We start from the raw sequence: 57,671 nt of genomic DNA on the forward strand, positions 1-57,671 counted from the left end.
AGAATCAATTATACCAGTATCAATTAGATTTTGCCGTTTAGAAATAACGCTTTTGGTTAGCGAGCTGGCAACGGTATTTGAAATTTTGGAACCTTTATAAATAACAAATCCATCTGAAGTGGGACTTCCATTTGCTTTAAAACCTGAACTCTCAAGATAGAACTTTGATATGCTTTTTCCATTTAATAATGAACCAGTGGCATTTTCGAGTACTTTATGACCGACAGCACTTAATAATAATTTCGCATTTTCAATAAATTCGTCCATCTCGGCACCATCAGATTCTGATAGGGAGGAAAGAGTAGGGGTATTGGAATTTGTGAGTTTATAGCGGCCAGCTTCTTTGGCGAGAGTATATATTTTATTTTCTAAATATTTCACATGAGCTTTGTTTAAATTGTTGTCCTTGCTAATAAAGACAACACATTCATTCCAAAAGTCTTTTTCACTTAAATGTTGCATTAAGCGACTGTATATATTCTCTGCTTCTCCTATGTAGACTTGGTCTATGCCAGATTCGTCATCCTTTCCAAAAAGAAAATAAATCCCTGTGTTTTTTAATTCTTGACGGTCACAACTAGACTTAACATATGTTCTTGGAATTTTATAGGCTTTTCCAGTCCAGTTTGATAATTCGCACATCCATCTTCCGTCTGGGATTCCTTCTATAAGAAATAACCGGATTGATTTTCCAAAATTCATTAGTTATACCTTCTTTCTATCGTTTTATAAGAATTTCTTCCATTCCCTTTTCTACAGCCAAATTACTATCCGACCTATAAATACTGTTTAATAACTTCGTATTTCTCAAGCAAGTTTGCTATCTCAGCTTTATAATTTGTTTTAATTGTAAATGCATCTGGAATCAAGGGTTTTTTGGAACACAGCCTTTGTATATGACTGTCTTGCCACTCTCTTATTTACTCACAAATTTTAAAAATACAGTACTAAGATCGTTGGCTCAATCATTCTTTTCGAGTTTTTCTTATCCTAAAAGTCCTAATTTACCTATTTTTTAATTTCAAAATTAAAGGGAGAACATCAGAAACAGTTTTAATATCAAAGTTCATAAAAATATATTGTTAATTGATAACTATATTCATGATATAACGATGCTTTTCCTTTGCCCTAACACAGATGTCAGCTATATTTTTACTGGTTATGTGAGGCCTATATAAGTTGTCAGCAATATGGAGTTATGATAGAATAGCTTCATGGGACAATCGTGTTACAGGGTGCTTTGACCGTCATTCTTTAGGAATGGAGGTGATGCCTATGAAAAATCATTTTGATTTTAAGGCCATGCTTACTTTCATTTTTACGTTTTGTAAGTAGCTTTACATAGCAAAACCACCCTGATACTTTGGCCGGTACGGGTGGCATTGCTTCTCATATAATCGGTCAAACCATCTTGTGGACGGTTGTTCCTTTTCTAACCTAAATATATCACGTAACGTATCGCTTGTAAAGAATGAAATGGTATTTTAATAGCTATAAATAAAAAATAAATACTTAAAAAAGTGGAATTTAAAAAAGTACAGTCGAAATCTTGGTGTAAGTTTAGTAGGCACAATTTCCAGAAAAGGATTGTCATGGAGCTTTGTATTATATAAATAGCAGGAGAAGCGGTGAGATATGAGAAATACACAAAGACATAGCAATCCATATTATGCGGAAATATTTACAGTAGATATAAAAAGCTATGAGTATGTATTTTCTGTTGGTATTGATATGATTACTAACAAATATGTAACTGAATATTCAAGGTGCATAGAACGCTCTTTTGTAACCTATAGTGAAAATACCTATACCGAAATTGATTATAAAACATATCTCGAATATCTTAAGCAAGCCCAGGCTAATGGTAACATTTCTAAAGAACGTTATAATGACTTGAAACAGAAAGAAGAGCCAGATATAACATCAGCAAAAAATATAGAAAAGTGTTATGAGAGAATTGCAAAGCAAAATATTCGGGAAATGCAGAAGTGCATTAGTATTTCAACAAAGCTGGAGATAAATAAAGAGCATGTATATAAAAATTATGAGAGCTTTTGTGATAAAAACGACTTTCTCGAGTTGTATTTAAACCGTTATTCCCAAAATCAGGGTTGGTGTGTCAGGATTGTACAAAATGACGCCGGATACAGGTTAAGTGTAATATATCATGCGCATAAATTACCGGACCTATATGAAGAACCAGCGTATATGAAGTTTCTGGCACAGTATAACAGTGACGCTGATACTTACAGTGAATGTGACGTATACGAAAAGCAGCTTGCCAAATGGGAAAAGGATTATTTAATACATGCGCTGGAGGAAGAATATTTTTATGAACAGCTTGCTCCAAAGATGAAAATTCATGATTCCAGGAGCATAGGCTGCATTGGTTCTTGTGAGGTCAGAGTAAAGTATAAGGCAAAGGCATTTTTTTCAAGTAGTGAAAAGATTATTCATGGGTTTGCAGAAAATGATGATAAAAATGCCTGTGGTATTGATTTTTACGGCTTTATTCAAAAATGTAAGAATATAGCAGCCTATCAGTCGAAGCTGGTGAGTTCTGAAGAATAGTGAGGGTATGCATGAACATAATCAGTTATAAATATGGCTTTAGGGATATCAGAAATTATGAATATTCTATGCGGAATGAAGTAATAAAGCTTTATTCTAAGTCAAAAGATAAGGGGTTTGTGAATTATATTGATGTAGTCGGTAAGGAACATGATGACATATTTATGAAGACAATAAGTATCAATGATAAAAATATTATTGAGAGGTATTCCTTAAAATTATGTCTGGAAATCAATCATCAAAAAGAAGAAATTCGTATTCGGGATAACAAAATAGTTTTTGGAGTTGAAGTGAATGGTACAGACAAAGACATGGAGCAGGACTACATGATGCGGGCCGGTTTTCTCCCTAAAGATGTGCAGCGGGATAAATATGGCCTGCACTGGAATCATTATTCATTGGATTATAAGGATTTTGGCAGTAAATTCGAAAATGTCAGATTATATACCGTGAAAAAGGATTTGAGAACAGAAGCAGAAGAGGTAAAGGATATTAGTTTTGATGAAGCTACGCTTCTGTTTGAAGAGTGCTGAAGGATAAATGCGGCCAATTTTATAAAAACATAAAATAAAGGGAAGTGGAGTAGGTCAGTGTCAGATAAATTATATTATATTAACAATCCAAATTTAAAATCTACTTATGCAAATATATGTACAAGCGAAAAAATAAAACCAACACAACGTTTCAATGGAGACAATAAATACGCTGAAATAGAAAATGAAAAATCAGCAAGTCAGCTGTCTTATTATAAAATGACGGAAGAGGAAGAAAAGGTTTGGAAGGAATTATGCGAAAAAGTACATTTATATTTGGCTGAGTTACAAATTCCGGGTGAATATGAAGCGGTAATATCAGAAAGGTTGAAAACCAATATTTATTATACAAAGAACTGTGGATATCACAAAGAACATGGATACTATTATGTGGAATTTGGTGACAGGGGAAGCCTGCATTTGCTTTTGCTATCCGGGGATATAAATGATGCGTTGTGGTGTTTGCTTGAGAGAATTATTGACGAAATTTCTATGAGAGAATCGCAAAAGAATAAAAGAATAAATGAGAGTGGTTGGAAGTGCAATACGAAGTTTGATTATCGGAAGTATTGGTTTGAATATGAGATAAAGGCACTGTCAAAAATCGTGGACAGTGAATTCTTAAAAGATTATATAAATAATAGATTGCATTCTATGAATTGGTGGTTCAATCCACTGCATTGGGGGTTCGACTGCAAAAGAATGGAATTTGTTGAGGTCAGTGATTCGGTTGAAAGAGATACCCTTGAGGGCGACGATGGATACAACACTAAGCTGTAGAGCAATCTGCAGTTTTTTTATTATTCCGCAATAAAAGTATTGACCATTACGCAAGGGAATGCTTTAAAATGTAATTACCAATTCATGAATGGAATAATCGTTAAGGCAGGTAAGTATATGGAAGATAAGTTATTTACAGCAGGAGAAATTGCAGATTTGTCAGGAGTCTCGGTAAGGACAATCCGTTATTATGACAAGAGAAAAATATTGAAACCCATTCATTATTCTGAAAATGGCTATAGGTTATACAACCAGAAATCTGTTGAAACCCTGCAGAAAATAGTAATGCTAAAATATGTTGGTTTTTCTTTGGAGCAGATTGAATCGATGATAAGGGAGGACAAAGATTTGGATTTGAAGAAATCTTTGGCTGCCCAGAAAGCGCTTTTATATGAAAAGCGAGATCATATGGAAAGGATTATTAGGGCGGTAGAGAAGGCGGAGAACGCCAGTGAGCAGGATGCCTGGGAGTGTTTGGTCAATGTGATACAGGTCTCAACAGAAAAAGAAAAGCTGGAAAAACAATATCATAATGATGAAAACCTTCAGAAGAGGATTAATATTCATAACTATAGTACCGCCAAAATTCCGTGGATGGACTGGATATATGAGCGCCTTAATATTGAATCAGGCATGAAGGTATTGGAGCTTGGTTGTGGGAATGGACTGTTTTGGAAAGAAAATATAGAGCAGTTGCCGGATAATATAGAGATTCTGCTTACAGATTATTCAGAAGGAATGCTGGAAAAGGCCAGAAAAACTATGGAGTGTTATGGTGAGACATTGAAAAAAAGAAATATCCAAATCAGATTTATGCAAATGGACGCCAACGATTTGCAGATAAAAGGAGAAAAGTTCGACTTAATCATCGCCAATCATATGTTATATCATATTGATAACCGGGAAGAGCTGTTTCGAAATATTAGAAATATACTGACGGAAACAGGCAGGTTTTGCTGTTCTACAGTAGGGATTACACATATGCAGGAGCTGAATAATTTTATTGTTAAATTCGATAGAAGTATTGAAATGCCATTTCAATGGATAACAAATAAATTCCGGCTTGAAAATGGAAAAGAGCAGCTGGAGACTGTGTTTAGCAATGTAGAATTAGAAATACAGGATAACGATTTACGGGTAGACAATGTGGATGTGATATATTCTTATGCGTATTCCTATCCGGGCAATGCAGCTGATATTCTGAAAAAAAGAGAAAAAGAGTTTAAAAAAGCCATTGCAAAGATTATAAAGGATAAGGGAACGATGTATATACATAAATCCCAGGGGATTTTTATGTGCAAATTGTAAATAGAAGCGAGAGTTGACTGCGTTAAAGCCTGAATCGTGTTTAATGGGTGCAGGGTTACAAAATACAGCCGGAAGTATTATGCAGAGCCCCCGTTTCCGGGCCATGTTGACCGGAGACGGGAGGTTTTCTGCACCACCGGATAGGGGCGGGAAAGTATAGTTTACAAAGATAGTAAATTAAGGATTGCTTCCATAACTTGATGTTTAAATATATCAAAATCTAAATCACTATGGGAAAAAGCAGATTTTTCTTGCCTTAGTGCATCAACCAAAATACAAGAAGTGTAAACTTTTTCAAACAAATTTTCTTGGACAATATCATTTCTATTAAGAAGGCCGACTATTTTAAAAAAATATTCGGTTTCAAAATCCGAAAAATGATAATTGTTCTTTCTTTGCTTGCTATTGTTCAGATAAATGAATATAATGAAAACAATGGTGAGGAGGTTTTGGCATGAATTATATGACGACAATCGAGATGTCAGAAAAGTGGAGGATAAGCCCCAGACGAATTGCTATTTTATGTGAACAGAACCGGATTGAGGGAGTCGTTAAGAAAGGAAAGACCTGGTTAATTCCCAGCACATCCAAAAAGCCGGCGGATAAAAGAAAACGAACTTGTGTTCGTGAAGGCGTTATGCTATGATTACTATATACAATAATTTGAGGTGGAATTGAATGAAGAGGACCAACACGGAAGATATCAATATGGATGAAGTGATGAACCGGCTTTTTGAAGGCGATTGTTTAGAATATATGAATAAAATCCCGGATGGAAGTGTGGATATGATTCTGTGTGATTTGCCATACGGAATGACGCAAAACCAATGGGATTCCTACATACCTTTAGAGGGATTATGGAAACAGTATAACCGGATTATCAAGCCTAATGGCGCAATTGTCCTGACCTCTAATGGGATTTTTACTGCAAAGCTGATACTTAGCCAGCCTAATATTTACAAATACAAATGGGTATGGGAAAAGTCGAAGCCGACTAATTTTCTAAATGCGAAAAAGCAGCCTTTGCGTAAATATGAAGATGTATGCGTATTTTATAAAAAGCAGCCGACGTATCACCCTCAAATGACACAGGGGGAACCGTATGATAAGGGTACCAGGAAGAATCAGCTATGTGGAAATTATGGCGATTTCGACCCGGTTCGCGTTGCAAGTGAGGGAGAAAGATATCCAACAGATATTATTTATGTAAAAACAGCAGAATCGGAAGGTGCAGTTTTACATCCCACACAGAAACCAATTGGGCTTGGCAGATACATGGTGAGAACCTATACGAATCCGGGTGACATAATACTGGATAATACCTTTGGCAGCGGCTCATTTCTTGTTGCGGCATTAATGGAGGGACGTAATTTTATTGGCATAGAAAAGAATGAAAATGTGGCATTGTTTAAACGGGAAGAAATTGATTATATCGATGTAGCAAAAAGAAGGCTGTTTCTTGCATGGGAAGGTTTGGACAAGAAGACGAAAAAGTACATTAAGGTACAAAACCTTATAGCGGAATTTGAAGAGAGGTAGATATAATATGGGGACAATAGTAAGGCGTAATGAGAGAAGCTGGGCAATAGAGATTATTACGCAGATTAATTTAATGCTGCAGGGCTTAGGCCTTAAAATAAAGTGTGCCGGTGGGGAAAGCACGATTTCAGTCAATAAAAAGAGTATGTTTCCGGATGTGCTCCTTTTTGAGGATGAAGCACAAAACAGGAGATTACAGGGATGGGAGCTGAAAATGCCGGATGTATTAATTACCGATGAAGCTCTTATCAAGGATGCAGCACGAAAAGCCAAAGCACTTGGACTAAACAGTTTTGTTATTTGGAACTTCACATATGGAAAGTTGTACATAAAAGGCACAGATGATACATTTTATGAGGCAAAAGCATGGACCGGCACGGGAAATATCAAGACGAGGCCGGATGTTACCACGTACAAAAACGAATGGGTACCGGTAATAAGAGACATTATTATGACGGTTAATGAGTATTTAGTAAACGGGGAGATTTCCACTGCCCCAATAACAGAGGCGTTAACAGATAATTTGCTGACGGAAATAGTTCAAAGGAATAAAGGGCTGGTGGCAGAAAATCTCCGGACAGAAGTCAGTAACAGCATGATAATGGAAAGAAAAATGAAGGTTTGGTGGAATGCTTTTCAGCAGGAGTATGAGAAGGATGAAACCAATATGTATTCGGCATATGCCAAGACTATCCTTATAAATTGGGCAAACCGGATTATGTTTGCCAATTTAATTAAGAAATATCATAATTGTGCTGATTTAATCAAATATATTGATAATTCAACTTCACCGGAAGAGGGCAACGAAATTATTGACCAGATAATCAGCCAGGGAGATTTCTATAACGTATTCCATAAAATCGACTACAATGACCTGATTCCTGAAGACACATGGGTAGATATAATTGATTACAACCAGTTTTTATATAACAGTAAAGTTGAAAACATTGATCAAAGTGTTTTACAGGATTTGTTGGAAGGGACTGTAAATACTGCAAAGCGTGAAATCAGAGGGCAGTTTTCTACACCCTTTTGGCTGGCAGATTTGCTGTGCCAGATAACAGTCGAAAATTGGAACGGCCATTGTGCGGATTTATGTTCGGGAACAGGAACAATTGCAAAAGCAATTATAAATAATAAGATGAACCGGTTAAAATCTGCAGAAGATACCTTTGCGACTACCTGGATATCAGATAAGCATGCATATCCATTGCAGATTTCGAATATAGCCCTTACCAGTATAGAGTCATTGAATATTCCAATAAATATGTTTCAAAGCGATATATTTGATGTGGAAGCAGGAAAGGAAGTAATTATTAAAAACCCGGCAGACGGATTGGATTTGGTCAGGCAGATTCCTGCATTCAGCGCCGTTATTTCGAATTTTCCATTCGTAAAATATAATAATATAGCATCGGATGAGTATGAACATATAAAAAAATGTGCAGATGCAATAAAGGTGAATACAGGGATAAGCTTTAAACTGGGAAAAACGGACTTGTATATGTTCCTGCCGTTCAAAATATACGAATTATTGGAGGAGAATGGAAGGCTTGGAATTATACTTTCAAATTCGTGGTTAGGAACAGATGTAGGAAAGGATTTTTATAATGCCCTGTTATATTACTATGATATACAGTCGGTGGTGCTAAGCAATTGCGGCAGATGGTTCGAGAATGCAGACGTTGTGGCAACACTGCTTGTGATGCAGAAAAAGAAGATATCTCTTCCGGATAAAAGTAAAAAGATTAATTTTTGCCTTACACAGAAGGAATTGAAGAATTTGGATTCAGAACAGCTTGAAAGTCTCATAAGCTGTATAGTACTGAAAGAAGAACTGGATTCTTCACTTATAAAAATGAAAAGCTATACAGTAGGCGAAATAATATCTGTTCTGGCAAAAGGGATTTCTTTAAATGCATTATTTCACAACATTGACTGGATGCAGGATATCAATGAAAAACTGATTCCCATCAGCGACAACTTTACAATGGTCAGAGGTGAGCGTAAAGGCTGGAATGATATGTTTTACATTAATGGCGCTTGTAACATTGAGACAGATCATTTGGTGCCGATGTTAAAAACACCCCGAAACATAAAGAATTTTATCGCGGAACCGGACAGGAAGGCTTTTTGCTGTAAAAATTCCATTGATGAGTTGAAAAGCCTTGGTCATGAAGGTGCGCTGAAGTGGATTGAAAAGTTTTCCGGCCTATGTAATGAAAAAGGTAAGCCGCTTACAGAAAGTATACATCATACGCAAAAAGAAGCATGGTATCAGATGAGTGATGATTCCAAGGCGGATTTTGTTACAGCTATTAACCCGGATAAGAGGCTTTTTGTGGCAAAATTAGCGCAGCAGGCATTGATTGACCAACGTCTTACGGCTTTAGCAATGAAAGATAACACGGAGCAGAAAGACTTACTGTTTGCACTTTTGAATTCATTATATGGTATGTTTGCTATAGAAGCAATTGGATTTGGACGTGGTTTGGGAGTATTGGATGCCAGTAAGGACAGGTTTGCAAGGATTAATATGATTAATCCCAAAATGATTTCTGAAGAAGACAAAAAGACGATTATTGAGTTATTCCACCATGTTGTAAAACGGGGAGTTATGGATGTTGAAAGAGAGCTAAAGGACGAAGCCAGGGAGAAGTTTGACAGAGAAGTCCTTAGGGCAATTGGAAAAGAGCATCTCTATGAAGATATTAAAAATTCAATATTGTCCATGCAGAAGACAAGGCAGGCAGTCAATAATAAATATAAACAGAATGAGGTAAACAGATGAAAATATATGTGTATGATGTAACTGATTTTGAGAAAAGTATACTGGAAGCATTACAGAAGGAATTCACAGATGAAATTGTGCTTACCGATAAGCATCTCACACTTGAAACCTTGGAGGAAGCAGAGGAATTTGACGGGATATCTGTACATGGTTACAGTAAGGTAAACAGAGAAGTACTTATCAAAATGAAAGAATATGGCATTGTGCACCTATCCACCAGAACAATCGGCTATGACCATTTTGATATGGCAGCAGTAAAAGAACTTGGCATCCATGCCTACCACGCTTACTATAGTCCCAATAACGTAGCGGATTTCACGGTAATGATGATGCTTATTATGCTGCGTAAAGCCAAGATATCTATCTGCAGGGCACTTGTAAATGATTTTTCACTGGAAGGTATGATGGGACGTGAGATGCGAAGTCTTACCGTTGGCGTTATCGGTACAGGTAAGATTGGTTCTGCTGTTATAAAAAGCTTAAGCGGTTTTGGGTGCAAAATTATTGCTTACGATAAGTTTAAAAATCCTATAGTAAAAGAGTTTGCCGAATATGTGGATTTGGACACATTATATGCGCAAAGTGATATTATTACCCTTCATACACCGCTTACTGAAGATAATTATCATATGATTAATGAGGAAACGATTCAAAAAATGAAAAAAGGTGTTATTTTAATCAATACGGCAAGAGGCCAGCTTATTGATACGGAAAGTTTAATTAAAGCACTGGAAGAGGAGCATGTAGGTGGTGCCGGCATCGATACTTTGGAGGAAGAGACAGGTGTCATGCATGTACATGTAGGCACTAAGATTGTTGATAAGAGGTCCCTTTTGTATCTGAAGCAATTTCCTAATGTACTGTATACGCAGCATTATGCCTTCTACACCCAGGAAGCTACCGAATCAATGGTAAGATGCGGTATCACATCTATCCAGAGCGGGGTAAGAGGGGAAGCTACACTTTGTGAGATTAGTGTGAATTATTGAAAAGGACATTAACATTAAATTATAGGCGGTCTTTCTTCACAGTTACCGGAATTAAGATTTCCACAAAGCAGCTATCGGTGCCCTCATCCCAGAAGAGGTACTTTTCTATGGTGGGAAGCCCGGATTTTTGGTATTTACTCTGAGGAAGGAATTCATTATTGATACGGTACCAGACATTACCCAGAGTTTGTTCTGCGATACTTCCCTTTGCTTCGAAGCGAAGCCATGTGGCCTTTGGATACTCATAGGTATCAAAACCGGCGGCATCCGCTCCATTCCATTCAATGCCGCACATATAGTCATTGCTTCCGTCAGGGCCAAAGCCAAAGCATAATCCAAGACCAAAAAATCTTCCGCAGAGCTCATTGATTCTTTCATTGCTGCCGTCGCTTTTTACTACAGCCCATGTCCCGCCTCCGTAAGGAGTGGTTCTTCGTACGCCGATTACCTTAAAAGGTTCTTTTTCCAAGATGGTATAATTCATTTTCTCTACCCCCTTAATATTCAATTCAAAATGCAGCTTACAGTAGAAGGTGAGAGTAACGCTTGATGTTCTGACATCAGACGGAGAAAGGCCATGCAGCCTTTTAAAAGCTACCCGGAAAGAATCGGCGGATTGATAGCCGTACTTTAGGGCAATATCAATTACTTTTTCGTCGGTATTTTGCAGGTCATAGGCTGCTAAGGTTAATCTTCGCCTTCTGATATATTCAGCAAAGGAGATACCGGTAATCTGGGTAAAGGAATTGTGAAATAAGGAGAAGGGGCAGGCAATTATCCGGCTGATGTCGTTCTCCTCAATATCCTGGCTTAAATGCTCCTCCACATAATCAATTACCGAGTTCATTCTTGTTGTCCAGTCTGATTGCATAGTTATCATCACCTCTTGGATTCATTTTATATGATATAACTTGAGTTTTCCCGACATTTCCTATAACAAATTTAACGTGCGGCAGCAGTTATTATACAGTACATTCTTACTTCCTTTAGCTGACGGTAATTTCTATCTTGATTTTAGCCTATGCCAAAGGTGTTTGTCCATGAAATTAATTTTTTTATATTTTTCACAATTTTTTCACATCTGTCGGAAACACTAAGTAAGAAGGTTAGTGTTTTGCCATTCAGGAAAGTGAGGAAGCTGAATGAATAAAATAAAGTTATGCGGTCTTGCTCTGACCGGCTTACTCTATGCGGCCGGATTAGGAACAATCACAGCAAACGCAGCGGAGACAAATACTGGATCGGCAACACTGTCAGAAGTAAACAAGGATAAAAACAGCAAAGATGCTGCTTTTGATCAAAAAATAAAAAAGGCCGAAACTGCCTGGCAATCCCTGACCAAACAACAGAAGGAGGATATCTATGCTCTGCTTGAAGCAGAAATGGATGACGAAGCGAAGCTGTTGGATAAAATGGCAGAATATAAAGTATTAGATAAAACGGATGCGGACAGGTTTAAGGCCTTTAAAGTGCAGAAACTTAAAAACCTAAGAGAGAGCGGTGAGTTCCCTCTTATGAAAAAGAAGCCAAGAAAAGAGCAGTAATATTTGCTTACAGCAGTTGGTAACGATTGTTATGGTAAAGCGCTGACCTTCTTTTAATAAGAAACGCTGTGAAGAATGGTTTTTTTAATCCGTTCTTTCACAGCGTTTAAAAACTTTTATTTCTGGGTTGGTACAATGTGCAGCTTAATGTTTTTGGATTGAATAAGCTCTTTCCATTCCTCCGGAATTTTATCGTCTGTTATTATGGTATTAAAATCCGTTAAGCTTCCAATATAAGCGGGCTTCACCTGATTGAATTTACTGGAGTCAAAAATAAGTATTTTCTCAACAGAGGATTGCATAATTGCCAGTTTGGTAGGAACTTCATAATCGTATACACAGGTTATGCCAAGACTTGCATGAACCCCTGCGGCAGATATAAAGGCTTTTGTAAACCTCATACTTTTTATTAATTCAACTCCCTGAAAGCTTTCGACCATCTGTGTTTTTGGATGGTATTTCCCCCCGGAGAATATCAGGGTTAGATTTTCCTTTAAACGAAGAGAGTTAAGGATATTGGCGTTATAGCATAGAATCGTGGCTTTCGTATCATCAGGAACGTATTCTGCAAGCATTTCCGTAGTCGAACCGGAATCAATTACGATAATATCGCCGGGATTAATCAGGGAAGCGGCATAAGAACCGATACTTTTCTTTTCGGCATCTTTGGCACTTTTGGCATTTGACACTTCGTAAGGGATACCGATGCTATATTCTGCTCCCTCCTTGCCTTTAAAGGTAGGATTATCAGAAGTAGGGTTATAGATAGCAGCTCCATACACGCTATTTACAATACTATGCTGTTCCAGGACGTCCAAGTCCCTGCGTATTGTCATCTCGGATACTCCCAGCATAGCTGCCAGCTCCTTAATGGAAGCTCCGTTTTTAGTTTTAATAATATCGATAAGCCGGTTAAGCCGGTCTGTCTTCTTGCTCATTCTTAACTCCTCATTAACAATATAGTAAAGACATAGCGGTAAATGATATTCGGTAAATATTAACATAGTAATATAGCATAATAATTTATGTTAGTATTATAACATTTTGTGGATATATATTCAACATAATTCTTAATATTATATGAAATGATTTAATTAGAACAATAAAACAACAAAAAATGTGAAAAGTGGAACAAAAATTTGTTGACCAATACCAATAAAAGTGGTAGTATAGAACTAGGAAATGAAAAGCATACTACAATTTTGATTTAGATGTTTGTTTTGATTGTGTAAATTGTACGAATCATCTGGACGATTGGAGTGTTTGGAAAAGAGGTTGATATGAAAGAATTAGAAATGCTGCGTTATGTGGATCATACTTTGTTAAAGGCAGTTGCTTCCTGGGAAGACATTAAACAATTATGTGAAGAAGCTCTGGAATTTCAAACTGCATCCGTATGTATTCCTCCCAGTTATGTAGGACGTATTAAGAAAGAATACGGAGACAGGCTTACTATATGTACAGTAATCGGTTTTCCTTTAGGATACAACACAAAGGAAACGAAAGCCTTTGAATGCAAGCAGGCACTGGAAGATGGAGCATCTGAAATTGATATGGTAATTAATTTAACGGATGTCAAAAATGGCGAATATAAAAAAATAGAAGAAGAAATTGCCTTGTTAAAACAGATAACAGGTGATAAAATCTTAAAGGTTATTATAGAGACCTGTTATCTTACCAAGGAAGAAAAGATAGCTATGTGCCATGCAGTAACCAATGCAAATGCTGATTTTATCAAAACTTCTACCGGATTTGGAACAAATGGTGCTACCTTGGAAGATGTTGCTTTATTTAAGGAGCATATCGGCCCTGCGGTTAGGATAAAGGCTGCGGGAGGGGTTCGTTCTCTGGAAGACTTGAGAGCATTTATAGAAGCCGGCTGCAGCAGAATCGGAACAAGTTCAGCAGTAAACCTGGTGAGAGGATTAAAAGCAGAAAGTTATTAAAATGAAGGTATTTAAGCAAAGAAGTTAAAAATATTAAGAAAAATGCTTCGTTTTAATTAATTAACTCTGTATCCTGTCGATAGTATGTTTGTGATAGACAGATTATGCGCAATGATTTAAAATAGGCAATGAGGAGGAATACTATGAGTACACCTACACCGCATATAGCGGCTGGGAAGGGCGATTTTGGAAAAACTGTATTAATGCCCGGAGATCCCTTAAGAGCAAAATTGGTAGCAGAAACTTACCTTGATAATGCTGTATTAGTTAATCCTGTCAGGGGAGTTAACGGATATACCGGAACTTATAAAGGAAAGAAGGTTTCCGTAATGGCAAGCGGAATGGGTATGCCTTCCATCGGTATTTATTCCTATGAGCTGTATCGTTATTATGATGTGGAAAACATTATCCGCATCGGAACTGCCGGTTCCATGCATAAGGATTTAAAAATCCGAGATGTAGCATTTGCTATGGGAGCCTGCACCAACTCAGCGTATGCCAGTCAGTTTGAACTGCCTGGAACATTTGCGCCCATCGCTTCCTATGAACTTTTGCACAAAGCAATACAGGTGACAGAAGAAATGGGAGTTCACTATATGGCAGGTAATTTCTTATCCTCAGATACCTTTTATGATGATTCTCAGAGCACAATGAAGTGGGCCAAGATGGGAGTTCTCTGTGTGGAGATGGAGGCAGCAGCACTTTATATGAACGCTGCAAGAGCGGGTAAGAACGCACTTGCTATCTGTACCATTTCTGATTCTTTAGTAACAGGAGAAGCTACCACAGCAGAGGAACGTCAGGAGAGCTTCCGCGACATGATGAAGATCGCTCTGGAGATAGCATAACTCGAAGTTAGGATAACTCGGAGTTAGGATAACTCCATGGCAGAGAAAAGGAATCAAAAGGACAACAACGGCATCGCCATATAAGAGGAGAAGATGCGCAGTGGGATTTGCCTTATAAAGGCAAACGATTTATGAAAAAAAAGAATACTATTTAGGGAGGAATGAAAAAATGAAGTTATTCAAAAAAGCATTAAGTATCGCTTTAGTCATGACGTTAGTATTTTCATTAGCAGCATGCGGTACCAAGAGTAACAACGGTAATAAGAACACAAACACCGGAAATACATCCGGATCAGAAGCTACACCAGAGGTAACAAAGGATGCAGCAGGTTCTGACCAGTATGAAATTGCATTAATTACCGATATCGGTACCATCGATGACAAATCCTTCAACCAGGGTGCCTGGGAAGGTGTTGAGGCTTATGCAAAAGAGAACAACAAGACATACAAATATTACAAACCTACAGAAAAATCCGATGATGCTTATTTAACAAGCATTGACCTTGCTGTTAAGGGCGGCGCAAAGATTATTGTTTGCCCCGGATATCTTTTCGAGGTTCCTGTGCACACAGCACAGACAAAATATCCTGATGTAAAATTCATCATCTTAGATGGTGTTCCTCACGCAGGTGATTATACACCTGATATTGCTTCCAATAGCTACTCTATCTTCTATGCAGAGCAGGAAGCAGGTTTCCTTGCAGGTTATGCAATTGTTAAAGAAGGATATACAAAGTTAGGCTTTATGGGTGGTGTTGCAGTTCCCGCTGTTATCCGTTATGGTTATGGATTTGCACAGGGTGCTGACGCAGCAGCAAAAGAATTAGGACTTGCAGATGGCAGTGTTGATTTAAAATACACCTATGTTGGTAACTTTGATGCTACTCCTGATAATCAGGCAAAAGCAGCTTCCTGGTATAATGAAGGAACAGAAGTAATCTTCGCTTGCGGCGGTGCTGTTGGTAACTCCGTAATGAAGGCTGCAGAAGCTGGCGGAAAGAAAGTAATCGGTGTTGACGTTGACCAGGCATCAGAGTCTGATACAGTTATTACTTCTTCCATGAAGAACTTAAAGAAATCTGTTTTTGACGCTTTAGGAACATTTTATAATAACACATTCCCTGGCGGAACATCTGTAACACTGGATGCTACAACAGAGGGTGTTGAGCTTCCTATGGATAGTTCCAGATTTGCAAAGTTCACAAAAGAAGATTATACAGCAATTTATGATAAGATTGTTAAAAAAGAATTTACTATCTTAAATGATACAACAGCACTGGATAAAGACGGCAAAGCAATTGCTGATGCCAGCGGCCTTACTCTTCAATTTGTTAAGGTTCAGATGGTGAAGTAATAGCAGGTTAAAGGATTGTGTAAAAGCAATGAGGGTGCCTATATTATATAAGTACCCTCATTTTTAAAGAATGCTTAGGAGGACTGTATGGAATATGTCATTGAAATGAATCATATTACAAAAGAGTTTGGTAATTTCAAAGCTCTTGATGATGTAACGCTATGTGTGAAAAAAGGGGAAGTTCATGCTCTTTTAGGAGAGAACGGAGCAGGAAAGTCTACACTGATGAGCGTTTTATTCGGCTTATATCAGGCAGAACAGGGGGAGATAAAGATAAACGGCAAGCCCGTTAAGATCAATAATCCCAATGATGCCAATAATTTGAATATAGGTATGGTACATCAGCATTTTAAACTGGTGCATAATTTCACAGTCCTGGAAAGCATCGTTTTAGGCAGAGAGACCGTAAATGGCGGTTTCCTTAAAATGGACGAGGCCAGAAAAAAGGTTGTAGAATTAAGTGAGCATTATAAGTTGAAGATAGATCCTGATTCCTACATTTCAGATATTACGGTAGGAATGCAGCAAAGAGTTGAAATATTAAAAATGCTTTACTGCGATAATGAGATTTTGATTTTCGATGAGCCGACGGCTGTACTTACACCCCAGGAAATCGATGAGTTAATGAAAATAATGAAGAATCTGGTAGATGAAGGAAAATCTATTATATTTATTTCACATAAATTAAACGAAATTAAAGCGGTTGCAAACCGCTGTACGGTCCTTCGAAAGGGCAAGTATATCGGTACTATTGATGTAGAGACTGCGACCAGAGAAACCATGTCGGAGATGATGGTAGGACGTAAGGTAAACTTCAATCTTGACAAAGCGGAAGAAAAATTAGGCAATGTAACATTAAAGGTTGAAAATCTTTCAGTTGTATCAAAAATTTCTCATAAGAAAGTGGTTGACGATGTATCCTTCGAGGTACGAAGAGGAGAGATTGTCTGCATTGCAGGTATCGACGGCAACGGGCAATCGGAGCTGGTATACGGTATTACAGGCTTGATACCTCTTCAATCCGGTAAGATAGAGATTAACGGAAAAGATATTACGAAGGATTCCATCCGAAAGAGATCCCTTGCGGGGATGGCACATATACCGGAGGACAGGCATAGACATGGTCTGGTACTGGATTATACCGTACAGCAAAATGTTGTACTTCAGACATATTTTGAACCAAGATTTCAAAGACATGGATTTATCCGTTTTGATGCGGTAAGAGAGTATGCCAAGAAATTAATCAAGCAGTATGATATCCGAAGCGGACAGGATGAAAATTCTGTAACCAGAGGAATGTCGGGAGGTAACCAGCAGAAGGTTATTATTGCAAGAGAGCTTGACAGGGATCCGGATATTGTACTGGCTGTACAGCCTACCAGAGGGCTTGATGTCGGAGCCACGGAGTACATTCATAAACAGCTGATTAAGCAGAGAGATAACGGAAAGGCAGTGCTTTTAATATCTCTGGAATTAGATGAAGTTATGGAAGTAAGTGACCGTATTCTGGTTATATATGAAGGTGAAATTGTAGCGGATTTGGATCCGAAAGAGGTAACTGTACAGGAATTAGGTCTTTATATGTCTGGTTCCAAGAGAAAAATTGCGAAATAATGCCGGGAAATAAACTCTTTGTATCTTAAAACTATCACAAAGAGTTTGCCTATGAGCAGGAGAGAGGATTTGTATGAAGAAGCAGAAATTTGAGTTAAGCAAGGGCGGCAAGGATTTTATCGCATCCATCGCAGCGATTGCCGCCGGACTTCTTTTCGGATTGGTAATATTGCTTTTTAGTAATGCCAGGCAGGCTTTCCCGGCCTTCGGAATGATACTAAAGGGCGGCTTTACGGATGGATTATCCGGTATAGCACAGGTACTTTATGTGGCTACCCCCATAATTTTAACCGGTCTGTCCGTTGGATTTGCTTTTAAGACCGGACTATTTAATATTGGTGCTCCCGGACAGTTTACCTGTGGAGCCTTTGCAGCAGTTTATATCGGTGTAAAATGGACCTTCTTACCAGCTGGTGCACATTGGATCGTTGCACTTCTTGGTGCCTTAATTGCAGGGGCAATCTGGGGAATGGTACCAGGTATTTTAAAGGCGATTGCCAATGTAAACGAGGTTATTACTTCTATCATGATGAATTACATCGGAATGTACCTTGTTAATATTTTGATTGTAAAGTTTGTATATGACCCTGTAAGGAATCAGTCAGTTCCTGTTGCTAAGACTGCTAATATTCCCAAAGCAGGACTTGATAAGTTATTTAACTACAGTAATATAAATATCAGTATATTTATTGCGATACTGGCAGTGATTGTTATTTATATTGTTTTAAATAAGACAATCTTTGGATATGAGTTAAAGGCCTGCGGACTTAGTCCTGAAGCGAGCCGTTATGCAGGTATCAATGCTAAGAGAAATATCATTCTTTCCATGACCATAGCCGGTGCACTTTCCGGTCTTGGCGGCGGACTTCTTTATCTTGCAGGATCCGGTAAGTACCTCCAGGTAGTGGATGTTTTGGCACCTCAGGGCTTTAACGGTATTTCCGTTGCTCTGCTTGGTATATCCAATCCAATTGGTATTTTGTTTGCCGGCCTGTTTATCGGACATATTACAGTTGGCGGAAATAATATTCAGCTTTATAATTTTGTACCTGAAGTCGTTGATATTATTATATCTACTATTATTTACTTTGGAGCATTTGCTCTGTTAATTAAGAGTTTACTTGATAGATTCCGCAGAAGACCTTCTGAGTCCGGGGCAGTAAAGGAGGAAAAGTAATGGATATTATATATTTTATTGTACAGCAGACCATGTTTTTTGCTATCCCTCTTTTGATTGTCGCATTGGGAGGAATGTTCTCCGAGCGAAGCGGTGTTATTAATATCGCTTTGGAAGGTATCATGGTAATGGGAGGATTTTTTGGAATCGGCTTTATGCATATCTTTGAATCCAGAATGAGCGGACAGCTTCTTTTACTCCTTGCCTTACTGGTTTCCGGTGTTACCGGTGCAATATTTTCCCTATTACATGCTTTTGCTTCCATTAACCTGAAAGCAGATCAGACCATTAGTGGTACTGCTCTTAATATGTTTGCTCCTGCTTTCGTAGTGTTCATAGCAAGAATGATACAGGGCGTTCAGCAGATACAGTTTAAGGATACTTTTCGTATTAACAAAGTTCCGGTACTTGGAGATATTCCGGTACTTGGACCCCTTCTGTTCCAGAACTGCTATATAACAACTTATATCGGACTTGGAATTGCTATCCTTTCCGGAATTGTTATCAGTAAGACAAGATTTGGCTTAAGACTTAGAGCCTGCGGTGAGCATCCACAGGCAGCGGATTCGGTTGGTATCAACGTGTATAAAATCCGTTATGCAGGTGTTATGATATCTGGTGCATTAGCCGGTATCGGAGGTCTTGTATTTATCGTACCTACTTCCACAAACTTTAATGCCAGCGTTGCCGGTTACGGTTTCCTTGCTTTGGCCGTTTTAATCTTCGGTCAGTGGAGAACCAACAAGATTATTGCAGCAGCATTCTTCTTTGGTATCATGAAAACCTTTGCTTCTGCCTATTCAGTAGTACCGGTTTTAAGAGATCTTCCGATATCCAATGAAATATATAAGATGATTCCTTATATCGCAACCCTCGTAATTCTTGCCTTTTCTTCTAAGAATTCTCAGGCTCCCAGAGCAGAAGGCATTCCATACGATAAAGGCAGCAGATAAGTTTTGCTTCGTTAGAAATATCAGATATGAAAAAGGCCGGTTGATTTTTAACCGGCCTTTTAATTTGGGAACAATATATATAATAAAACAGTCGATTTTGTTTTTACAACTGTGCCTTCTGTCCCTTTTGTCCTCTTTTTCTTAAGCGGACTTTTTTTATGTTCAATTCTTTTTCTTTGTATAGAAAGAATTCATCAGATGCTTTCGGAATGACAGTCAATGCTACAAAGTCGCCTTTATCCAGTTCAATGGATTTGACACCTCGCCCTGTCTTTTTCATTTCGGGGATTTCCGCCAATAAGAATCCAAGGGATGCCCCTTTTTCCGTAAGTATAATAACCTTGGAATCCTTGGCAAGAGCCTCTCCTGCCGATAACATGATTACACTTACCACCTCATCCGCTGCTTCTAATTTGGTGGCGGATATGGCAGTACGGTTGGTTTCAAACTCAATACCTGATACGAGCTTAATATAGCCTGCTTTGGTGGAAAATACAAGCTGTGATTCAAATAGCTGTTCAAAAGAGGTATATGTCAGGATATTTTCCTTATCTACCTTACAAAGAGTGTGTATAAGAGCACCTTTATCCTTGATTTTGCACTTTGGTATCTGGGAGACCTTCACCTGATACATATTTCCCTCTGCTGTAAAGAGACAGAGCTTGTCCGTGTTTTTGCACAATATGATGTGAGGATATTCCTTTAAGGTATCCTCGGACAATCTGGAATAGGAGACTGTATCAATGGATTTGGTATAGCCGAACCGGTCTATCAGGATATAAATGTCTTCAATCTTTACCTCTTCCACATAATCCACATTGGTAATTGATGTTAACTTCGTCCTTCTGGGTACATTAAAGGTTTTTTTATAATTTTTCAGAGTATTTTTTATGACCTTATACAATTCAGACGAGTCACTAAGGATTAATTTGTATTCATCAATACTTTTCTTTAAGGAATCGTTCTCTTCGTGTAATTTGAGGATTTCCAGCCCGATTAAACGGCTTAAGGGCATGGAAAGGATTGCTTCTGCCTGACGTTCCGTAAAGTCAAGAGTTTTCGCCTGCTTTTCAGATGCCTTTGATTTAAACTTAATATCTGTGATATCTCCCAGAGTCAAGCAGCCCTTAGCCTGAGCGATGGATGAGCTTCCTCTTAATATTTCGATAATTAAGTCGATAACATCTGTGGCACGTATCAAGCCATCTACAATTTCCAGCCTGTTTTCTGCCTTAGCAAGAAGATGTTCGTATTCTTTGGTATAAAGCTCCTCCTGGAAGACAACAAATTCCTTTAGCATAGCTTTCAGTGAAAATACGATAGGCTGCTGGTCTTTTACTGCCAGCATATTAACACCGTAAGTATCCTCCATTAAAGTCTTTTTATAAAGGCCGTTTAACAGATTCTCGATATCCCTGTCCTTTTTTACTTCAATAACGATACGGATGCCTTCCTTGGAGGATTCATCCCTTACGTCATAGATTTCATCAAATACCTTGTCCTTCATAAGGTTAACAAGGCTTTCTACAAGTTTTGTTTTATTACCGGCTACCGTGTAGGGGATTTCAGTGATAATAATATTTTTGCGTCCGTTTTCACCATTTTCAATTTCGGTTGCGGCACGAAGACGGATTTTACCTTCGCCGGCTTCGTAGATACTTCCTATGTCTTCCTGGTTGATAATCATTCCCCCGGTAGGAAAATCAGGGCCGGGGATATATTTCATCAGCTTTTCCAAGGTGATGGCAGGATTATCAAGGTAAGCAATGGCACCGTCTATCACTTCGGCAGGATTGTGAGGAGGAATATTGGTTGCCATACCTACGGCAATTCCGGTAGAGCCATTGATTAAAAGATTTGGAATCATAGCGGGTAGAACCGCCGGTTCCTTCTCACTGTCGTCGAAGTTAGGGATAAAGGGTACCAGTCCTTTTTCCAGGTGATCAAGCATTGTCATGGCGCCTTCGGAGAGCCTTGCCTCTGTATAACGCATGGCAGCACTTCCGTCACCGTCTATGGAACCAAAATTCCCATGTCCGTCTACTAATGGGATGGACATAGAATAATCTTCCGTCATACGTACCAGTGCATCATAGATGGAACTGTCTCCGTGAGGATGGTATTTACCCATGGTATCACCTACGATACGGGCACTTTTACGGTGGGGTTTAGCAGGGTCAAGCCCCAGTTCCTTCATAGCATAGAGGATACGCCGCTGCACTGGCTTTAGCCCGTCTCTTACGTCAGGAAGTGCTCTTGCTATAATAACGCTCATAGCATAATCTCTGTAGGAAATTTTCATTTCCTCCGAGTAATCCATCTGTATAATATTTTCTGTATTTTGTTTCATGATTCCTCCCATTGCATATCGCAGGCTTGCCTGCAATATTGCCACAAATAGAACTGCGTGAAAGAATCTATCGGTGGCATCCTTTCATTTCTTTATATATCAAGTTTTGCATACTTTGCTTCTTCCATGATAAAGCTCCTTCTGGGAGGAACATTACTGCTCATGAGAACAGAAGTAATTTCGTCTGCTTCTACGGTATCACTTATAGTAACCTGCGCAAGTACTCTGGTTTCCGGATTCAAAGTAGTTTCCCAAAGCTGGGAGGCATCCATCTCGCCAAGGCCTTTATAACGCTGAAGGTTTAAGATTTTATTTCCGTTTATCTTCCGGAATTTTTCCAGTTCAAAGTCATTAAACAGGTACTCTGACTGCTTCTTTTTCTTTCCTTTTAAGATTCCTTCGTATTCTACTTTATATAAAGGCGGCAGCCCGCGGTAAATCCTTCCTTCCAGAATAAGCTCCGGCATAAAGCGGTAGAAGAAGGTCAGAAGAAGAGTACTGATGTGGGCGCCGTCAACGTCGGCATCGGTTAGGATAATGATTTTTCCGTAGCGGAGTTTGTTAATATCAAAGTCATCTCCGATTCCACAGCCAAAGGAGGCAATCATGGACTTAATTTCATTATTTACTAGAATTTTTTCCAGAGAGGATTTTTCAACATTCAGTATCTTTCCGCGTAAGGGCAGAACGGCCTGTGTACGGCGGTCTCTGGCTGTCTTTACCGTACCGCCGGCGGAATCTCCCTCTACAATATATACTTCACATTCCTCCGCTTTTTTAGAGGAACAGGAGGCTAATTTTACTTTGGCATCGGAATCAGAGATTTGCTTTAATACGGCAAGTCTTGCCTTATCGCCGGCCCTTCTGGCATTATAGGATTTCATGGAATTATCAATAATGCGTTTCAGTACTTCTACATTTTTATCAAAATAGCGCTGGACTTCTGCAGAAAAGATTTCATCTACCGCACTTTTGGCATCGGTATTACCAAGCTTTGTCTTAGTCTGCCCTTCAAACTGAGGGTCGGGATGCTTGATGGAGATGATAACAACAAGACCGTTTCGGATATCTTTGCCGTCTAAATTTTCATCCTTTTCTTTTAAGATGCCAAGTTCTCTGGCGTACTGGTTAATAACCCTTGTGAGGGCGGTTTTGAAGCCTGTTACAAGAGTACCGCCGTCTACTACATTAATACGGTTACAGTAAGCATTTATCTGTTCGGTAAAGGAATCTGTATACTGGAAAGCTACTTCTACTTCAATTTCACCTCTTTGACCGCATAGATAGACAGGCTCCTCATGAAGAACAGTAGATTCGCGGTTCAAGTAGGAAACAAAGCTTTTAATACCAAATTCCTCCTGATAAATGGTTTCTTCTTTGGTATTCTCGTCCAGAAAATGAATAGAAAGATTTTTATTGAGGTAGGCAACTTCCTTTAGCTTCTTTTTGATGGTATCAGCTTTAAATTCCACCGTTTCAAAGATGGTATCATCCGGATAGAAGGTGACGGAAGTTCCGGTGTCATTTTTAGTGCATTTTCCCACAACCGGTAACAGCCCGTCCACAAGCTTTGTGGCAGGATGTCCGCCGTTTATATATTCATCCTGATAGATTTTACCATCCTTTCGGATTTCTACAATCATGCGTTTAGAAAGAGCATTTACAACAGAGGCACCTACACCGTGAAGTCCGCCGGATACTTTATAAGCAGTTCCGCCGAATTTTCCGCCTGCATGGAGAATCGTATAGACTACTCTGGCGGTAGGGATTTTTTTTGTTGGGTGTATATCCACCGGGACACCTCTTCCGTTATCCCTTAAGGTAATACCCCCGTCTTTCTTTAAGATAACATCTATCTGGGTGCAAAAGCCCGCCAGATGTTCATCAATTCCGTTGTCAAGGATTTCCCATATCAGATGATGAAGACCTCTTGAACCGGTGCTTCCGATATACATACCGGGACGCTTTCTAACAGCCTCTAAACCTTCTAACACTACAATCTGACTGCCGGTATATTGTTCCATACATTTATTTCCTTTCGTAAATCATCAATTAGAGTTATTCTAACATATTTGGAGTCTAAAATCCAGTTATTTGGTTATCTGCCGGACATCTGTCAGGCAGATGTCCGGGACAAACACTTCAAGGATTCCCGTTAAAATAAATGAAAAAGGAACCTCCGCGGCATATTTACCGGTCAGGTTCCTTTTCTTTTAGCTGCAGCAAAGTAATTTCATTTTGCAGCATTTCTTTGAAAACATCCACCAGATTCTGATTTCTGGAATAGAGACAGGTGGAGAAGTCCTTATCCGTTATTTCACCGGTCAGTACCTTGCAGGAATCTACGATAAGACGTATTTGATGATTAACCTGTTCTTTTATATAGATGATAGCACCTTCAAGACCTTTTGGACTGTCAGTCAGAACCACAACCTTTTTCTTTTCTACAATCAGCCTTTGTACATCAGGCCGGATAATATCCAGGATATCCGAAGAAACGCTGATATAGATACGGCTCTCGGTCTCACTTAACAGGTTACGAAGCTTATTTATTATGTGCTCTTCACCTTTAATCGTGATATATCCGCCGGTCTCTTTCTTTCTCTCCGGAAGATTAGAAATTATTCTATCTCTGATGGTAGTCAGCTTGTGTATTGCATTACTGCTGAATTCTTCAAAAGCAACTGCCGTGTATTTCGTGACATTACCCTCCATAACGTAAGCGGCGCCCTTATCTACCAGTCCCGCTAAGGCATTATAGGTATTGGAACGGGAAATACCGGTAAGTTTAGCCACTTCATAACCGGTAAGCTCACCGTTAACCTGAAGGGTCAGATAAATATTCGATTCCTGTCTGGTAAGTCCAAAGGACATAAATTGATCGATTAATTCCATGGTACTATCCTTCCTTTTATGGTATCAAACATTAGTTTATACTTAATACCCGAAAAAGTAAATAGAGCGAAGGATATCTTTAAAGAGGGATGGTGATTTCTGTCCATATTTATTCATTTTCTCGTTCAGGAATCCCTATTCCATTAAGAATGCCAGTAACTGTTCCCGGCAGACTACATATTGTAATGTCAATCCAGGCATGCTATAGTAGAGCTGTTTATTGGACTTTAATTTTAAATTCGAAAGAAAAGCGGAGAAAAGTATGAAGACTTATAAATATGATACACACGTACACACAAGGGAAGGAAGTGCCTGCGCTGACATTAGCGGCAGCAAGCAGGCAAGGCTTTATAAAGAACTGGGATATGACGGGATTATAATTACAGATCATTTTTACAACGGAAATACGGCTGTGTCCCGTAAACTGCCTTGGGAACAATGGGTGGAGGGATTTGTAAAAGGTTATGAGGAAGCATATAAGGAAGGAAAGAAAATTGGATTATCGGTTTTCTTTGGCTGGGAAGAAAGCATAAAGGGAATGGATTTCCTCATATATGGGCTTGATAAGGAATGGCTTATTCATAACAGGAGTATTCTTGGTCTTAGTCCGGAAGAACATTACAGAAAGATAAAAGAAGCCGGAGGATTTGTTGTACATGCCCACCCTTTTCGAAGACGTTCTCACTTAGCAGATTTAGCGCCTACTCCTGAACTTGAAGATGCGGTAGAAATTATGAATGGGGGAAACGATGACCCAATCTATAACAGGCTCGCAAAGGAGTATGCGGAAACTTGGAACAAACCTGTGACGGGAGGATCTGATTCCCATCACAAGAAAGACAGGCACATAGGGATTACGGTGGAAACTCCCATTAAAACGATTGAGGATTATTGCGACTTTGTTATGAATAGTAAAATTACAGAGATTTTAGACATTTGATAAAAAATATGCAGTAAATTGTATTGACAAGGAACGAAAGGTATAATATAGTGTTCCTTAAAAGAAATAATATATAGGGGATTAATAAATACAGAAAGGATGAGCGTAATATGAAGAAACCTTTTGTGACCAAGGAACAACTGGAGGAGATCGTAAAAGAATATCCTACGCCTTTTCACTTGTATGATGAAAAGGGAATCCGTGAAAATGCAAGAAAGTTAAGACAGGCTTTTTCCTGGAATAAAGGATTCAAAGAATACTTTGCAATAAAGGCTACCCCCAATCCCTTTATACTGCAAATACTGAAAGAAGAGGGCTGCGGAGCGGACTGCTCCTCTATGACAGAGTTAATGCTGTCAGAAGCTCTTGGGTTTAAAGAAAATGAAATCATGTTTTCTTCCAATACAACACCTCCCGAGGAATTTGTTAAGGCAAAAGAATTGAATTCGATTATTAACCTGGATGATTTTACCCATATTGATATATTAAAAGAGCTGACAGGTATCCCTAAAACTATTTGCTGCCGTTATAATCCCGGTGGGGTATTTACTATCAGCAACGGTATTATGGACAATCCCGGGGACGCTAAGTACGGCTTTACCAAGGAGCAGGTAATAGAAGGCTATAAGAAGCTTAAAGATTTGGGAGCGGAGGAATTCGGGCTTCATTCTTTTCTTGCAAGCAATACGGTAAGCAATGAATATTACCCGGTTCTTGCTAAAATACTTTTTGAGCTGGCAGTAGAATTAAAGGAAAAGACCGGTGTTAAAATCAAGTTCATCAACCTGTCAGGAGGGGTAGGGATTCCTTATAGACCGGAGCAGGAACCGAATGATATTCTGGCTATTGGTGAAGGAGTGAGGAAGGCATTTGAAGAGGTGATGATACCGGCTGGCATGGAAGACGTGGCAATTTATACGGAGCTGGGACGCTTTATGCTGGCACCGTATGGACATTTGGTAGCCGCTGCTATTCATGAAAAGCATATATATAAAGAATATATTGGTTTAGATGCCTGTGCAGTTGATCTTATGAGGCCTGCCATGTATGGCGCCTATCATCACATAACGGTAGCGGGAAAAGAGAATGAGCCCTGTGACCATATGTATGATATAACAGGCTCTCTTTGTGAGAACAATGATAAATTTGCCATCGACCGTATGCTTCCAAAGATTGAGAAGGGTGATTTCATCGTCATTCATGATACCGGCGCCCACGGATATGCGATGGGTTACAATTATAACGGCAAATTAAAATCCGCAGAGCTTTTGTTAAGAGAAGACGGTTCTGTTAAGCTAATCCGAAGAAAAGAAACTCCCAGGGATTATTTTAGTACCTTTGATTTTTGTGATGTATTAAAGGATATGAAGTATTAATACACTTAAGAAAAGAACGGATATTACTAAAAAGAGACTGTTGCAGCAAGGAAATTATGCACGGTCTCTTTTTTTGTGATAAAAAATATTTTACCAGCTCTTAATATAATAGAACGAATGGCCGATAACTATTACATAGTAAATAGAAAGACAGTTAGGTGGTGAAAAGGATGCGTATTGATGCATACAATAAAATTTCACAGGTATATCAGGCAAATAGTACACAAAAGGTAGCCAAGACGGTAAGTGTGTCAGGAAAAGACAAATTAGAAATATCAAGCACGGCGAAGGACTATCAGGCGGTTAAACAGGTGCTTGGTCAGATACCGGATGTCCGAGAGGATAAAGTAAAAGCAATAAAGACACAGATGCAGTCCGGTACTTACAATGTCAACATGGAAGAGGTAGCTTCCCATATAGTAGACAGTTATTTTGAGAAAACCATATAATCAGATGCAGATTCAGAAAGAGGTCGGGCTGTGGCTAGTTTAATCGAAGAATTAATAACAACTCTGAGCCAGGAATGCGAAATTTATCAGGAGCTTCTTCCCATGGCCAGAGAAAAAACCCAGGTTATTGTTAAGAATGACCTTAAAAGTCTCCAGGAAGTAACCGAGAAAGAGCAGATATTAGCAGATAGAATCAGCGGGATGGAGAAGAAGAGGGAAGAGATTATAAAAAATATAGGCATAGTGGTCAGCAAAGACCCAAGGGCCATTAATATCAGGACTGTCATACAGATGATGGAAAAGCAGCCGGTTGAGAAGAACAAGCTGATAGAAATACACGACACTCTGAAAAGAACCGTTCAAAATCTTGCGCAAATCAATAATCATAACAAATCTTTGATACAACAATCCCTGGAGATGATTGAGTTCAATATGAATTTTATACAAAGTGCAAGGACGTCACCGGGGAATAACAGCTACAATAAGGGAGCAGCCCAGGTAGATATGCTTTCTGCGCAGCCAGGGATGTTTGATGCGAAGCAGTAGCAGAATGGAATGAACCGGAATGCCGGTGGACAATAATACAAAAGCAGGTGAAATTATATGAGCTTATCAAGCAGCTTACAAGTAGGGGTTTCAGGACTTACTGCAAGCCAGAATGCACTTAATACAACAGCCCACAATCTGGCTAATGTCAATACCAAGGGCTATACGAGACAACAGGTAGTAATGGCTGACTTTGCATACCAGAAGTGGGGAGTAAACCACATATCAACCCTCCAGACGGGGCTTGGTGTAGACATTGAAACCGTAAGACAGGTTCGTAATATGTTCTACGACAAATCTTACCGTACAGAGCTTGGAAGACAGGGGTTTTACCAGACTCAATATGAGACAGTACAAGAAGTGGAGAGTATGTTCGGTGAGTTGGAGGGAGTTGCCTTTCAGGATTCGATTAATGATTTATGGGTTTCCCTGCAGGAATTTGCAAAAACTCCCGATACTATTGAGAACCGCGCGTCTCTTCTGGAGGATGCACGGAGCTTTTTGGAAAGAGCCGATAATATATCAAAACAATTAAGCAATTATCAGGTGAATCTGAATAAGCAGATTATGGAAAAGGTAAACACTGTAAATGATATTGCGGATAAAATATATAATCTTAATCAAAAAATATCTTTATATGAAAGCAATGGCCAGGAACATGCCAATGATTTAAGAGATGAAAGAAATAATCTTTTGGATGAGCTTGGCGGTATCATAAATATTACATACAAAGAAAATTCAATTGGAGTAGTAACAGTAAGTGCAGAGGATATGCCTCTGGTTACGGAAAATGAAACTTACAAGATGGATGTGGCAAAGGTCAGTGAGTCATCGGATCTGTTAAAGCCTGTTTGGGCTTCTTTTAACAGAGATGTGTACCGGATGGATTTGCCGATTTCAACAGAAAATAATACAGATATTGGTTCTTTAAAAGGGTTACTGGTGTCAAGAGGTTCCGACAAGGCCAATTATACAGACATACCGGTAAAGCCGGTTAAGACATCAGGTATGTCAGATGCTGACTATGATGCGGCATTAGCCGATTATGCAGGTAAAGTGAAAGAATACAACAGCACGGTTAATGTTTCGGTCATTATGACAGCCCAGGCACAGTTTGACCAGCTTATCCATGGAATAGTAACCTCAATTAATGATATCTTTTCTCCCAATAAAGAAGTTACGTTAGCGGGCAATGTTACCCTGCCAAATGGTGTTACTCTGAATGCCGGTGAAAAGATAATGATACTGGACGAGGATAACGCACCTTATGGCATGGACAAGCCGGACTATACTCAGGGAGAAGCTTTATTTAACAGAAAATCCACAGACCGATACAGTGCTTCGGTGCCGGTGACAATTGATAACGGTGATGGGACTACCACTATAAAGAATGTGAGAATATATAATAAAGAAAACTCTTCTGATATATACTCTCTGTTTACATTGGGAGAGATTGAAATTAATCCTGAAATCTCCAATAATTATTCCAAGCTTCCTTTAAGTGCCGGAAAAGAAGTAGTAGGGGTTGATGTAAAGTCAGCAGAAAAATTATTAGCTCTGTGGAATAAACCCTTTGCCGCTCTTTCACCGAACAGTCTTGCTGTTTCAACATTTAAAGATTATTATACAAACTTCACGGGAGAAATCGGAACCTGGGGAAATGAGCTTAATACAATCAGTCAGAATCAGGCAACCATGGTTCAAAACATTGATGATCAGAGACAATCAATTATGGGAGTATCATCTGATGAAGAGTTAACAAACCTGATAAAATATCAGCATGCTTATAATGCATCCTCCAGGTTTATCACAGTAATTGACCAGATGATGGAGCATATCGTAACCAGACTATAAAAGAAGGGGTATAAAAGATGCCGTCAACATTTTTTGGATTAAATATCGGAACATCCGGGTTATATACATATCAGGCAGCCATTAATACCACAGCCCATAACATATCCAACACAGAAACAGAGGGCTATACAAGGCAGATTCTGAACCAAAAGGCAGCGAATGCGATCAGAGTAAACGGTTCTTATGGTATGGTGGGAGCAGGAGCAACTGCCACCGAAATAACTCAGGCAAGGGATGCTTACTATGACTTGAAATACCGTAGCAGTAATACTACCTACGGCGAGTATCAGGCAAAAGAGTATTATATGACAGAGATAGAAAATTATTTTAATGAGGTCAGCGTTGCGGGCTTTACGACGTCATATAATTCCTTATTCACCAGCCTTCAGGAATTATCGAAGAATCCTTCCAGTGCTACAACAAGGACGCAGTTGGTTAATTATGCCAAGAACCTGACAGAATATTTTAACGGTATGGCTAACAGCCTTACAGGCATACAGCAGGAATGTAATTTTGAAGTAAAAACACAGGTAGACAGGATAAATTCTTTGGGACAGCAGGTTGCTGAGGTGACAAAGCAAATAAATACTTTGGAAGCAGGCGGCGGTACTGCAAATGATCTAAGAGATCAGAGGGGACTTCTTATAGATGAGCTGTCCGGCATTGTGAATGTATCCGTTGATGAAAATGTAGTAGGACAGAACGTAGGTGTTACCAGTTATGTCGTAAAAATCGAAGGGCAAGTTCTTGTCAATACCGGAGAATATAATACTTTGAAGGTAGTGCCCCGTACTGAAAAAGTAAACCAAAGTGACGCAGATGGACTTTATGAAATACAGTGGAACAATGGAAATAATTTTGCGTTTCAGAATAGTATTTCCCAAGGCTATTTAAGCGCCCTGCTGCAGGTCAGAGACGGCAATAATCAGGAGACATTGAAAGGAACCGTGCAGTCAGTAAGTACGGACAAAAAAACAGTTACTCTTGGGCAAAGCAGCATTAATGATATTGAGAAACTAAATATCCCCTCAGAAGGCTATATTACAATAGATAATCAACAATGCAAATATAACAGCTTTGAGGTCACAAAAAACGCAGTAACCCAGCAATTGGAATATACCTTTCATCTGGATAAGGCAACCAATGCCTCTCCGGGCAGTACGGCAGCTATTGGAGAGAGTATTGATTACAAAGGTATTCCCTACTATATGAGCCAGCTTAATGAATTGGTCAGAACATTTTCTGAAAACTTCAATGCCATCCATAAGACGGGATACGATCTGAAGAATAACATGGGTGTTAATTTCTTTACGGGAGTTTCACCTGCCACCGGAGATGATTATAATCTTGATACAATAGGATATTATAATTTAACAGCAGGTAATTTTTCGGTAGCGGCAGATGTTTTTAAAAACCCCTCTATGATTGCGACTTCCGGTAAGGAAATTACAAATGGAGTAGAGGACAAGACAGTAGTTGACAAATTAATAGCACTGAAAGACAAGGCGGGCATGTTCAAACAGGGAACACCTTCTTCCTTCTTCCAGACAATGGTAGCAGAGGTGGGGATTGATTCCAAAAAGGCAACCAATAATGCCAAAAACCAGAAAGACATTTTAGGTGTAATCAGCAATCAAAGACTTTCAGTGTCCGGTGTAGATGTGGATGAGGAAGCAATGAATCTGGTGATGTACCAGAAGGCATATAATTTGTCAGCAAAGGTTATTTCTGTTATGAATGAAATATATGATAAGCTGATTAATGGCACTGGAGTATAAAGCTTGGTAAGAGATATAGCATAGACCAACCGGCAGTTTGAAACAATCCGGGAAAGGGGCACACAGATGAGAATAACCAATAAGATGATGACCAATAATATGATGACGAGTATCAATAAGAATAAGAATCTTCTTAACACATTAGATGAACAATATTCTACGGGCAAAAAGATACAGCGTCCCTCGCAGGATCCTATTGTAGCGGTCAGAGCATTGAAATTAAGGACGAACCTGTCGGAATTGAATCAGTATTACGAAAAGAATATTCCTGATGCCAGATCCTGGATGGATGTAACGGAAGAAGCTCTCAAAAATATGAATCAAGTCATGACAAAGATAAACAGCAGTTGTGTACAGGGAGCAACGGATTCCTTAACAGCTTCTGACAGAAGCAGTATAGTGGAAACACTGAATGAAATGAAAAAGCAGATTTATCAGGAAGGTAATGCAAATTATGCCGGAAGATATGTCTTTACAGGTTATAAAACAAATTCCAGCTTAAGCTTTGAAGAGAATACTTCTGTGAATTATACGATTACAGAAAATTTTACCGGTAATGATTTGGATGCGATAACAAAAATATCTTACGGTGTGGGGGGCGGACCGGATACAGCAGCACCCACTACGATAAATACCCACAGATTGAGATTATCCTATGAGAATCTTGATGCCTCGAATCTAAGCGGAATACCGAATAAAGACATAACCTATGTAGATAAAAATGGAGTAACAAAAACAATAGCTGCAGCTGATATCGTACAGGCATCGTTATCCAATACTGCTATTGATCCGTATAATCCGGCTTCTGGCAAGGTAAACTATATTCCGGAAACCGGTGAATTGATTTTATCCGATACGGTATATGCCTCGATGCAGGGAGCCCAAAAAATCACTGTGGATTATGGGAAAAGCAATTTTGAGACGGGGGATTTAAAACCGGAGAGTTACTTTGACTGCAAGGATAATACCAATAATATAACATATAAGGTATTCGACCAGCAAATCCAGTACGAAATAAATTTCAATCAAAGCCTTACAATCAATACACAGGCAAAAGATGCCTTTGACCACAGTATAGGCAGGGATATTGATGAAATTCTGTATGCGGTTAAAGATGTAGAAGCGGTAGAAGGTAAAATAGCAGAAGTTAAAAAAAATCTGGAAGACAAAAGTCTGTCACAGGTTGCTATTGATAATTTGAATACAACCTTAACCAATCTCCAGACGGAATTTAAACTAAAGACTGACATAATGCAGGATAAATTTAATAAAGGAATACTTGGAAGCAAAAATGCCCAGGATAAATTAAATACAGCCGTAGCAGACTTGGGAACCCGTTCTACCAGACTTGATCTTACAGAAGACAGATTATCAAGCCAGCAAGTAAACTTTGAAGAGCTGATGTCAAATAATGAAGATGCGGATGTTGCTGAAACTTATGTCAGATTAAGTTCCGCAGAGGTTATATATAATGCATCCCTAAATGCAGCAGGAAAAATAGTGAAAGCAAGCCTGTTGGATTTTCTGTAAAAGGAGAGAATATTGCCACAGCATTTAAGGAAGGAAGGATAATCATACCATGTTTATAAAAACGAAATATTTTGGTGAAATAGATCTGGAAGAAGATAAAATAATAGAATTTCCGCAGGGTGTTATGGGCTTTGAAGAATATATTAAGTATACTATCCTGTATGATATCGAAGAAGGTGAAAAACCTATGATATCATGGCTTCAATGCGTAGAAGAACCTGGACTTGCCATTCCGGTTATGAATCCTTTATATGTAAAGGCTGATTATAATCCGACCATAGAAGATGCCTTATTAACTCCTTTGGGCGAAATAAGTGATGAAAACGCATTGGTTTTAGTCACAATAACAGTGCCGGAAGATAAGACGAAGGTAACCGTGAATCTGAAAGCTCCCTTTATTATTAACTCGGATACCCGAAAGGGATGCCAGATTATAGTTGAGAATAATGACTATCCGGTAAGATACAACATTTATGAGGTCATCCGGAAGATGAAAGAGGTAGGGGGGGAATAGTATGCTGGCATTATCCAGGAAAATCGGTGAATCTATTATAATCGGTAATGACATAGAACTTACTATTCTTGAAGTGAAAGGTGACCAGGTAAAAATAGGAATTAATGCTCCCAAAGCAATCCCCATTTACCGCAAAGAAATCTATCTTCAGATTCAAGATTCTAATAAAGAAGCAGCAACCAGCGAAATTTCGGCGGATGCTTTAAAAAACTTATTTCAATAAAAGTATTTTTCACTTTTTATTCGGGCAGTATCGCAAGTGGACCTGTGATATGTATGGGAACTATTAATAAAATAACAATATATGTCGATAAAAAAAGAAGCAGCATTAAATTATCTTATTACTTTAATTATAAGCAAGGATGCTTAAATGAGCAATAACAACATGGAGGTGGATTATTATGGCAATTGATAGTATTACAGCAGGTGGTTACAATGATACCGCTAATAGGGTTTCAAAGGATCCGGTTTACTCCGCTGGAACTCCGGTAAAGCAGGGTCCGATTACTGCAGCGACTGCCGGAACACAGGTGCCTGCAGCAATATACAAAGATAAGGAAGCTGATGGTCCTCAAAGCGATACTACAGGAAAGAACCCGGATGAAGCAGCAAGGCAAATTAAAGCAACCATATCGGAAGCAAACTTTAAGGCAACAAGAACAAGATGCGAATACTCGGTAGATGACAAAACAAACAGAATTTCAATTAAGATGATTGATGAAACAACGAATGAAGTAATCAAAGAAATACCGCCTGAAAAAAGCCTTGAAATGTTAGCTAAGGTTTGGGAACTGGCAGGTATACTGGTAGATGAGAAGAGGTAGGAAGGATGTGAGGAAGTATGTCGATTAGAATGTCGGGAATGATATCTGGCTTAGATACCGATTCGATTATAAAAGAGCTTATGACAGCGAAGTCTGCAAAGAAGACGAAGCTGGAGCAGCAGAAGACCAAACTGGGATGGAAACAGGAAAAATGGGCTGATTTGAACACGAAGCTGTATAAGTTGTATACAGATCAACTCTCAAAGGTGCGTTTGGCAGGAAATTATACCGCGAAGAAAGTAACTTCCTCTAATGAGAATATGGTAACGGCAACAGCATCATCTGCGGCCGGAAGCGGTTCCCATACAGTAGAAGTAAAAAACCTTGCTTCTGCTCAATACATAACAGGGGGAAAGATTGACTTAAAGAGCACCGATACATTGGTTTCGAAAGGCGTAATGGACGCAGGAACTATCATTAGGATTACTTCCGGAGCGGGAAGCAGTGCAACCGTTAAGAATCTGGAAGTCACGGCTGATACAACGGTTGCAGACGTGGTAAATACCATGAAGGCGGCCGGCCTTAACGCAAGCTTTGATGAAAGCCAGGGGAGATTCTTTATAAGCGGTAAGAACAGTGGGGAAGCCAATGCATTTTCCATCCAGACCTATACAATGGATACATCCACAAGTTCAGCACTTTCAACAGCAGCGGATGCATTAAAAACAGCAGCGGGTCTTACGGATTCACAGGTGTCAAGCTACCGTTCTTTATTGGAAGATCTGGCAAAGAAGCAGGCGCTCTACGAGGATGATTCTGTTACGGATAAGGTAACTGCATGGACGAACCTTCAGAATGCGAAGCAGAAGGTCTCTGACATGGAAGAGAGCTTTTATACTCAGGCAGCCAAGAAGATTGTAAGCCAAAACCGTCTGAATGATCTTAATAATGCAGCAACAGGAGTGGGTACGGAGGATATCAAGAAGGCTTATGAGGATATAAAAACTGCTGTTCAGAAAAGCTATTATGAGCTGGATAGTGACGGAAAAGTAAAATCTCCGGAGACTTTCACGGAAGCTGCAATAAACAGTGCCAAGTCAGCTCTTATGAAGGAAGCTACAGACAATATCAATAAGAAAATGAACGAAGGTACAGTAAATTACGCAACCGTTGATGAGAGAAATGATGCTATCAAGGCTGAGTATGAAAGACTGTATAAAGATGTATACAATTATGGCACTACAGAAGAGGAAGCTCTTAAGAAAAAAGCCGAAGAACTTTATAAGAATACTTTGGCAACAGCTGTAAGTAATGCGGCTAATTCCTATACTTCCACGGCAGAAGGCTCTGCGCTGGTAACGGCAAAGGCTGCTGAATTAAAGCTGGATACGGGGGCAACATCCATTTCCACTGCCACAAACCAATATAAAACAGCTTACACAGCGTATTCCAATTCAATTTCCGCGCCTTTAGCAGGAAAGTTAAAAAATTTGGGACTCGCAGATACGGAAATGACTACGGTTAATGGAAAGACATCTGTAACCAGTTCAGGGGGCGCAAGTGATTTTATCTTAAAGAAAGCAGCCGACTCAACGGTTATATTGGATGGAGCTGAATTAACGACTACCGGAAATACTTTTACAGCGGCTGGAATCACTTATAATCTGGTAGGTGCACAGGCCGGGACTACTGTAAGTGTCAGTGTAACGAATGATTCACAGGCTACCTATGATATGGTCAAGAACTTCGTGAAGGCTTATAATGATATCCTGACGGAGATGAATACTCTGTACAACGCGGATTCTGCCAAAGGCTATGAACCTTTAACCGATGACCAGAAGGAATCCATGTCTGATAAGCAGATTGAGTTATGGGAAGGCAAAATTAAAGATTCTCTTCTTCGAAGGGATGACACACTGGATAGTGTCTTAAGTACTTTAAGAACCAGTCTTCAGGGCAGTGTAACGGTTAATGGCAAGAGTTATTCTTTGGCTACTTTAGGGATAACAACAGGGGCTTATACAGAAAAGGGACTGCTTCATATTCAGGGTGATCCCGATGATTCTACCTATTCAGTCAATACCAATAAACTGAAGGAAGCTCTTTCCTCGGATCCGGATGCGGTGGCAAGTGCACTTTCTGGGATATTTGGTAAGCTCTATACCTCTATGCAGGACAAGATGAAGAGCAGTTCCATAAGCAGTGCATTAACTTTTTATAATGACAAAGAGATGAAGAATCAAGTCACCGATTATACCAAGCAAATATCCGCTTGGGAAACCAGACTGCAGGACATGGAGGACCGGTATTATAAGCAGTTCTCAGCAATGGAATCGGCACTTGCAAAGATACAGTCCAGCAGTAAATCTCTGGCCGGACTGCTCGGCAGTTGATTTGATTGTATCTAAGATTAATATAGTGATGGAGACAATTGGAGGAAAAAACAATGGCAATTAATGCGGCTATGACTTATCAGAATAATGCAATACAGACGGCTTCTCCGGCAGAACTTACATTAATGTTATATGAAGGAGCAATCAAGTTTGCTAATATAGCAATGATGGCAATCGAAAACGGTGACATTGAGAAAGTTCATCTCAATATTGTGAAGACTGAGAATATTATTATGGAGCTGCGTTACACTCTGGATCACAAGTACCCGGTAGCAAAAGATTTCGAACAGGTTTATGATTATATTTATCGCCGCCTGGTAGATGCTAACGTGAAGAAGGAGAAGGAGATTTTGGAGGAGGCCCTTGGATATATCAGAGAAATGAGAGATACTTGGAAAGAGGTCATGAAGTTAAGTAAGGCACAATAAGAGAGAGAATAAGATGGCAAAAGATCAAAATGCGGTATATATAAATATTCTCCTGGATACTTTGTATAAGAAGGAAGAACTTCTTACCTCCTTAATGGGAATTACCAGAGAGCAGGAGAAATTGTTGGAAGAAAAAGACTTCTCTATGGATAAGTTTGATACTGCCATGGAAGAGAAGGAGAAGCTCATCAGGAATCTGAACATGCTGGAGGATGGCTTTGAGGCTTTGTACCAGCGGGTGGAAAAGGAGCTTCATGCAAGAAATTCCGAGTATCAGCAAAGCATTCTTAAAGCGCAGCAGCTGATACGCAGTATCACTGAAAAAAGCGTAAATCTTCAGGCTCTGGAATCAAAGAACAAGGAAAAACTCCTCTTTTTTCTGGCAGGAAAGCGTCAGGAGATACGAAGCTTTAAGAACAGCAGTCAGGTGGCGGACAGATACCAGCAGAATATGACCAACCAGCATCAGGAGGGGCAATCTTACTTTTTAGACAAAAAAAAATAAAAAAATCAAGTTTAGATATAAAGTATCCGAGAGAAATGTCGATATATATAATAAGTAAAGTAAATTTACTTAAATACAACAGCAGCACGGATGCTGCTGAACATTCAAGGAGGAATTACATATGATAGTACAACACAATATGGCAGCAGCCAATACCAACAGACAATTAGGCGTTACCAACACAAATCTTTCTAAGTCAACAGAGAAATTATCTTCCGGTTACAGAATCAACCGTGCAGGCGATGATGCAGCAGGACTTTCCATCTCTGAAAAAATGCGTGGACAGATCAGAGGCTTAGAGCAGGCTTCCACCAATGCCCAGGATGGTATTTCTCTTATCCAGACAGCAGAAGGCGCGTTAAATGAGACTCATTCCATTCTTCAGAGAATGAGAGAATTAACAGTACAGGCATCTAATGATACCAATGTATCTACAGACCGTGATGCAATCAAAGAAGAGTTAGGTCAGCTCACATCAGAAATTACAAGAATTTCAGAGCAGACAGAATTCAATAAGCAGAAATTATTGTCAGGTAGCTTTTCTACCACAGGCCTGAACCTTCAGGTTGGAGCAAACGGAAGCCAGAGCATTTCCTTTAACATCAGCAAGATGGATGCAACTACATTAGCAGTTAATGCTGTTAGTGCCAGTGTGGATACATATGCAAATGCAACCGCTCAGCTTTCTGTTATTGACAAAGCGATTTCAGATGTTTCCAATCAGCGTTCTACAATGGGTGCTATGCAGAACCGTCTGGAGCATACAATTGCTAATGCAGACAATACAGCTGAGAACTTACAGTCAGCAGAGTCCCGTATCCGTGATGTTGATATGGCAAAAGAAATGGTTAAGTATTCCAAAGACAGTATTCTTCAGCAGGCTGCTCAGTCAATGCTTGCCCAGGCAAATCAGGCAACACAGGGTGTTCTTTCTTTATTAAGATAATACTTAACAAAAACAAAAAAGCCGATATTATATCGGCTTTTTTTGTTTATAAAATAGCGAATATGCTTAATTCATTTGGATTTTTAGCCGATATATAGATAAGGGTAACTGAGCTGCCGGACCGTAAGAATGAGAATACGGTTTAGCGGCATTTTTTGAATATAGAATGAAGGAGTTAAAATGAGGATTTTGTTTATTGAATGGCAATGCTTTGGCGCGATGCATGTGGTAAAAGCATTGGAGGAACTGGGGCATGAAGTAGAGAGGGTGGAGTTTAATCCAAATAAGGACAACACAGATGAGAGCTATGTCAGGGAGGCTATTAAAGTGTTATCTTATCAATACTTTGACATAGTATTGAGCTATAATTTTTTTAGTGCCATTGCCAGAGCCTGTCATGAGAATGGGGTTATATATATATCCTGGCTTTATGACAGCCCCCTTTTTCAGGTGTGGAATACAACGGCATATTATCCGGAGTGCTATATATTTTCCTTTGACCAGGATCAATGCGATGGATTAAAGAGAGAGGGAATCCGCAATGTCTATTACATGCCTCTGGCGGCGGAGACAATCTATATAGATACCATTACGGAGACAAAGGAGCAGGTGGATCGTTTTAAAGGAGATGTAGCCTTTGTGGGGAAGCTTTACGAAAAAAAGACGGATATCCAAAGGAAAATTTATAAAGCAAGTCCGGAATTTTTTAGGGGATATGCAGATGCAATAGCAGAGGCACAAGCACAGCTGCAGAGTGCAAATTTTCTGGAGGAGGTATTAGAGCCGGCGGATATCCAGAAGTGTATTTTGGAGGGGCTTAAAATGGATAAAGAAGAGGGAACCATTGCTTCTTCTGTCAGTCTCTATGCCGGTTATTACCTTGCTCCCAATGTGACGCTAAGGGAAAGGCGTAATATGATAAAGAAGGTATCTGAAAGCTTTGCTTTAAATGTATTTACCTTAAGCAGTACAAAGAGGTATAAGAAGGCAGTAAATAAAGGCGGTGTAGATTACTATAAAGAGATGCCTCTGGTATTCAGGCATAGTAAGATTAATTTGAATATGACACTTCGTTCCATTAAAACAGGAATCCCCTTAAGATGCTGGGATATTATGGCCGCCGGAGGTTTCCTTTTAACGAACTATCAGGCTGATATGCTGAAGCATTTTGAGCCGGGAGTAGATTTCGATTATTTCATTAATGAGGAAGACATGTTGCAAAAAATCGAATATTATTTAAACCACGAAGAAGAGAGAAGAAAAATTGCCCGAAACGGTTATGAGAAGGTTAAAAAATATCATGGCTATAAAATGCGGCTGCAGGAAATCTTTCGAATTGTAGAGGAAGGAGAGAAAAGCAGATGCGTGCGGTAATATGTAAAGTGGGGCAGAGAATGGAGACGGCAGTTGCGGAGGAGTTAAGAAGAGAGGCACTTGAGGTGGGAGAATTCGCAAGGATTCTTAAGGATAAGGACTACGATGTGGAATATATACAGGCTCTTTCAGATTATATCAAAGAGTACGGAGCAGATATGGTGTGGAGCATGGAGTATATTCCGGTTATTTCAAGAGCTTGCCTTGTAGAAAAGGTTCCGTATGTTGCCTGGATTATAGGAGAATCCTGGAATACTCTATATTCCAGTACGATACAAAATCCCTGGAACTTCGTTTTTGTTGCGGAGGGGCATATAGCTGAGAGGTTTTGGAAGAAGAATCCCGGGCATATATTTTATCTACCACCGGGGGCTAAGGCGGACGTACTTTCAGAGGTGCCGGGAACTGTCGGATTGTGTAACTGGAATATGGAATATCCTGTTTATTATATGAAGGAAGATTGCTCTGAATATATGAAGGGGTATGTCAGGGGGTTGATAGAAGCACAGCAGAGGGTGTACGGGTACCATTTCCTTCCGAATTTAATAACAAAGAAAAGAAAAACAGAATTGGGAAAGATTCTGTTAGAGCCAATGAGGGGAAAAGACTATTATCAAAAAAACCTTCAGGTGCGGATAGATGATTTCTTATGCGATACGATAACACGGAACGAACGGGAGGAAGCGGTGCAGATAATGAAAGATATGGAGATCTTCCATGAAGGAGATGGGCTTTGCACTGTGAATGTCAATGTTGCTTCCCGTAAGTGCAGAACGGGAATTCCCTATGATATGCTTCGTGTAATGGGAGCAGGAGGATTTGTTATAACAAATTATCAGGACAAAATAGCGTCCTCCTTTGTTATCGGAGAGGAAATTGTCGTATATGAAGATATGAAAGAACTACAGGATAAAATTGAATATTACTTGGAACACGAGGAGGAGCGAAAGCAAATTGCAATAAGGGGAAGGAGAAGAGTTAAGGAAGATTTTTCCTTACAACAAAGAGTAGGGGATGTCTTCTATGCTGTAACAGAGGGACTGAGGAGATAAGATAATATGAAAATACTGTTTCTGGAATGGCCCTGCTATGGGGCTGAAAATTGGATAAGAGAGCTTGAAAATCAGGGATATGAGGTAACTCATATGAAGGTTCCCCATATGCTGGATGAGGATGATATGGTTTTTCAGAATCGGCTAGTTGAGAGGATAAAGGATAAGGGATATGAGTTGCTGTGCACCTTTAACTTTTTACCGATGCTGTCTATTATTGCAAGAAATACTAATATAAGGTATCTGTCATGGGTTTATGACAGCCCATTGCTTACGATGTATTCAGTCGAAGTGGGAAGTCCCAATAATTATATCTTTTTATTTGACAGGAGACAGTACGAGGAATTCAGAGATAAGGGAATTCAGACAGTTCATTATCTTCCATTGGCGGGAGTAACAGGAATAGAAAAGGATTCTACAGGATATTCTTCAGAGGTTACTTTTGTTGGGGCTCTTTATCAGACATATAATCTATTTGACGAAATTAAATATCTGCCGGATAGATTAAAAGGATATCTGGAGGGCATTATGGAGGCACAGAGGAGGGTTTATGGTTACTACATGCTGCCGGAACTTTTGTCAGAGGAACTATTAGGCGAAATCTTAAAATATATTAAAATGGATTTGGGAGACCAGTATTGGGCAAGTTACAGGGATATTTTTGCAAGTCAGTTTTTGGCAAAGAAAACAGCAAATCTTGAGAGAGAGAGTATGCTTCGTTATTTAGCCCAATATTTCAGGATATACCTGTATTCCAACGAAAGGCTGGAAGTGCCCAACATAATCAACTGTGGGACAGTTCCCTATGGGGCGGAGATGTATAAAGTGTTCCAAAGGAGTAAGATTAATATTAATTCTACCTTGCGCTGCATTCAGACCGGTATTAATTTAAGGACCATGGATATCCTGTCGGCAGGTGGCTTTTGCCTTACAAATTACCAGGAAGAATTAAGTTCCCATTTTGTCATCGGCAAGGAATTGGAAGTCTATGAAAGTGAATTGGATTTGCTGGAGAAAACGGCCTATTATCTGGAACATGAGGAAGAAAGAGAAGAAATTGCAAGGAACGGAAAAAAGCGGATAGAGGAAAGCCACACTTACCCCATGCGGGTAAAGGAAATGATGGATATTGTGTGCAGAGGGTTTGCTAAAAGTAACTGACCTGACAGGAGAAAGGGAGAAATATGCATAGTATTAGTCTCTGTATGATTGTTAAGAATGAAGAGGCCAATCTGGAGAGATGCCTTAAAAGCGCAGCTGGCTATGTGGATGAAATGATTATCGTAGATACCGGTTCGACTGATAGAACGAAAGAAATTGCCTGCAGATATACGGACAGGGTGTATGATTTTATCTGGGAGGATGACTTTTCGACAGCCAGAAATTATTCTATCAGCCAAGCAAGCAATGAGCATATTCTGGTGCTGGATGCAGATGAACAGTTACAAAGCATGGACAGAGATGAGGTGGAGAGGCTGAACCATATATGTCCGGAGGGAATCGGCAGGATTCTTATAGTTAGTCAGTATACACGGAACAATTATACATATAAACAACGGGAGCGCGTGAGCCGGCTGTTTTCGAAGGAACTCTATCAGTACGAAGGAAGGATTCATGAACAGCTTGTTCCCCTTTACAAAAGAGAGGCTGCACAAACTGTCAGCATAACCTATGATGTACCGATAGTGGTAGAGCATCTGGGATATGAAGGGGATTTAACAGCACGCCGGAGTAAAACACAGCGTAATATCAAACTTTTAAAGGCTGCACAGGAGCAAGACCCGGAGGATCCTTACCTTTTATACCAGTTGGGAAAGAGTTTTTATATGGAGGAAGATTATCATAGTGCCTGTGAGTACTTTGGGCATGCTCTGTATTTTGATTTGGACCCACGTTTGGAATATGTTCAGGACATGGTTGAAAGTTATGGCTATACTTTAATTAACACGGGACAGTATGAAACGGCTTTGCAGATGTTAAATATTTATGATGAGTTTAGCCATTCTGCAGACTTTTTATTTCTGACAGGTTTAATACTAATGAACAATGGTAAGTTTGAAGAGGCTATCATTGAACTTGAAAAGGCAGCTGAAAAGCCTTGCAGTAAGGTGGATGGCGTAAACGGATATCTTGCCTTTTATAATATCGGAGTGATTTATGAATGCCTGGGAAATAATGAAAATGCTGTAAGATATTATAAGAAATGCAGGGAATATAGGCCTGCTTTACGAAAGCTGATGGATATGATAGAATGAAATCAGAAGAAAAAGGGCGAAAGTTGTAATGCCAAGTAAAAGATTAAGTAGGAAGTGCTCCCCAAGTTCCTGTTTTAAGCGATTGGGTCATTTAGCACTATATATAAGACAATCCATGGAGGGAAATGTACTTGTATGACAATCTATAATATATGTCCGTATATCTATTACCGGAATGAACAGCTCCTTAAGGATACCTGTTTGGTTCCATATACATTCCATAAATTGTACGGCTATAGGGTGGTCTTGGTGACTGCTAAAAAAGAGGAATATTCATATCTTGAGATGCTGCCAGGGCTGGAACTTGATATTCAGCCGGCGGCAGTAAATATGGAAGAATGGACGAAGCAATGCTGTACTTATATTGAAAAAAATTATCAAAGTATAGATATTCTTTTTTGCTTTGGATCTTACTCTATTTATACGGAAATTGTGCCCTTATATAAAAAGCTGCGGAAAGATGGAAAGGTAATACTTAAGCTGGATGCCAGCCCTGATTGGGTGGATAAGATTCCTGTAAATCGAGAGGACTATAAGAGTTTATATGAAAATTGTACGGTTATTACCTGTGAATCCAAGCGTATTAAACGGCTTTTATCCCGAAAATGGCCGTATCAGATTGACTATCTTACGAATGGCTTTTTAAGACTGGATGATAGCTGTGAGGAAAGCCGTGAAATAGATTATAGGGAAAAAGAAAATATAATTTTAACGGTTGGACGGATTGGAAGTTATCATAAGGCAAACTGGGTACTTCTGGAGGCGTTTGCTATGTGTGCGGATTGTCTTAAAGAATGGAAAGTGAAGTTGGTAGGCAGTATAGAACCTGAATTCGAATCTTATATAAAGGAATATTTTGTTAAATTTCCTGATTTGAGGAACAGGATTATCTTCACCGGCAAAATAGCAGATAAGCATTTGTTGGATAAGGAATACAGAGCAGCAAGGATATTTGCACTAACTTCTGTTTCTGAAGGAGGATCTCCCAATGTATTTGTAGAGGCGGCAAAAAGAGGATGCTATATAGTGTGCAGTGATATTGCCGCATCGGAAGAGATGACCAATGGCGGTATGTGCGGAAAAGTATTTGAAATAAATGATGTAGCTGGATTGAGTAATATATTGCTGGAAATATGTAATACCGATTTTGAAATTGTACTTAAAAATAACAGCAGAGAAATTGTAAAGTATTGTGAGAGATTTTTTAACTATGAAGTTAGCATGAAGAAGATAATGCATTTATTAGAAAGCAATGAGAGTGAAGTGAACTATGAATAGCTTGGAAATTTGTTTAAAGGATAAGTGTGTGGTAGTTAAAGATCACCTGCTATCAATAAAATTGCTTGATTTTAATAATAAGTATACAAACCTATGCCTTTTGCCAAGAAAAATACAGTATGAATTATACATAGAATTATGGAATCTGGTAACAAAATCCGATTTGCCAGAAAGAGAGAAAGAGATGCTATTAGTGATTCATGCTCTTTTGATCCGGTATTTTTCATCTACTGAAAGAACATTAAAGGCTGTGTTGACAGGGGATGAAGTGCTGCTAGGCCAAGTGGTTCAATATGTTGATTTTTTTAATAGGGAAGACCTGGTATTTTCATTGCCTGTAAGCCGGAAGACCGATTATGATATGGAAGAGTTTATTCCTGCATTTATCGATTATATACATGAAGTGGGAAATGAAATACGGAATAAATGCAATCTATTTCTGATAGATTATCGGGGATTGGGAAAAAAAGAAAGCGTAATTTTATCAGAAATAAACCAGATATTAGATTATAAAGGGGAAATAATACTCTATCATGCACCTGAAGAAGGATTGGAATTGAGTGAATTCCAGCTTGAGGAGAAGTTTGTAATAGATAAAAATAATACAATATACCTGCTTGAAAGTAAAAAACAATACCAGATGGGAGAAGATGAAAAAAAGCTGGTGTATCAATTCCAGGATATTATAGGAAAACTTAATGCAGACTGGGTGGATATAGAAAACACCGTCCAAGGAATCTGTTACGAGAAGAAAGAGAAAAGATTAACGATAAAGCTGGATGCCATGATTTCACTGGTACAAAGACTTGAGACAATAGTAACTGAAAATTTGATATTTCATTTACATAAAGATTTAAAGTTTGAAGTCAATGAACTAAAAAATACATTGTTGGATTTTCGATACGAACAAGAAGACATGGAATATTTTATGCGTATAACCGGGGTTAAAATGGAAGGTATTATGAGTTTAAAGGATGGTATCTTTTCTTGATAATAGAATTTTTTAGTCTTGTAGTTTGAAGAAAAGTTAATTTACGGGAGTAATAAAAAGTATGGACAGATTAGTACCAGTAGAATTAAAAGCAGGAATCCGCACTGCTTTGGCAGATGGGACATTGGTTCTAAATTCACCGAAGCATATGGCAACAGAGCATTTATATAAGGCAGTGGCAGGAGATCGGATTTCATTATTTTCTGACGAGTATCTTTACGCAGTGGCTCTTTTTTCTCTTAAAAGAGATATGAAATATATTTATACATATGAATATCAGCGTGAAAGTAACTGGACTACCTATTTGCAGAATTTAACACCGGACTCCTACACAGACGAGGAATATGTATTTGAAGAAGAATGTTATTTTCGTGTTTGCTTAAAGAGAAGAGATGGGCAGGATATTACGCTGCCAGATGCCAAAAGAGGCAGTGAAGCTTTAAGATATGAAGCAGCTAAGGAAGAGAAAAATATAAAACAATGCTTTAAAGAAGAAATTAAGAAGACAGTTCAGGATATACTTCATTTACGGAAGGACTTTTTGGCTTTTTGTGTGCTTACTGATACACACTATACAGTAAACGGAACCTGGGAGGATACGGCATTTAACATACAAGCCATCCATGAACAGGTTCATTTTGATGAGATTATCCACCTGGGTGATGTGACAGATGGCATAACTTCTGCGAAAGTCACTTCTGACTATGCGAAAGCAGTATTGAGAGATTTACGTTCCTGCAATATTCCGGTACGTATGGTTCTAGGTAATCATGATTCTAATTATTTCCGTAACAATTCGGAAAAATTTACGATAGAAGAGCAGATGAAGCTATATCTAAATGATGGTAATGAGCTGACTGCTCCTTATTATTATGTGGATTATCCAAAACATAATCTAAGGTGTTTGTTTCTTCATTCTTTTGATTACGAGGCCCCGATCCGTTATGGTTTTTCAGACAAAGAAGTTGAATGGGTTAGAGAAACGCTGGAAAGCATGAAAGACGGCGGAAAAGTATTGGTCTTTTCTCATGATGCCCCTTTCGCGGAGCTTGACTATTGGAGCCATTCAATACGCAACGGAGAAAGGATGATGGATGTACTGGAAGAATTTAATTCGAAAGATAAGTTTCACATATTGGGGTATTTTTATGGACATATCCATGCAGATTCTATTTATGAAAACTGTAGCTTTCCTTTGGTATCCATTGCCTGTGCCAAGTGTGAATGTTTTGCAGGTATGAAACCGGAAGGAGCCATTGCACCGAAGCGCTGTCCTAATACTGTAACACAGGATTTATGGGATACAGTAATCCTTGACATAGAAAAAGAAAAGATTCATATGGTACGTTTTGGCGCGGGAGAAGACAGAGTGGTTGACTGTTCCAAAAAGGAAAGTATACGCAAACAATTACTGGAGGAAAAAAGAAGAAACCGCAAAACGAAAGTTTGGGCACATCGAGGTGCATCGGCTTATGCACCGGAAAACACACTGCCGGCATTTGCGCTTGCAGTGGGGTTAGGTTCTGATGGAATAGAGTTGGATGTACAGCTGACCAAAGACGGAGTTCCTGTTGTTATTCATGACGAAGCCATAAACAGGGTTAGTGATGGGATGGGTAATGTTTGGGATTATACTTTAGAGGAAATAAAGAGTTTTAATTTTAATATGCAATTTCCGGCTTACGGGAAAGTGGAGATACCAACACTGGAAGAGGTATACAATCTGTTGCAGGATGAAGAAGTTACCGTTAACCTTGAATTAAAAAATCATATCTATTTCTATGAGGGGTTGGAAGAAAAGGTATTGAAACTTGCCCTAAAATATAAAATGGAGGACAGGATTGTGTATTCTTCATTTAACCATTCATCCATGATACATTTAAAGAAATTGCAGGATGATGTAAAAGTAGCATTTTTGTATGGGGATGGTTTCATAGATATCGCAGGGTATGCAAGGAAAAATGGTGCTTATGCCATTCATCCGGAGATAGCAAATATAAAGTATCCAAGATTTTTAGAAGAGTGCAGGGAAAAAGATGTCAGAGTGCATGTGTGGAACGTAAATGAACGGGCTGATATAAAAAGGATGGCTGAAGCGAGAGTGGATGCTGTAATTACCAATTATCCGGATAGGGCAGGGCAGATTGTTGAAAGCTTTTCGAATGGCAAAAGGTAATTATTATGGGGAAGTATGTCGATAAAATATATGATGAAGTTTATTGTAACGGAAATTAATTTAGAAAGATTTTATATTCCTTTTATATCAATCATTAAGAAACTGGCAAGGAGAATCTATGAAGAAAGTCATTACATATGGTTCTTTTGATCTATTTCATGAAGGGCACTATAAATTATTGAAAAGGGCAAAAGAGCTGGGTGATTATTTAATTGTTGGAGTTACAACGGAACATTTTGATTTGCAGCGTGGAAAATTAAATGTTGTGGATTCCTTGCTGGAACGAATAGATAATGTAAAAAAAACAGGCTTTGCTGATGAAATTATTATTGAAGACCATGAAGGTCAGAAGGAAGAAGATATAAAAAAATACGATATTGACATATTTACCCTGGGATCGGATTGGACAGGAGTGTTTGATTATCTTGGAATTTTATGCAAGGTAATATACCTTGAAAGAACGCCGGACATATCGTCAACAATGCTCCGTAAGAGCAAATTTCCAATTATCAGGTTAGGTATCGTAGGAACCGGAAGAATTGCTCCAAGGTTTATTGCAGAAGCAAAGTATGTAAGCGGTATTCATGTACGCAGTGTTTACAATCCTCATGGAATAAATGCAAAAATATTTGGCGAAAAATATGAGATGGAATATTATTCGGCAGATTATTGGGAATTCATACATAGTATAGATGCAATATATATTGCATCTATACACGAGACTCACTTCGAGTATGCAAAGCAGGCATTAAATCATGGAAAACATGTGTTATGTGAAAAGCCTTTAGCCTTTAGTAAAGCTCAGGCGGAGGAATTATACAAAATCGCAAATGAAAATGGGCTGATCTTAATGGAAGGCATTAAAACTGCTTATTGTCCGGGATTTGCCGAGATGATAAATGTTGCAAAAAGCGGTGTAATTGGGGAAGTCAAGGATGTTGAAGCTTGTTTTTCACGATTAACGGATCCGCAGCTTAGAGAAATGGTAGACCAGGAATATGGCGGTGCATTCTTAGAATTTGGAAGCTATACGTTGCTGCCTATCTTTAAATTGTTGGGATGTGACTTTAAAGAAATAAAGATTGACAGTATTCTTGCAGATAATGGGGTTGACTTGTACACGAAAATTTATTTTAATTATAATAACAGTCTTGGTCTGTCGAAAACCGGTGTGGGAGTGAAATCAGAAGGTCAGCTGATAATTGCAGGAACGAAGGGATATATTTTGGCTCCATCACCATGGTGGCTTACAAAATCTTTTGAAGTCCGTTATGAGAATCCCAATAAAGTGGACAAGTACTCACCAAAGTTTATGGGTGATGGTCTGCGTTATGAAATAAGCGAGTTCATTTCCAGGATTAATGGCCATGGAAAACAGACATTTCGGTTAACACAGGAGGAGTCCATTGCAATGGCTGAAATCGTTGAGAAATTTATGGAACAGCGGAGACAGGAAAATTAATGGTACAAACTCGAATAAAATAGAATAATTTCTGGCAGGGAATATAAGATGAGAAAAACTATTAAGAAAAAATTAATGAATATAACCAATTCCATTGAAGAAGCCAATAAGGTTCTGACTTCGCTCTCAAATGAAAATCGGAGAGAAGAAGTTTTAGAGCTGTTGACGGATGAGCAAATAACTGTTATACAGATGGGAAACACGATTGAGAACTCTGATGGAGAAGGGACAGAAGCAGTACGGATGTTGGAAGGTTATTGTGAAGCTGTGTGGGAGATTAGCCAGGAAGCAGACGTCACTAACAGAAGTATATTAATTCAGAATTTATCAAATTATATTCGGGATTTTAGGACGGCACTTGATAAGTTCAAAGAAACCTATAACATTGTATTTTTGCCGTATCAGGCAAGTATGTGGGACTCAATGGAAAGTATTTGGATTGCAGCGAAGGAGGAAAAGAATTGCAATTGCTATGTAATTCCTATTCCTTATTTTGAATGCAATGCCGATGGTTCTGCTGGGATTATGCACTACGAAGGGGATAGGTTTCCTGATTATGTTCCGATTACACATTTTAAAGACTATAACCTTGCAGAGGAGCATCCTGAAGTTATCTATATTCATAATCCTTATGATGCTGCCAATAAAGTAACTAAAATTCATCCCGATTTTTATAGTTCTAAAATTAAAACATATACGGACATGCTGGTGTATATTCCGTATTTCCTTACAGGCAGTCATATGCCACAATCCCATAGTCTGCTTCCTGCGTATTTACATGCTAACAGGATTATTTTACAAAATGAATCAATGTTTAATGATATTGATTGCTTAATATCACGTGAAAAACTTGTGGCAATTGGCTCACCTAAGGTTGACAAGCTTCTGAAGCTGTGTGCGAGTTCACCGGAGATGCCAAAAGAGTGGAGAAAGTTAATTTTTAATACGAACGGCACGAAGAATAAAGTCATTATGTATAATATCAGCGTAACAGGCCTGTTGAATTTAAAAGATAGGCTATTAAAAAAGATGGAATATGTTTTTGAAACGGCTAAAAGAGCAAAGGGGATTGTACTGTTGTGGAGACCACATCCTCTATTAGAAGCGACTCTGCAGTCCATGACTCCAGAATTATATGGAGAGTATAACAGACTTAAAGAGATGTTTATAGGAGAAGCTATTGGAATATATGATAATACCTCAAATCCAGAACTATCTGTAGCATTATCGGATGCATATATAGGAGAAGTTACGTCATCTATGGTAGATATGTTTGAAGTTACAGGTAAACCGATTTTTATTTTAGATGGTAATATTATGGGTGAGGTACCGGACATATCGGATGAAGAAATGAAAGCGTTATCCGTTTATGACATTATTTTGGGAGAAAATGTGGGGTGGTTTGTAAGCAAAAAATATCAGGCGGTATGTGAAATGGATTTGGAAACAGGTAATGTGGAAATCCTTACAAGGATACCGGATACAGAAATGAAAGAAATTGACTTGTATCGTTATATTCAAAAAAGAGGGAATAAAATATATTTATCGCCTTTACGTGCGAAAGATATGTGCTTATACAATATAGACAGTAAGATTTTAAAAAAAATCTACTTCCCAGATCCAGAAAGTATGAATTTCATCGATTTGGATTTTTATGAGAACGAAATCATCCTAAAGCCTAGTGGACATAATGGCATTGCGAGATATAATGAACAGACAGAGCGCTTTAACCGTATTAACGGCTTTATGGATGAGTATAAGAGGCGTTGCAACAAATATAGTATGGAAAAGCCTGCATTTGTTGGCAGAATGAAAAGAACAGGCAATATTATCTGGCTTCCATGCGCACAAAGCAATGGTGTTATTAAATATAATCTGGATGATGATTCATGGGAATATTTTGAAGTTGGAAGCAAGGACAATACCTACAATGATATAGAAATTGTAGAAGATTACGCATGGTTATTGCCATATCATAGCAGTAAAATAGTAAGGTGGAGTATTATCACAAACCAATATGAAGAATACGATGGATACTTAGAGTGGGTTAATCAAAGCGGGAAGGAAATGCTGCAAATATTTGGCTGGTGGTATCGGTTTGAAAGTAAACTGTATGCTTTCCCAATACAGGGAGAATGCATCGTGGAGATTGATTTAGAAAATGCTACATTCAAACCGTTTATAATAGAGGTTCAATGTAGTATAGCAGATAGGAAGTTTACACTTTTTAGGTCATGGGGAAATATTGAGATGGTGCGTGAATTTGATGATGACCTTTATGTAATGCTGGCTTATGATGAAAGCTTACTGGTTTTAAATAAAAAAGATATGAGTGTAAAACGAAAGATAAAAGTGCGTTTATCAGATAAAAGCTTTAGAAAAATACAGGATGAAATGTTTGTACCTGCGGTTAATAATGGAAGTGGTTCTTTGATAACGAATGAGAACGAAGAATACCGTTCTTTAACATATTATTTTGAATACATTAAAAACTTACCAGAAAATGAAGCAAAAAGAAGGCCTATAACACAAAATGAAAGTATAGGAAAGCGTATCCACGAATATATAAAAACTCAATAATGGAACAGGGAGGAACTGCTCGTGCAGGATATAAAGGCTAATAGAATGGGATATAAAATCTCAGAAGATGAATTGCGCCAAATACAGGTTATTCAGCTGGAACTTATTATTGAACTGGACCGCATTTGTAAGAAATGTGGAATTAAATATAATATAGTTGGCGGCACTATGCTGGGGGCAGCGAGATGTGGCGGATATATTCCATGGGATGACGATGCGGACATAGGGTTCCTAAGACAAGAGTATGAAAAATTCCGTAAAGCATGTAAATCGGAATTGGATAAATCCCGCTTTTATTTTCAGGATTATCGTAATACCAAAGGGTATCGCTGGGGTTATGGGAAACTAAGAAGAAAAGATACTAAGTTTGTTCGTCTGTATCAGGAGGACATGCCATATGAACAAGGGATTTTTATTGACATTATGCCTTTTGATAGCATACCGGATAATATTCTTATAAGGAAAATACATTTTTTTGAGTGCTTTCTTTACAGGAAGGCTTTTTGGGCCAGAATAGGTAAAAATCAGTCAGTTGGTTTGGAAAGACTGGCCTACTTGATATTAGATAAGATTCCTGAAAAAAGATTGTATAAATCATACAATAGATTTATCAGTCACTGGACCGGAAAAGAAGCAAAAGAAGTTCGAATTCTTACATTTCCTACCCCAAGGGGAAAATACGGATATGATATAAGATGGTATACAGAATTAAGTGAGATAGAGTTTGAAGGACTAATGCTCCCATGTGCAGTTGATTATGATGGTTATCTGAAATACAAGTATGGAAATTATATGGAATTGCCGCCTATAGAAAAACGCAAGACTCATCCGGTTTCAGAATTAAAACTTCTGGATATTTAGAGTAGATATATGAGGATAGAATATGCATAAGTATAAAATAGGGTATACGGATGGCGTGTACGATATGTTTCATGTAGGACACCTGAATATGATTAATCAGGCAAGAGAATACTGTGACTACTTAATTGTGGGTGTTCATAGCGATAATGTAGTAAAAGAATATAAACACCGTCAGCCACTGATAAATGAAGAAGACAGATGCAAAATAGTGGAAGCCATAAAGGGTGTGGATCAGGCTGTTATAACAAGGTTTCGGGACAAGGTTGAACTGTGGAAATTATATCAGTTTGACGCTGTTTTTATTGGAGATGACTGGAAGGGCACAGAAAGATGGAACTATTTCGAAAAATTGTTGAAACCCTTGGGGGTAGATGTTATTTATATACCCTATACTAAGGGAATATCTACTTCTGAAATACGCAAACGAATTGCAGAAGATGAAAAATCAGAGTAAATCTTGGAGGGATAGAATGCAGCAGAAAAGGGAAAGGCTTGCCATTACGATGGGGGATCCTGCAGGTATAGGTACAGAGATAATAATTAAGGCCTTAAGCAAAGAGAGGGTGTATAATAGTAGTATTCCTATAGTAGTGGGTGATTATGAAGCATTATCTGATGCAATTCATTTTTGTGGCTTGGATTTAGCTTTAAATGAAATAACAAGTCCAGAGGAAGCAAGGGGAGAATTAGGAATAATAGATTTCATTAATTTAGGCTATTTAACAAAGGAAAGTTGGGAATACAAAAAAAATAGTACATTATGCGGAGATGCGGCGTTTCACTATGTAATATATGCCATTCAACTTGCTATGGATTGTAAAGTGGATGCTGTTATTACGGCACCTATAAATAAAGAGTCTATTAATATGGCTGGGCATTTTTATAGCGGGCATACTGAAATATTTGCAGAATATACAGGAACCAGTAAATATGCAATGCTTCTTGCCAGTAAAAATCTTAGAGTAATTCATGTATCAACACATGTATCTTTGCGTGAAGCGTGTGAACGTGTAAAAAAGGCCAGAGTACTGGAGGTTATTGAATTGGCGGAACAGGGTGTAAAAATGCTAGGGATTGAAAAGCCCAAGATAGGAGTGGCAGGCCTTAATCCTCATTGCTCCGAAAATGGTTTATTTGGGAAAGAGGAAGCTAATGAAATTTTACCTGCTATAGAAGAAGCCAAGAGAAAAGGGATTAATGTTACGGGACCGGAATCACCGGATACAGTTTTTGTGAAATGTGCAGGAGGACAATTTGATATTGTCGTGGCAATGTATCATGACCAGGGGCATATACCGTTAAAATTAAGTGGATTTAGATATGATGCAGATAACAATGGTTTTGAGTCGGTTAGCGGTATCAACTGTACAATAGGATTGCCTATTATAAGAGTGTCTGTAGACCATGGCACGGCTTTTGGAAAAGCAGGCGAAGGAAGGGCGAATGAAGAAAGCATGTTAGATGCAATTGGAGCAGGAGTATTAATGGCACAGAATAGGAGGAGAAATGCCTAAGTTGTCAATCATTATTCCAATGTATAATGCTGAAGATTATATTGGCAAGTGTTTGGATAGCATACGGAACTTAACATTTCAGGATTATGAAGTCATATGTGTTGACGATGGTTCGGCAGACAGAACACTGTCAGTGTGTAAACGCTACCAATCCCAAGATAAAAGACTTCATATCGTCAGCAGTTTCCATTCCGGGGTGTCTAAAGCGAGAAATATCGGTATAGGTGAATCAAGAGGGGAATATATAGCTTTTATTGATTCTGATGATTATATTGAAGATTCTATGTATGAAGACATGATTTGCCAATTAGATATCACAAAGGCAGACGTAGCTGTAAGTGATTTTTATATAGATACAGGCATGGAAAGTAGGATACGTAAAAATGAGCGGGTTGTATTGCCTGTATTTGATGGGAAGCAGTTGTTAAAATATGCTTTTGAAAGAGAACATTACCATGGAATTACGGCATGGTTATGGAATAAAGTATTTCGCAAATCTATTATTATAAAAGATGAGCCAATTCAATTCGAAGAAAATTTGGAAATTGGTGAGGATGTAGTATTTATAGTTAAGTTTGCGTTAAGGACATATAAAGCAATTCATGTAGAAAAAGCTTTCTATCATCATGTAAACAGGGAAAACTCGTTATCAAAGGAATACAATTCGAAAAAATATAATGACAGATTGTTAGCTTATAAAATGGCAATTCAGATATTGAAAGAAAATGGAATAACAGAAGAAACTGCGATATGGCTAAAACGATTTTACGTATATCATGCTGCTAATTTTGTAGAGTCTGCAAAAAGAGAAGGTGACTGGTATCATGAACATTCACATAAAAAGGATATAAAGACTTATTTGAATGAATATATACGGACTAATCAGAGGTACCCTGAACGAATAAAAAGAATATATGAATTATTAGATTAGAGGGAATACATGAGAAGTACACAGGCATTTACAAAAGAGAATTATGATAAAAACAGGGAAGTGATTATCTATGGAGCGACAGTATATGGGGAAATAGCATATTGGGCATTGGAGTACATAGGAATCAGACCGGATTATTTTTGTGACCGTGCATTAGGTGGCGATAAAAAATATGGTATACAAATTTTAAGTCCGCAGGAATTGACTGAGCATAAAGATGCTATTATTATATTGGCATCCTTTAATTATTTTTATGAAATAAAGGAAAATTGTAAGTCTTATGGATGCAATGAATATTATGATATGGAGTATTTGCTTCAGCTACCGCTGCCGGAGGATAAACTGTCAGGGAGAGCGAAAGGGAGGCTTCACGACATAAATGGATATAGAAATATGCTGGAACATGGGCAAGGTGAGGGAAGGCTAAATATCAATCATATTGATTATGTTGTTTGTGAAAGTTGTTCATTAAAATGTCGTGATTGCAGCAATCTAATGCAATATTATAAACATCCGGAGATAGTGGATATTGATAAGTATGAACCGGCTTTTGCACGGTTTCTTTCAGTCATGGATTATATATCTGAAATATATATCTTAGGTGGTGAGCCATTTTTAAACAAAGAAATATATAAAATAATGGACCGGTACCATGATCATCCCAAAATCGGAGGAATAACAATCTTTACTAATGGAACGATAATACCGGATGTGTTAACCATCCAATCAATGAGAAAAAGTAATGTGCTGGTACAGATATCAGATTATGGTCTTAAGCAACAAAAATTAAGGGAACTTGGTCAGGTACTCTTGGATAATGGTGTACGATATGTTGTAAAGAAATATGAAAATTGGACTAATTTAGGTGGTATCAAGAAAAGGATGTATTCTGCTGAAACGCTGCAAAAAAATTATGAACTATGCTTTTGGAAAAAGAATTATACAATGCTTAGGGGAAAAATACACAATTGTCCGCGGTCCGCTCATGGTCAAAACTTATGTGCTTTTGAGGCACATGGAGAAGAATATGTTGATTTCAACGATGGGACAGTTTCACACGAGGATTTACGAATACAGATGCTTAAACTTATCGAATGTAAAAAATATTTGACAGCATGTGAATACTGTGACGGTGGAGATTGGAACAGAGAAAGTATACCTGCAGCAATCCAGATGGGAACAAAAGGAGACATATAATGAGAATAACGGAACCTTTTAAAATAGATAGGTTTCAGCACAATAGAAAAATAATTATTTATGGGGCTGGGACATGTGGTGAAATTGCATTACGAGGATTAGAATGTTATGGTATAAAACCTGATTTTTTTTGTGACAGAGTTGAAAAAAATAGAAAAGCATTTGGAATAGCAATAATAAAACCAGAGGAATTGCCAAGCTATAAGGATGCTATAATTCTACTGGCATCTGTAAATTATTTTTATGAGATGATAGATACGTGTAACCGTTTAAATTGCAGAAATTATTACGATATGGAAGAAATTATGAATATCCGTATACCGGATGAACGCTTGTCATTTCAGGCACAGGATATTTTGGCAAATAAAGCCAGATATATAGATGTAATTCATCATGGACAAGAAGAGGACAGGCTCTGTATAGGGAAACTGGAAATTAATGTTAGCGAAGCTTGTACATTAAAATGTAAAGACTGTTCTTATCTGATGCAATACTATCAGCATCCCCAAAATGTAAATATACAATATCTAAAAAATGTATTAGACCGGCTTTTATCTGTAGTTGACAGAGTTTCGGAATTCCGGTTGCTAGGGGGAGAGCCTTTTCTTAATCAAGAATTATATAAACTAATTGATGCATATTACAATCATGCAAAAGTAGGGATAATTGATATTCACACGAATGGGACGATAATTCCGACACAGAGAATATTAGATTCTTTAAAACATGATAATGTAGTTGTCCATATTTCTGATTATGATGTAAGTAAAAATAAAACAGAGCAA

General features: G+C 38.5%; 50 protein-coding genes (2 of these 50 running past the window's edge). 44 read left to right on the forward strand and 6 right to left on the reverse strand.

What is annotated here, in order from left to right; translation table 11 throughout:
- On the reverse strand, window positions 1–702 hold the 5' portion of the coding sequence (locus BUF11_RS09920; RefSeq protein WP_073588674.1) for a GIY-YIG nuclease family protein. The gene continues 135 nt to the left of window position 1, outside the view; only the first 702 of its 837 coding nucleotides appear in the window; the start codon lies at window positions 700–702; its stop codon lies beyond the left edge, outside the window.
- 933 nt (window positions 703–1,635) lie between these two features.
- On the opposite strand from BUF11_RS09920, the gene BUF11_RS09925 reads away from it, so the two are divergent.
- The 8 genes from BUF11_RS09925 to BUF11_RS09960 all read left to right on the forward strand — a co-directional run bounded on the left by BUF11_RS09925 (window position 1,636) and on the right by BUF11_RS09960 (window position 10,511).
- Window positions 1,636–2,571 (forward strand): hypothetical protein, encoded by a 936-nt coding sequence (locus tag BUF11_RS09925; protein WP_073588675.1) that lies wholly within the window; start codon window positions 1,636–1,638, stop codon window positions 2,569–2,571.
- A gap of 11 nt (window positions 2,572–2,582) precedes the next feature.
- Window positions 2,583–3,104: a hypothetical protein gene (locus BUF11_RS09930; RefSeq protein WP_073588676.1), complete on the forward strand. Its 522-nt coding sequence runs from the start codon at window positions 2,583–2,585 to the stop codon at window positions 3,102–3,104.
- Between the two features lie 57 nt (window positions 3,105–3,161).
- Window positions 3,162–3,884: a hypothetical protein gene (locus BUF11_RS09935; protein WP_073588677.1), complete on the forward strand. Its 723-nt coding sequence runs from the start codon at window positions 3,162–3,164 to the stop codon at window positions 3,882–3,884.
- Between the two features lie 117 nt (window positions 3,885–4,001).
- Window positions 4,002–5,192 carry a MerR family transcriptional regulator gene (locus tag BUF11_RS09940; RefSeq protein WP_073588678.1) on the forward strand — a complete coding sequence of 397 codons (1,191 nt, stop codon included), beginning with the start codon at window positions 4,002–4,004 and terminating at the stop codon, window positions 5,190–5,192.
- Window positions 5,193–5,646: 454 nt separating this feature from the next.
- Window positions 5,647–5,838: a helix-turn-helix domain-containing protein gene (locus BUF11_RS09945; RefSeq protein ID WP_073588679.1), complete on the forward strand. Its 192-nt coding sequence runs from the start codon at window positions 5,647–5,649 to the stop codon at window positions 5,836–5,838.
- Window positions 5,839–5,870: 32 nt separating this feature from the next.
- Complete coding sequence (locus BUF11_RS09950; RefSeq protein ID WP_073588680.1) at window positions 5,871–6,731, forward strand: DNA-methyltransferase; 861 nt, start codon at window positions 5,871–5,873, stop codon at window positions 6,729–6,731.
- A 7-nt stretch (window positions 6,732–6,738) separates the two neighbouring features.
- Entirely contained in the window at window positions 6,739–9,522 is a 2,784-nt protein-coding gene (locus BUF11_RS09955) for an N-6 DNA methylase (RefSeq protein ID WP_073588681.1), read from the forward strand.
- Window positions 9,519–10,511: an NAD(P)-dependent oxidoreductase gene (locus BUF11_RS09960; RefSeq protein ID WP_073588682.1), complete on the forward strand. Its 993-nt coding sequence runs from the start codon at window positions 9,519–9,521 to the stop codon at window positions 10,509–10,511. The genes BUF11_RS09955 and BUF11_RS09960 overlap by 4 nt, the downstream gene beginning before the upstream one ends.
- A gap of 19 nt (window positions 10,512–10,530) precedes the next feature.
- On the opposite strand, the gene BUF11_RS09965 is transcribed toward BUF11_RS09960, so the two are convergent.
- Complete coding sequence (locus tag BUF11_RS09965; RefSeq protein ID WP_242952354.1) at window positions 10,531–11,382, reverse strand: AraC family transcriptional regulator; 852 nt, start codon at window positions 11,380–11,382, stop codon at window positions 10,531–10,533.
- A gap of 271 nt (window positions 11,383–11,653) precedes the next feature.
- On the opposite strand from BUF11_RS09965, the gene BUF11_RS09970 reads away from it, so the two are divergent.
- Complete coding sequence (locus BUF11_RS09970; protein WP_073588684.1) at window positions 11,654–12,055, forward strand: hypothetical protein; 402 nt, start codon at window positions 11,654–11,656, stop codon at window positions 12,053–12,055.
- 116 nt (window positions 12,056–12,171) lie between these two features.
- Here the strand turns inward: BUF11_RS09970 and BUF11_RS09975 are convergent, their stop codons facing one another.
- Window positions 12,172–12,993 carry a DeoR/GlpR family DNA-binding transcription regulator gene (locus BUF11_RS09975; RefSeq protein ID WP_073588685.1) on the reverse strand — a complete coding sequence of 274 codons (822 nt, stop codon included), beginning with the start codon at window positions 12,991–12,993 and terminating at the stop codon, window positions 12,172–12,174.
- 342 nt (window positions 12,994–13,335) lie between these two features.
- Between BUF11_RS09975 and deoC the strand changes: the two genes are divergently transcribed.
- The 6 genes from deoC to BUF11_RS10005 all read left to right on the forward strand — a co-directional run bounded on the left by deoC (window position 13,336) and on the right by BUF11_RS10005 (window position 19,947).
- Window positions 13,336–14,001, forward strand: coding sequence for a deoxyribose-phosphate aldolase (gene deoC, locus BUF11_RS09980; protein ID WP_073588686.1), 666 nt, complete (start codon window positions 13,336–13,338; stop codon window positions 13,999–14,001).
- A 143-nt stretch (window positions 14,002–14,144) separates the two neighbouring features.
- Window positions 14,145–14,849 carry a purine-nucleoside phosphorylase gene (gene deoD, locus BUF11_RS09985; RefSeq protein WP_073588687.1) on the forward strand — a complete coding sequence of 235 codons (705 nt, stop codon included), beginning with the start codon at window positions 14,145–14,147 and terminating at the stop codon, window positions 14,847–14,849.
- Window positions 14,850–15,018: 169 nt separating this feature from the next.
- Window positions 15,019–16,203: a BMP family lipoprotein gene (locus BUF11_RS09990; RefSeq protein ID WP_073588688.1), complete on the forward strand. Its 1,185-nt coding sequence runs from the start codon at window positions 15,019–15,021 to the stop codon at window positions 16,201–16,203.
- 87 nt (window positions 16,204–16,290) lie between these two features.
- Complete coding sequence (locus tag BUF11_RS09995) at window positions 16,291–17,817, forward strand: ABC transporter ATP-binding protein (protein ID WP_073588689.1); 1,527 nt, start codon at window positions 16,291–16,293, stop codon at window positions 17,815–17,817.
- 73 nt (window positions 17,818–17,890) lie between these two features.
- A complete protein-coding gene (locus BUF11_RS10000) occupies window positions 17,891–18,994 on the forward strand; it encodes an ABC transporter permease (RefSeq protein WP_073588690.1) in 1,104 nt (367 codons plus the stop codon).
- Complete coding sequence (locus BUF11_RS10005) at window positions 18,994–19,947, forward strand: ABC transporter permease (RefSeq protein WP_073588691.1); 954 nt, start codon at window positions 18,994–18,996, stop codon at window positions 19,945–19,947. The genes BUF11_RS10000 and BUF11_RS10005 overlap by 1 nt, the downstream gene beginning before the upstream one ends.
- 103 nt (window positions 19,948–20,050) lie before the next feature.
- Here BUF11_RS10005 and BUF11_RS10010 read toward each other — a convergent pair whose 3' ends face one another.
- The 3 genes from BUF11_RS10010 to BUF11_RS10020 all read right to left on the reverse strand — a co-directional run bounded on the left by BUF11_RS10010 (window position 20,051) and on the right by BUF11_RS10020 (window position 25,192).
- Window positions 20,051–22,297 carry a DNA gyrase/topoisomerase IV subunit A gene (locus BUF11_RS10010; RefSeq protein WP_073588692.1) on the reverse strand — a complete coding sequence of 749 codons (2,247 nt, stop codon included), beginning with the start codon at window positions 22,295–22,297 and terminating at the stop codon, window positions 20,051–20,053.
- A gap of 92 nt (window positions 22,298–22,389) precedes the next feature.
- A complete protein-coding gene (locus tag BUF11_RS10015) occupies window positions 22,390–24,321 on the reverse strand; it encodes a DNA gyrase/topoisomerase IV subunit B (RefSeq protein ID WP_073588693.1) in 1,932 nt (643 codons plus the stop codon).
- Window positions 24,322–24,487: 166 nt separating this feature from the next.
- Window positions 24,488–25,192, reverse strand: a complete 705-nt coding sequence (locus BUF11_RS10020) for a TrmB family transcriptional regulator (RefSeq protein WP_073588694.1) — start codon at window positions 25,190–25,192, stop codon at window positions 24,488–24,490.
- Between the two features lie 262 nt (window positions 25,193–25,454).
- Here BUF11_RS10020 and BUF11_RS10025 point away from each other — a divergent pair, with 262 nt between their 5' ends.
- The 29 genes from BUF11_RS10025 to BUF11_RS10170 all read left to right on the forward strand — a co-directional run.
- Window positions 25,455–26,132: a PHP domain-containing protein gene (locus tag BUF11_RS10025; protein WP_073588695.1), complete on the forward strand. Its 678-nt coding sequence runs from the start codon at window positions 25,455–25,457 to the stop codon at window positions 26,130–26,132.
- Window positions 26,133–26,242: 110 nt separating this feature from the next.
- Window positions 26,243–27,508, forward strand: coding sequence for a diaminopimelate decarboxylase (locus tag BUF11_RS10030; RefSeq protein WP_073588696.1), 1,266 nt, complete (start codon window positions 26,243–26,245; stop codon window positions 27,506–27,508).
- A 170-nt stretch (window positions 27,509–27,678) separates the two neighbouring features.
- On the forward strand, window positions 27,679–27,957 hold the full coding sequence (gene flgM / locus BUF11_RS10035) for a flagellar biosynthesis anti-sigma factor FlgM (RefSeq protein ID WP_073588697.1): 279 nt from the start codon (window positions 27,679–27,681) through the stop codon (window positions 27,955–27,957).
- 30 nt (window positions 27,958–27,987) lie between these two features.
- Window positions 27,988–28,503, forward strand: coding sequence for a flagellar protein FlgN (locus BUF11_RS10040; RefSeq protein ID WP_084558583.1), 516 nt, complete (start codon window positions 27,988–27,990; stop codon window positions 28,501–28,503).
- A 57-nt stretch (window positions 28,504–28,560) separates the two neighbouring features.
- A complete protein-coding gene (flgK, locus tag BUF11_RS10045) occupies window positions 28,561–30,357 on the forward strand; it encodes a flagellar hook-associated protein FlgK (protein WP_073588698.1) in 1,797 nt (598 codons plus the stop codon).
- A gap of 17 nt (window positions 30,358–30,374) precedes the next feature.
- A complete protein-coding gene (flgK, locus tag BUF11_RS10050) occupies window positions 30,375–32,135 on the forward strand; it encodes a flagellar hook-associated protein FlgK (RefSeq protein WP_073588699.1) in 1,761 nt (586 codons plus the stop codon).
- A 66-nt stretch (window positions 32,136–32,201) separates the two neighbouring features.
- Window positions 32,202–33,665 (forward strand): flagellar hook-associated protein FlgL, encoded by a 1,464-nt coding sequence (flgL, locus tag BUF11_RS10055; protein ID WP_073588700.1) that lies wholly within the window; start codon window positions 32,202–32,204, stop codon window positions 33,663–33,665.
- Between the two features lie 49 nt (window positions 33,666–33,714).
- Entirely contained in the window at window positions 33,715–34,179 is a 465-nt protein-coding gene (gene fliW, locus BUF11_RS10060; protein ID WP_073588701.1) for a flagellar assembly protein FliW, read from the forward strand.
- Between the two features lies 1 nt (window position 34,180).
- A complete protein-coding gene (gene csrA, locus BUF11_RS10065; RefSeq protein ID WP_073588702.1) occupies window positions 34,181–34,402 on the forward strand; it encodes a carbon storage regulator CsrA in 222 nt (73 codons plus the stop codon).
- A 178-nt stretch (window positions 34,403–34,580) separates the two neighbouring features.
- Window positions 34,581–35,003: a flagellar protein FlaG gene (locus BUF11_RS10070; protein WP_073588703.1), complete on the forward strand. Its 423-nt coding sequence runs from the start codon at window positions 34,581–34,583 to the stop codon at window positions 35,001–35,003.
- A 17-nt stretch (window positions 35,004–35,020) separates the two neighbouring features.
- Entirely contained in the window at window positions 35,021–37,336 is a 2,316-nt protein-coding gene (gene fliD / locus BUF11_RS10075; protein ID WP_084558584.1) for a flagellar filament capping protein FliD, read from the forward strand.
- Between the two features lie 53 nt (window positions 37,337–37,389).
- Window positions 37,390–37,764, forward strand: coding sequence for a flagellar export chaperone FliS (gene fliS / locus BUF11_RS10080; protein WP_073588705.1), 375 nt, complete (start codon window positions 37,390–37,392; stop codon window positions 37,762–37,764).
- Window positions 37,765–37,777: 13 nt separating this feature from the next.
- The gene (locus tag BUF11_RS10085; RefSeq protein WP_073588706.1) at window positions 37,778–38,269 is read left to right on the forward strand and encodes a hypothetical protein; all 492 of its coding nucleotides are present in this window, start codon (window positions 37,778–37,780) and stop codon (window positions 38,267–38,269) included.
- Window positions 38,270–38,390: 121 nt separating this feature from the next.
- Complete coding sequence (locus BUF11_RS10090) at window positions 38,391–39,215, forward strand: flagellin N-terminal helical domain-containing protein (RefSeq protein WP_073588707.1); 825 nt, start codon at window positions 38,391–38,393, stop codon at window positions 39,213–39,215.
- A 180-nt stretch (window positions 39,216–39,395) separates the two neighbouring features.
- Entirely contained in the window at window positions 39,396–40,589 is a 1,194-nt protein-coding gene (locus BUF11_RS10095; RefSeq protein ID WP_073588708.1) for a CgeB family protein, read from the forward strand.
- On the forward strand, window positions 40,577–41,641 hold the full coding sequence (locus BUF11_RS10100) for a glycosyltransferase family protein (RefSeq protein ID WP_073588709.1): 1,065 nt from the start codon (window positions 40,577–40,579) through the stop codon (window positions 41,639–41,641). The genes BUF11_RS10095 and BUF11_RS10100 overlap by 13 nt, the downstream gene beginning before the upstream one ends.
- A gap of 6 nt (window positions 41,642–41,647) precedes the next feature.
- Window positions 41,648–42,802, forward strand: a complete 1,155-nt coding sequence (locus tag BUF11_RS10105) for a glycosyltransferase family protein (RefSeq protein ID WP_073588710.1) — start codon at window positions 41,648–41,650, stop codon at window positions 42,800–42,802.
- A 23-nt stretch (window positions 42,803–42,825) separates the two neighbouring features.
- On the forward strand, window positions 42,826–43,896 hold the full coding sequence (locus BUF11_RS10110; RefSeq protein ID WP_073588711.1) for a glycosyltransferase: 1,071 nt from the start codon (window positions 42,826–42,828) through the stop codon (window positions 43,894–43,896).
- Window positions 43,897–44,031: 135 nt separating this feature from the next.
- Window positions 44,032–45,174: a glycosyltransferase family 4 protein gene (locus tag BUF11_RS10115; protein ID WP_073588712.1), complete on the forward strand. Its 1,143-nt coding sequence runs from the start codon at window positions 44,032–44,034 to the stop codon at window positions 45,172–45,174.
- Window positions 45,167–46,165, forward strand: coding sequence for a hypothetical protein (locus tag BUF11_RS10120; RefSeq protein ID WP_073588713.1), 999 nt, complete (start codon window positions 45,167–45,169; stop codon window positions 46,163–46,165). Before BUF11_RS10115 ends, BUF11_RS10120 begins: the two co-directional genes overlap by 8 nt.
- Window positions 46,166–46,226: 61 nt before the next feature.
- Window positions 46,227–48,341: a glycerophosphodiester phosphodiesterase family protein gene (locus BUF11_RS25045; RefSeq protein ID WP_084558585.1), complete on the forward strand. Its 2,115-nt coding sequence runs from the start codon at window positions 46,227–46,229 to the stop codon at window positions 48,339–48,341.
- Between the two features lie 118 nt (window positions 48,342–48,459).
- A complete protein-coding gene (locus tag BUF11_RS10135; RefSeq protein WP_073588714.1) occupies window positions 48,460–49,803 on the forward strand; it encodes a Gfo/Idh/MocA family oxidoreductase in 1,344 nt (447 codons plus the stop codon).
- Window positions 49,804–49,851: 48 nt separating this feature from the next.
- A complete protein-coding gene (locus BUF11_RS10140; RefSeq protein WP_073588715.1) occupies window positions 49,852–52,383 on the forward strand; it encodes a hypothetical protein in 2,532 nt (843 codons plus the stop codon).
- A 21-nt stretch (window positions 52,384–52,404) separates the two neighbouring features.
- Window positions 52,405–53,244, forward strand: coding sequence for a LicD family protein (locus BUF11_RS10145; protein ID WP_242952355.1), 840 nt, complete (start codon window positions 52,405–52,407; stop codon window positions 53,242–53,244).
- 22 nt (window positions 53,245–53,266) lie between these two features.
- A complete protein-coding gene (locus tag BUF11_RS10150) occupies window positions 53,267–53,698 on the forward strand; it encodes an adenylyltransferase/cytidyltransferase family protein (RefSeq protein ID WP_073588716.1) in 432 nt (143 codons plus the stop codon).
- A 16-nt stretch (window positions 53,699–53,714) separates the two neighbouring features.
- On the forward strand, window positions 53,715–54,758 hold the full coding sequence (gene pdxA / locus BUF11_RS10155; protein WP_207665474.1) for a 4-hydroxythreonine-4-phosphate dehydrogenase PdxA: 1,044 nt from the start codon (window positions 53,715–53,717) through the stop codon (window positions 54,756–54,758).
- Window positions 54,751–55,689: a glycosyltransferase family 2 protein gene (locus BUF11_RS10160; protein ID WP_073588717.1), complete on the forward strand. Its 939-nt coding sequence runs from the start codon at window positions 54,751–54,753 to the stop codon at window positions 55,687–55,689. The genes pdxA and BUF11_RS10160 overlap by 8 nt, the downstream gene beginning before the upstream one ends.
- Before the next feature lie 9 nt (window positions 55,690–55,698).
- A complete protein-coding gene (locus tag BUF11_RS10165; RefSeq protein WP_073588718.1) occupies window positions 55,699–56,886 on the forward strand; it encodes a radical SAM protein in 1,188 nt (395 codons plus the stop codon).
- A protein-coding gene (locus tag BUF11_RS10170) for a radical SAM protein (protein WP_073588719.1) crosses the window boundary here: on the forward strand, window positions 56,886–57,671 show its 5' portion. Its footprint extends 444 nt past the window's final position; only the first 786 of its 1,230 coding nucleotides appear in the window; it begins with the start codon at window positions 56,886–56,888; the stop codon falls past the right edge of the window. The genes BUF11_RS10165 and BUF11_RS10170 overlap by 1 nt, the downstream gene beginning before the upstream one ends.

The organism is Anaerocolumna xylanovorans DSM 12503, assembly GCF_900143645.1.
Classification (GTDB): Bacteria; Bacillota; Clostridia; order Lachnospirales; family Lachnospiraceae; genus Anaerocolumna; species Anaerocolumna xylanovorans.

What these genes read in the sequence shown, in the direction of transcription:
- BUF11_RS10095 (WP_073588708.1), top strand. Translation starts at nt 39,396, where the DNA reads ATGAGGATTTTGTTTATTGAATGGCAATGCTTTGGCGCGATGCATGTG.
- BUF11_RS09945 (WP_073588679.1), top strand. Translation starts at nt 5,647, where the DNA reads ATGAATTATATGACGACAATCGAGATGTCAGAAAAGTGGAGGATAAGC.
- deoD (WP_073588687.1), top strand. Translation starts at nt 14,145, where the DNA reads ATGAGTACACCTACACCGCATATAGCGGCTGGGAAGGGCGATTTTGGA.
- BUF11_RS09950 (WP_073588680.1), top strand. Translation starts at nt 5,871, where the DNA reads ATGAAGAGGACCAACACGGAAGATATCAATATGGATGAAGTGATGAAC.
- BUF11_RS09930 (WP_073588676.1), top strand. Translation starts at nt 2,583, where the DNA reads ATGAACATAATCAGTTATAAATATGGCTTTAGGGATATCAGAAATTAT.
- BUF11_RS10070 (WP_073588703.1), top strand. Translation starts at nt 34,581, where the DNA reads ATGGCAATTGATAGTATTACAGCAGGTGGTTACAATGATACCGCTAAT.
- BUF11_RS09990 (WP_073588688.1), top strand. Translation starts at nt 15,019, where the DNA reads ATGAAGTTATTCAAAAAAGCATTAAGTATCGCTTTAGTCATGACGTTA.
- flgL (WP_073588700.1), top strand. Translation starts at nt 32,202, where the DNA reads ATGAGAATAACCAATAAGATGATGACCAATAATATGATGACGAGTATC.
- pdxA (WP_207665474.1), top strand. Translation starts at nt 53,715, where the DNA reads ATGCAGCAGAAAAGGGAAAGGCTTGCCATTACGATGGGGGATCCTGCA.
- BUF11_RS10090 (WP_073588707.1), top strand. Translation starts at nt 38,391, where the DNA reads ATGATAGTACAACACAATATGGCAGCAGCCAATACCAACAGACAATTA.
- BUF11_RS09940 (WP_073588678.1), top strand. Translation starts at nt 4,002, where the DNA reads ATGGAAGATAAGTTATTTACAGCAGGAGAAATTGCAGATTTGTCAGGA.
- BUF11_RS10160 (WP_073588717.1), top strand. Translation starts at nt 54,751, where the DNA reads ATGCCTAAGTTGTCAATCATTATTCCAATGTATAATGCTGAAGATTAT.
- BUF11_RS10010 (WP_073588692.1), bottom strand. Translation starts at nt 22,297, where the DNA reads ATGAAACAAAATACAGAAAATATTATACAGATGGATTACTCGGAGGAA.
- BUF11_RS09975 (WP_073588685.1), bottom strand. Translation starts at nt 12,993, where the DNA reads ATGAGCAAGAAGACAGACCGGCTTAACCGGCTTATCGATATTATTAAA.
- BUF11_RS10120 (WP_073588713.1), top strand. Translation starts at nt 45,167, where the DNA reads ATGAATAGCTTGGAAATTTGTTTAAAGGATAAGTGTGTGGTAGTTAAA.
- BUF11_RS10140 (WP_073588715.1), top strand. Translation starts at nt 49,852, where the DNA reads ATGAGAAAAACTATTAAGAAAAAATTAATGAATATAACCAATTCCATT.
- flgK (WP_073588698.1), top strand. Translation starts at nt 28,561, where the DNA reads ATGAGCTTATCAAGCAGCTTACAAGTAGGGGTTTCAGGACTTACTGCA.
- BUF11_RS10110 (WP_073588711.1), top strand. Translation starts at nt 42,826, where the DNA reads ATGCATAGTATTAGTCTCTGTATGATTGTTAAGAATGAAGAGGCCAAT.
- BUF11_RS09955 (WP_073588681.1), top strand. Translation starts at nt 6,739, where the DNA reads ATGGGGACAATAGTAAGGCGTAATGAGAGAAGCTGGGCAATAGAGATT.
- BUF11_RS10150 (WP_073588716.1), top strand. Translation starts at nt 53,267, where the DNA reads ATGCATAAGTATAAAATAGGGTATACGGATGGCGTGTACGATATGTTT.
- csrA (WP_073588702.1), top strand. Translation starts at nt 34,181, where the DNA reads ATGCTGGCATTATCCAGGAAAATCGGTGAATCTATTATAATCGGTAAT.
- BUF11_RS10000 (WP_073588690.1), top strand. Translation starts at nt 17,891, where the DNA reads ATGAAGAAGCAGAAATTTGAGTTAAGCAAGGGCGGCAAGGATTTTATC.
- BUF11_RS10030 (WP_073588696.1), top strand. Translation starts at nt 26,243, where the DNA reads ATGAAGAAACCTTTTGTGACCAAGGAACAACTGGAGGAGATCGTAAAA.
- BUF11_RS10085 (WP_073588706.1), top strand. Translation starts at nt 37,778, where the DNA reads ATGGCAAAAGATCAAAATGCGGTATATATAAATATTCTCCTGGATACT.
- BUF11_RS09965 (WP_242952354.1), bottom strand. Translation starts at nt 11,382, where the DNA reads ATGCAATCAGACTGGACAACAAGAATGAACTCGGTAATTGATTATGTG.
- BUF11_RS10105 (WP_073588710.1), top strand. Translation starts at nt 41,648, where the DNA reads ATGAAAATACTGTTTCTGGAATGGCCCTGCTATGGGGCTGAAAATTGG.
- BUF11_RS10020 (WP_073588694.1), bottom strand. Translation starts at nt 25,192, where the DNA reads ATGGAATTAATCGATCAATTTATGTCCTTTGGACTTACCAGACAGGAA.
- BUF11_RS09960 (WP_073588682.1), top strand. Translation starts at nt 9,519, where the DNA reads ATGAAAATATATGTGTATGATGTAACTGATTTTGAGAAAAGTATACTG.
- flgK (WP_073588699.1), top strand. Translation starts at nt 30,375, where the DNA reads ATGCCGTCAACATTTTTTGGATTAAATATCGGAACATCCGGGTTATAT.
- BUF11_RS09925 (WP_073588675.1), top strand. Translation starts at nt 1,636, where the DNA reads ATGAGAAATACACAAAGACATAGCAATCCATATTATGCGGAAATATTT.
- fliS (WP_073588705.1), top strand. Translation starts at nt 37,390, where the DNA reads ATGGCAATTAATGCGGCTATGACTTATCAGAATAATGCAATACAGACG.
- fliW (WP_073588701.1), top strand. Translation starts at nt 33,715, where the DNA reads ATGTTTATAAAAACGAAATATTTTGGTGAAATAGATCTGGAAGAAGAT.
- BUF11_RS10025 (WP_073588695.1), top strand. Translation starts at nt 25,455, where the DNA reads ATGAAGACTTATAAATATGATACACACGTACACACAAGGGAAGGAAGT.
- BUF11_RS10015 (WP_073588693.1), bottom strand. Translation starts at nt 24,321, where the DNA reads ATGGAACAATATACCGGCAGTCAGATTGTAGTGTTAGAAGGTTTAGAG.
- deoC (WP_073588686.1), top strand. Translation starts at nt 13,336, where the DNA reads ATGAAAGAATTAGAAATGCTGCGTTATGTGGATCATACTTTGTTAAAG.
- BUF11_RS10005 (WP_073588691.1), top strand. Translation starts at nt 18,994, where the DNA reads ATGGATATTATATATTTTATTGTACAGCAGACCATGTTTTTTGCTATC.
- BUF11_RS25045 (WP_084558585.1), top strand. Translation starts at nt 46,227, where the DNA reads ATGGACAGATTAGTACCAGTAGAATTAAAAGCAGGAATCCGCACTGCT.
- BUF11_RS09970 (WP_073588684.1), top strand. Translation starts at nt 11,654, where the DNA reads ATGAATAAAATAAAGTTATGCGGTCTTGCTCTGACCGGCTTACTCTAT.
- BUF11_RS10100 (WP_073588709.1), top strand. Translation starts at nt 40,577, where the DNA reads ATGCGTGCGGTAATATGTAAAGTGGGGCAGAGAATGGAGACGGCAGTT.
- fliD (WP_084558584.1), top strand. Translation starts at nt 35,021, where the DNA reads ATGTCGATTAGAATGTCGGGAATGATATCTGGCTTAGATACCGATTCG.
- BUF11_RS10115 (WP_073588712.1), top strand. Translation starts at nt 44,032, where the DNA reads ATGACAATCTATAATATATGTCCGTATATCTATTACCGGAATGAACAG.
- BUF11_RS09995 (WP_073588689.1), top strand. Translation starts at nt 16,291, where the DNA reads ATGGAATATGTCATTGAAATGAATCATATTACAAAAGAGTTTGGTAAT.
- BUF11_RS10165 (WP_073588718.1), top strand. Translation starts at nt 55,699, where the DNA reads ATGAGAAGTACACAGGCATTTACAAAAGAGAATTATGATAAAAACAGG.
- BUF11_RS10135 (WP_073588714.1), top strand. Translation starts at nt 48,460, where the DNA reads ATGAAGAAAGTCATTACATATGGTTCTTTTGATCTATTTCATGAAGGG.
- flgM (WP_073588697.1), top strand. Translation starts at nt 27,679, where the DNA reads ATGCGTATTGATGCATACAATAAAATTTCACAGGTATATCAGGCAAAT.